Genomic DNA, 57,671 nt, shown 5'->3' with positions numbered 1-57,671 from the left:
CTTGGCCAGGTCCCGAACAAGCCGGTCGGACGGCTCGCTTAAACACTGCTCCAGCTCATTTACCGTTTTCACAGCTCCCACCTCTTCCGCGCAACTATTTTTTTCAAATGTCCTGCTGCGTTACCTTTATGTTAGAAGCGGCGGGAATACGAGACAACGACCATATATCGTCCTAAATTGCCTGTGAAGCGTGTTGTTTGCCTAACGTCCTATAACGTCCACCTCATTCGGAGCGGACCTCCCCAAGGAAGAAACCCTAACGGACAGGAAAGACCTTATTTGCTCATTTCCCGGGTATTTCCCGCTGTAACGGACCCGGAAGACCTTATATGGCTTCGGATAAGTCTATTTTGGAGAATTCATAGGGAATAAGGTCATCTGAGTCCGTTAAAACTTTCGAACCCCTGTTTTGGAACAAATAACGTCTCTCACGTCCGTTAGGCTCCGAATCTCAAACCAATGTTTCGTTTCTCCCGCCCAATAAAAAACGCCCGGCCAAGAGATTTGCGTCTCTTCTGATCAAGGCGTCTAGTTATCTATTTTTATTGCCACACATGTTTTTCCATCAGTTTTCCACATGGTGAATATCATGGCGTGCTTTCGCGGTGAGCCTTTAATTTAAAGGTCCCGCTCTCATCGCCATAGAAACAAAACTGATCCGAGCATAATGGTAAAACGTGTGCAAATCGATGCTTTCGTAAATAACCACGGTTTCCCCCGCAGCCACGGAAAATGAGGAATTCGTTTCTTCCAGAATAGGAAATTGAAGCACGTCGCGATAAAATGATTTCATTTCGCTAAATTTATTGGTTTTCAATTTTAGCTGTCTGATGATCATAAACTCCCGCCTCCTTTATTCCAGCGCAACTTCCATTTCTTTTACAAACACTCCCGTTCCCGATATAAAAACATCCATACTGCGCCATTGCGCACCGCTCTCACCCAAACTCTGCCGTCCCTGCCTATTTCCTGGCCTTGTTCAACCGCAAATTCCAGCATTGGCAGCTGATCGTCGATATACTTCAGGTAATACGCCCCCATTACGCCGGAAGCCGTACCGGTGACCGGGTCCTCCACCGTACCGGAAAAAGGGGAAGAAAAATGCCGAGCATGCATCAAGGCTTTCTCGTCATGTGCCTCAAAACAAATCGGATGTACGGATGACCGCGGATTTTCGGCCAAAATCTGAGGGAAATCCTCGTTACGGGGCTGCATGGTTTTAAACTTGCTTAACTCCTTGATAGGAATCAACAACGTCCATGTCCCCGTGCTGCCGTAAACGATCGGTTTGGAAAGATCGAGATCTTCCTTAGCCAAGCCGATGGATTCGGCCAATTTCTGTACATCCCCTTCAAACGGAATAAAGCGGGGGGCGTCTTGCTGCATTGTAATCAAAATCTGTTCACCCTTATTTTCAAAAGAAACGGGCAGCACGCCGACATTGGTTTCGATATGGAAGATGTTTTGTCCTCCAGCAGCCCCCGGGTTCTTAGGGCATATAATGCGCCGATGGTAGCATGACCGCATAAGTTCATTTCGTGTCCGGGCGTAAAATACTTTAGCATTGACAACGGATGAAAAGGCATCATAATGCAGAACTTTTACTTTTTTCACGTTTTCTCCTCCGAACATTCCGGTTTACGCATCAGGTTCTCCCGGCTGCCAGCCGGTTTCTTGCGACCAGAGATGGGCCCGGTGCAATATCTCCCACACGATGGGGCCCTTGCCTTCCACATACTTGGGGCGGTCATGCGCAAACAATTTCATTAGCCGATGCTTCTCATCAGCGTATTTCCGGCCTTCCTCCGGATGCTCCCTTAAATAATCTCTAAAAAGCAACGTCATTTGTTCCGCAAAACTCCCGGCGCGCCTTACATGAATATGCGTTCTTCTGCTGCCGGGCACTTCGCGAAAATAGCGTTTGGACTTGTCAGGATTATCGATTCTCCATTGAAATCCCAATGATTCGATTTTATCGCGGTAACTAAGTTCATCTTCCAAAACGGCAACAGATATTTGGATATCGATAATCGGCTTGGCGTCCATTCCTGCTATCGACGTTGAACCGATATGATCGATGCGTAACGCCGTTTCTTGAAGCGTATTTCTCAACCTGGCGCCAAGCTGCCAAAATAAATCTTTCCATGCCGGATCATACTTGGCTATTTTCCACTGGTCCTCCATGTTCAACAGCTCCTTTTTTTACAACTCCGTTGATCTACCTTGTGCCGCCCTTCTCATATACAATTCCGAATTCCACTCAAACCTATATTGCTAGAGGGGCGGAAGTCCCCTCACATCCGGTTCCAGCATATTTCGCCAACGATTTCACCCCAAACTTGACATCAGATGCGACCAGGCTTCTATTGCTCAGAATAATTCCAGGTTTTATTAAGGCTATGAAAGCGTAAGAGAGCAAGTTGGTCTGCATACCGAAAGAAAGCGGCAAACCCCAGCTCAAGAAATGTCTTGAATGCAAGGTTTGCCGCCTTTTCGTTGCATTATTCCTACAGCATGTTTGGTGATAGGCTTGTTCTAATCATTTGCCAAATCATGAAAATATACAACCTCTTCGTTCACCATCATATTTACCAGTTCTGGAGAAGCCCAATATTGGCCGTTATATTCAACAACATCACCCGATGCTAGATATTTCAGCAAGGTGGCTGCATCCCCTGTACTATAGGGTACCCATCCTTTAAGATCATTAGATTTTTTAGAAGAAGAATTTTTTTGGGCTGTAGCTCTTTCTTTAGCTTCCGCTTCCGCCTTTGCCTTTGCTTCTGCTTTTATCTTGGCATCCAGATATACGCCAGCAACTTGTACATACGACAATAAATCTGTTTTTGCTTGATGTTGTTTAATCTTTTTTACACTTGCTTTTGCCTCGTTAATTTCGGTTTGTTTAATGGATTTTTTGACAGCCGTTTTTTCTGATGATGTAAATAATGAATCCACCTTCTTGGTTGCTGCCGAGATTTGTTTGATTTGACTTTCTGCCTCATTTATTTTAAACGTTAATTCATCCACAAAGGCTGGCTTTTCCGACTTCAATGCCTCCAGCTGGCTTTTGCCGGACTCTATGTCAGGTGACTCCACGATGGCCCCATTCTCGTCGAACAGATTATCTACGCTTTGCTTTAAAGCATACATCTTATCTACATCACTTATGTCCGAAGAGGCTTGGGCTAATAGTGCGGAAGCTTCGGGAGAGAGCTCTTTATTATCATAGGCTGCAAATAAGTTATGTACTCTTTGGATCATATCATTGTCAATCGGATCAGCCAGATTCTTTTTTTGTTCGTCTTGATAAAGGGTGTTTACCTGTTCTTGAATACTAGAAATATCTGCTAGGATAGCCATCTCTTTTTTCACTTTATCATCGTTAATTTTCCAAACCATAAAACCAGCCACACACACTACTATTAAAGCAAGTGCAATAGCAATGATTGGTGCTTTCTTCATGTTCCATTCTCCTTATAATGATGTAACTAGCGCGAGGCGTCACTATAAGCCTGGCAGTCCTATCTCAATAACTTAAGACTCTCGGACTTTCAAGGATTTATAGGTAAAAAGTAACAAATTAACATTACCAAATATTTTCTAGAGCTGCAAGAGATGATTTCAAAGTTTCATCAGTATAATACGATAAACGAAAACGACCCATCCTTAGATAAATCATATCCCAGGGTGGGCCGGTTGCGGCCTTAAGGCTTCTGCCATGATTATACCTTGAACAACCATGGGGCGAAGCCTCGCTTATTTTTTTAGTTTTAGCCGACATCACTTTCCATCACTTGCCATTTCCGAATATAGTTCGGGTTTCAGCCCGGCATTACTTTACATCGACAAGCAAATTTTTGCGTGCTACGCCGCTTTTTACGGCAGCTTTGGCCACCGCCAGCCGGATTCGTTCGACCACACGGGAATCAAACGCATCCGGGATGATATAGGTTTCGCTTAGCTCAGACGGATCGATCACGGAGGAGATCGCTTCCGCCGCCGCCAGCTTCATCTCGTCGTTGATGTCCGTCGCCTCGCAATCGAGCGCTCCACGGAAAATCCCCGGGAAACAGAGCACGTTGTTGATCTGGTTCGGAAAGTCGGAGCGGCCGGTCGCCATCACCTTGACATAGGGCGCGGCAAGCAAAGGATCGATTTCCGGCGTCGGGTTGGCCATGGCGAACACGATCGGATCTTTGGCCATGTTCCGCAGATCGTCCACTTTCAGCACGTTTGGAGCCGAGACCCCAATAAACACATCCGCTCCCTTGATCGCTTCCGACAATGGTCCCTGTACATTATGCGGATTCGTATATTCAGCAAATTCGCTCCAGTGCTGGTTCGCGTACGCCACGCTGCGGTTGATGGCGCCTTCGCGGTCGACGCCGATCAAATTGACCGCCCCCGCCTGCAGCAGCATTTTGGAGATGGAGATGCCCGCTGCTCCAACGCCGTTGATGACGATTTTGACCTCGCGGATATTTTTACCGCATACCTTCAGCGCGTTCAGCAATCCCGCAAGCACCACGATGGCCGTTCCGTGCTGATCGTCATGGAATACGGGGATGTCCAGCTCGGCTCTCAGCCGCTCCTCGATGACAAAGCAGCGGGGCGAAGCGATATCCTCCAGGTTAATGCCGCCGAAGGTTGGAGCCAGAGCTTTGACGATCGCTATAATCTCCTCCGTATTCTTCGTATCCAGGCAGATCGGAACGGCGTCCACCCCGGCAAACTGCTTGAACAACGCCGCTTTGCCCTCCATGACCGGCATAGCTGCCTTCGGCCCGATATCTCCCAGACCAAGCACGGCCGTTCCGTCCGAAATAACGGCAACGGTGTTCTTTTTTGTCGTCAGCTGGTAGGCCTTCTCCTGGTCCTCGGCAATAGCCTGACAAACCTTGGCGACCCCTGGAGTGTACACCTTGGAGAGATCCTCCTTGCTGAGAATCGGATGCTTAAGCGTCGTTTCCAGCTTTCCGCCCTCATGCAATTGCATAATTTCCATTAACCGCTCCACGATATCGCCGCCGCCGAGCTTTTGCGCCGCAGTTTCGATAAATTCTCTGTCCTCCTGATATTGCACCGATATCTTCACTTCGGCCTCCGCCATCCCTTGCTCGTTCGGATCCTGGAGCTCGACTTGAAGCACGGTTCCTTGATACGTCTCCACAATGTTCACCAGGTTTGCCATATAGTCGCTGCCGCTTTTGTACTGTACACGCAGCGAAAACAAATAAGAATGATCCAGCGTTTGATTCATCGCGGTTCGCCTCCCATATCGAATGTTGTATTTTTTATGACAATGTTCCTATCCAAAAAACTCTTTAAGTTCAGCCTCCCCAGACGGAGATCAGCAGCGTGGCCGCGACAACGGTCAGCGCCCCGCCGATCCGGGTGGAGATTTGCGCAAAAGGCATCAGTTCCATCCGGCCCGATGCGGAAAGAATCGCCACATCGCCCGTTCCCCCGAGCCCTCCGCGGCAGCCTGTCACGATGGCGGCTTCTATAGGGTACATCCGGATCCATTTTCCGACTATATAGCCTGTCACAATCATCGCGGCAATTACCGATGCGCAGACGAGTACGTAGGGAATGGAAATAAGCGCAGCAACATCCTCCAGCGGGATATACAAAATGCCGAGACCGACCATCAGCGGCCAGGTCAGGGTGCCGGACACGAATTTGTAAAGGTGGTACGCGCCTTGTTCAATTTTGTACGGAAGCAGCTTGAAAATTTTCAGCAGCGCCGCGCCGAAGATCATCAGGATCGGGCCGGGAATGCCGACATAGGGTGACAGCAAGCTACCTGCGATAAACAGGCTGCAGGCAAACAGCAGGCCGCCGCCCATCAGCGGGAAATCGATTTTTTCCGAGTCGTAATGGCTTCCGCCAAGCTGCTTGCCGCCCTTCTCCCGCACAAGAACGCCGTTGCCGGTAATCGACGGGTTTTTGTCGGCCATTTTCTTCAAAATACCCGCCCCGATAATCGCGAAGACGTTGCCGATGACCGCGGCCGGAATCATCTGCGCCACATATTGGCCCGATTCACCGCCAAGAATTTGCGAGAAGGCGATCGATAAAGGCAGGATGCCTTCGCCTACGCCGCCGCCAATGATCGGAACGACAATGTAGAACAGCGTATGGTGGGCGGTGTAGCCAAACAGCATGCCCACGGCCAATCCGACCGCGACGGCGGCCGCCGTTCCCGCGATCATCGGAATGAAAATCCGGATAAACCCGCTGATCAGCGTCTGGCGGTTCATCCCGGTAATGCTTCCCGCCACCAGGCAGGCGATATACAGGTAAAGAAAGTTGGACGTTTTCATCAGCGTGTTCACGGCGTCAACGACCGGAGGATTCAGCACATTCCAAAACACGAGGAATGACGGAATCATCAGGGATAAAATCGCCGGACCGCCGATGTTCTTCAGCAGCGGCAGCTTGAAACCGAGATGGCTTAGCAGCACGCCCATAATCATGATGACGGCCAAGCCGCCGATCATGTCGTTTGGCAGCTCGCCGACGGCGGCGGCGGCGAAAATGACCAGAGCCAGCACGATGTAAATCGGCAAAGGAATGACACCGATCTTTACGCTGAGCGCTTTGGACAGCAAACCGTCCGCCTTGTCGGCGGGCTGTGACTTCGGTTCGCGCGAAATGGCCTGCGTCTGTACAGTTTTTTCCATAGGGGAAATAGGCCTCCTTTGTTTAAATTCAGCCTCATCATAGCTTTTTTGTAAGCGCTTTTGTTTTTATGTAGATATTGATCGAATTTTTAAAGTTTTTAAAGTAAGCGCTGTCACAAAATAGACAACCCCCCTTGCTCGCGCAAGGAGGGCGTACTTTATTGCAAATATTTCGTGATTTGGATCTTTCCGTGCGGTGTTATTTTGTACTTCTGCACCGGCCTGCCTACAGTCCCGTAAATCAGCTCCATTTCGAGGATGCCCCTGGCCTCCAGCTCGGTCAAATATTTGCCCGCGGAAACCCGGGAAATCCCGGTCGCCGCGGAGATGTCCACGCTTGTGAAGCCTTCGGCGGAAGCCGCCTCGATCGCGTTCCATACGGCTTGGAGCGTCTGACGGGTGAAGCCTTTGGGCAGCGGTTGGCTTGGCCCTACGTTCGCGTCGGCGTGCGTGATGGCGTCAAGCTCCGACTGAACCATGCTCCCCGTTCTCTTGAAAAGCGCAGCCCGTTTGCGATAAGCGTCCATGGCCAGGCGAAAGCGGTTGAACTCAAACGGCTTGATCAAATAATCAACCGCCCCGTTGTTCAGCGCCTGCCGGATGCTGCTCTTGTCTCTGGCGGCCGAGATGACAATCACATCCGTAGGCAGCGCTTTGCGGCGGATCTCGCTCAGCAGCTCCAGCCCGCTGCTTCCCTTCATGTAAATATCGAGCAGCAGCAGGTCGTAATGCGTGGAATCCAGCAGACTAAGCGCCTGCTCGGCGGATTCAGCCCAACCCTCGGCCCGGAAGTCCTGAATCTGCTCCAAATAAAATTTGTTCATTTCGGCGACCATCGGGTCGTCTTCGACGATGAGTACATTAATCATGAGTCATAAGTCCCCCATGCTTTTGCTTCGTACGGTATGCGTACGATAAATTTCGTTCCCGAGCCTTGTGCGCTTTGGCACCATAAATGCCCGCCCAGTTTGTTGACGCCGCGCATGACCAGGTACAAGCCGATGCCTCTGCCCTTGCCTTTGGTCGAAAAACCCTGCTCATATATCCGTTTGATCATCTCCCCCGGGATGCCCGCGCCGTTGTCGCTGACGGTCACGGTCAACTGCGAGTTTTCATGGGAAAAACCGACGGAAATATCTTTGCCTTCTTCTCCCGGTTGGGCCTCCAGGGCATTTTCCAGCAGGTTGCCCACAATGGTGACCAGCTCATGGGCCGTTTCCGCATCCGCGCATTCCGGCAGCACGTCCTCTTCGAGAATATGCATTTTCACGCCGGCTTCGCGCGCCCGGCTCAGCTTGCCCAGCAGAAAGCCGGCCATCACGGGCTCCTTCACCTGCTTTACGAGCATACCGGCCTCCGACTGGAAATGCCGGATGGTTCCGCTCAGGTATTCCTCCAGCCGATCATAACGCCGCATATGGTTTAATCCGGCCATAACATGCAGCTTGTTCATAAATTCATGGGTCTGAGCCCGCAGGGCTTCGACATACAGCGAAACGCCCGACAACCGCTCCATCAGGACGTCGATTTCGGTCTTATCCCGAAACGTGGCGATGGCGCCCTGGGTTCGTCCGTTCACTTTGACGGGCACGACATTGGCCAGCAGCGTCATCCCGTCCTGCTCCATCTCCATGTCGTTCAGCGGCTCCCCGCTCTCCAGCACCTTGTTCATGCGCAGCAGCGGGCAAAGCTCCTGCGCGTTGCCTCCGGCTTCCGTTATGCCGATAAGTCTTCTCGCTTCGGCGTTGATCAAGGTGATATACCCCCGCGCATCCACAGCGATGATGGCTTCTTTGGCGGATTGCAGCATCGCGCTGCGTTCCTCCAGCAGCTTGGCGATTTCGTCCGGTTCCATGCCGAACATCATCCGCTTGAGCCTGCGGGCCAGCAGCACCGCCCCGGACACGCCGAGCACGCCGCCGGCGGCCATCCCCAAATAAATAATCCAGCGGTTCTGCCGCACGGCCGAATTAACATCGTTCAGCGACAGGCCAACCGCAACCGCGCCAACCGGCTTGCCGTCAACGATCACCGGAGAAAACGCTCTCACGGATTTCCCCAAGGTGCCCTTGGCAATAGATACGGATTCCCTCCCGTTTAGCGCTGCGGCTTCATCGCCGCCGATAAAATGCTGCCCGATCTTAGCCGGATCGGGATGGGACAGCCGGAGGCCTTGCTTGTCCATAACGACGATGAACTGCACCCCGTTCAGCGTGCGGATTTCTTCGGTAAACTCCTGCACAAGCCCGGCGTCCGCCTGGCCGTTCAGCGCACTCAGAACGGTTGGATCCTTGGACACCGTGCGGGCGATCGTAATCGCTTGATGCTCCAAATCTTCCCGGGTCAGCCCGGAAATTTTCATATTAAACAGCAAATATACAGCCAGCAGGACCAAGGCCAGCACGGAGCAGACCATTAGGGTGATCGTCGTTTGCAAACGCAGCGTTCGGCCGAAGAATTTCATATTTCGCCATCCTTCGAAGTTTTTTTTTGATTATACCCCGTTATTTCTCCAAAAGTCAGTGAAGGTTATGTGAATCCGGCTATCCCGGGATAAGGCACCATCATCCCGCTGTGATCGTCCGGTTACGCCCTTCGCGTTTGGCACGGTACAAAGCCATATCCGCCGCCTGAAGCACCTCGGCTCGGCTTACGCCATGCTCCGGAGATAACGAGATACCGATGGAGACGGTAATCTTCCCGGCAAAGGGGGTTGGGGCTGCGCTTATCGTTTGACGTATTTGTTCAGCGATTACGTATACCTGATCCATGTTGTGCTCACGAAGGAGGATGACAAATTCCTCCCCGCCATAACGGGAACATACCGCCTCTGCAGGACTGGACTCCGTGATCACGCTGGCGACCGTTTTTAAAACTTCATCCCCGGTTTGATGGCCATACGTATCGTTTACCGTCTTGAAGTGGTCGATATCCAGCAGCAGAACAGCATATCTATCCCCTCTTTTATCCCACAAATCCAGGCAGCGTTCCATTTCTCTGCGATTGAACAACCCGGTTAAAGGATCCGTGATCGCTTCCTGTTGCAGAAAAGAAGTTTGCTTCGCCTGCGTTTCGGCAGCCGCTTTCATCATCCGGTTCAATTGATCGGCTTCCCGGTTCCAATGCGGTTTGAATTCCTGCAAAGAAACATTTTGTCCGGCGGCAAAGACTTTCGTTATTTTATATAACCGGGCAAAAGGCGCGGCGATTCTAGCCGCAATAAATCCGGCAATGAGCAGCATGACCGCAATCGGAACGAGCATGCCCCGGATCAAGTGCAGCAGGTTGTCGTTAACATCGGCCATAATCGATGGTTTCGATGTCTGCATGACAATGACCCAACCGTTGGTAGCAACTCTCGCGTAACCCGCCAAATAATCATCGCCCTGCATATTTTTCAAATGCAATTCACCGCTATTGCCTGCCCGAAACTGCCGGACAATCTCTTCAGGCACAGTTTCCCTCAATCGGTTCTTATCCGGATGGTAAAGCAGCTTGCCCGCGGAATCAACGATATAGGAGTAGGATTCCGTTTCATTGCCCGCATTGGAGCCAAAAATACTATGCAGGATGTTATCCTTCTCCAGGTAGATCGTCCCCCCGATCATCCCGCGGTAACCGCCAAGTTCATCAAAAACCGGCTCACTTACAAAAACGATCAATCGTCCCGTAGGGCTCACATAAGGATCGGAGATGTAGGATTTTCTGCCGTTTAAAGCTTCCAGGGCCCATTTCGTCGTTACCCGAGTATTGTTCATATTGCTGCCATAAGGAGAAACAGTCCGAATTTGTCCGGTTTCATCCGTCCAAAATACGGAATTGAAATACGGACTGCTTTGCAGTACAAGATCGAAAATGTGTTGCAATTCCTCCTTATTGTTTATATCCATGGTGCGGAGTTGCGAAATGTTGGCGACGGCATGGAGGGTTTTCCGCATCGATGAAAAAAGCGCCTCGGTAGTAACGGCCATCTTCTGCGCCGAGGATAGATTGTGCGACATTGTATTTTGGAAGAGGGATTGTTTTTCATTATTATATTGGATGTATGTCATGATAGACATGGTTATCAGAATGGAGAAACTAACCATGGCGGACAATACTACGGAAAGACTGATTTTTATGGGTTGTTTAGAGATGTGCATGAAGCCGGATTCCTACTCCTCGCGATAAATTAACCTACTGACAAACTGTTATCATAGTACTTCAGAAACGCACCTAAGTCCATATGGCAAGGTCAAATATAACGAAAACATCTTTGTGCAATTTTTCCTTTAAACCGCAAGAAATCACGTGTAAAATACTCGATTAAAAGAAGCGAGGTGGCGGTATCATGGAAAAGGAGGATCTGGACGAGGTTTTGAACTTCTATAACCAAGGCGCCGAGATTGGCAGATTGCAAAGGGGGATCGGCAAGCTTGAATGGGAGCGGACCCAGGAACTGATCTCCAGATATTTGCCTCCGCAAAAAAACGTGATTTATGATATCGGAGGAGGGATCGGCGTTTATTCGTCCTGGTTATCCCATTTAGGCCATGAGGTGCATCTATTTGATTTTGCTCCGCTAGAGATCGAATATGCTCAAAAAAACCATCCGGGGATATATAAAGCCGAAGTGGCCGACGCAAGAAACATATCCTTATTTTATTTCCAGGTCCTTTTTCCATACCCCTGGTGAGCTGAGACAGGAATTAACGGACGCCGGCTTCATGAATATTCAAATCTATAGTGTGGAAGGGCCCGCCTGGATCGTGCCCGCTTTTGAAGAAAAATGGGACGATCCCGAAGCTAAAGCCAGATTGCTGGAAATCGTCCGCATGGTCGAGCAGCAGGAGTCGATGCACGGCATGAGCCCTCATTTGTTAGGGGTGGCTTTTTGTTGAGTTTTTTAGTCGCTTCGTCCGGCAAAATACATTTCTAGCCACACAAATTTTCTAACGGATGCTACAAGCACTATTTGTACCAAAAACGTGGATTTCAAATTCTAACGGTTGCCATGGCGCTTATTTCACTGAAATCCGGCTATTTTTGCTTAGATTAAGGCAAATAACGACGCTCACAACCGTTAGAATTTAGAAAAGGTCTTTTTTCGTAAAATAGCTGCTACTACAACCGTTAGATTTTTTTCGTGTCTCCGATAAACCTATGAAAGGCTGTGTTTCATTCAAATTAAAGATTTTAATATTCCTGCTATAGGTCAATAGAAAACCTGTTGAAAGGAATAGTTGCAAAATGTACAGTTACTTATCCGGAAATGCTGCCACAGCGCTTGATTAAGTGTAAAACCTGCAATTACTCCGCTATTTTTGGAAAAAGAAACAAAAAGATGAGGTAATACTTGTATGAAATGCAATTAAACGAATGATTGGGCAAATGGATATAAAGTTAGTTGTATGATTTGCAATTAATGGTCAGAGCCGAGCCGATCAAGCCACACTTTTGTCCACCATCCGACCAGACAGCGATGCTGTTTTGTCAAGGCTAAGATTTTATTCGCACTCCGCATGTACAGCACCAGCGGTTAAGCCGATTTTGGTTCTGCGAAAATTGAGTTAATTACATAGAGAGCCCAATTCTTGTTCCAATTCATCATTTAACATCTTTGTATTAATCAACTCACGTATTAAGGCAGCATTCACTGTGCTCCTGTTTTCTTTCAAGTAATTTAGCAGCAAATTTGCTTTGGTTGTTCGATTCATCAAATAATACGCCACGTACCAGATTTCAGGGCTCGAGATGGGAATGCCATCCCACGTCCCCAAATGAGTTACCGGCAGTTGCAGCACTCCATGATCCGTATGTAAAGCAAAGTAACCTATGAATTCAATGTTGAGCGAATCTATTTTGATCCGATACTGGCTGGCAAATGGATAATCTCCGCTTTTTTGTTCCACCCAGTCATAGTCCTGGATGGCCTCGATAAGGGTTTCTTTTGCGCAATCTACGGTGATATCCCAATCATTTATGGCATCAACCAATTTCAAATAATACAAAAGTGCGCTGCCGCCCAAAGAATATGTAATGTTGCACTTTTCCAACCTTTCAATGACCGGAAAAAGCTCAAGGTTTCTCATCAAATGCCCTCCCTATCCATCATCTTACCCACGCTCCAACGAGGTTCTAATTCAACAGCAACAGCCAATACAGGCCCCTCTGTCCCGCCCATGTTAAAGACTCCTGCGGCGACTTCGCTTCCCTGCCAAATCATTTGCACTAAATATGATTGATATGCATTTTGGGAAATAACGACCCGGTCAAGACGATGAAAATCGACTTTGCTTATATTTCCTGCAAACTCTTCATTACGAACTCTGATGCTTTCATACGTCCCATGTTGCCTGGTTTTTTGGAATATCTCATCATGGAAAATATCCATGAACTCCCGGTATAACTCCGCAGACTCCCAAAATCCGAAAATGTGAGCTTCCAGTAAATCACCCTTGCGTTCCCATCCGCCGATCTGACCGATCACCCCCGGCACTTGCGAAAGCAAACTCCAGCGGGACTGGGCTTGTGAGAATGCTTTTTTATTTGCACTTGCTACCGTGCAGGTAACCCATTTTATTAACATAAAACACCTCAAGTTAAAGAGATCCAATAACGCTGTATCTCAACTCCGCCGACGACAGCCTCGGAAACCAAAATGCCGTTGTTTTTTTGAATCGTTTTTGCCGATCCGACATTCTCCTTGTCGCAAGTCACCAAAGCGCGCGATATTCCCATTGATTTGGCATGGATTAATGCCTGTTTGAGAATCTCCGTGGCGTAGCCCTTTTTTCTGGCCGAAGGTCTTATTCCATATCCGATGTGCCCGCCGATATTCAGCAGGGAATCGTTCAGTTTATGTCTGATATTCGCCGCGCCAACCACTCTCTCATGGTCCTCAACAAGCCAAAACGTTGAACTGTTTACCGTTTTTTCATCTTCTACCGGGCCGTCCCTTAAAATCATTAATCGCTCCAAAAATGAATCGAAATCTTCATAATCAAATCTTAGCACAAAAGGAACCAGCTTCTCTCCGGTTTTCTGCCATTCCTCGATCATTTCGATGTATTGGCTTTGGTATGCTTTGGCCGGTTCAATTAACGCGAGAGTGTTCATCAAAAACGTCCTTTCTCGATCAAAAGCTTCTTCCATGATTATACATCACGAAACCGATAAAAAAATAAACAAAAAAGCCAGGAGACTAAAATCCTCCTGACCCAATCCTATCATTCATCCCTCAATCCGCTAGTACAGACGTTCCTCGCCCGTTTTCGGATTTTTAAAAGCGGAGCGGTAATCGTGGGCGCTGAAATCTTCGGCAAATTCCGTATCGTTTTCCCCGGTTTCCCGGGTTTTGTTGATTTTCGCTGTTTGCTCCTCCGCATTGGCTGGTTGGTTTGGCTTATGTTCCATTCGCAAAAACACCTCCTAGGTTACGATCTCCTCGTACTTTAGGATGCACTTTCCATACTCGTTTATGCATAAAGGGGAAATTCGTCAGATCACCATAGCTCTATCGAAAACTTCCCCAGCGTGCCCGGCATGTTTCGCAGGGTGGTGAACGGTCCGGATAAACCGTATCGTTCCGGTCTTGGCCCGCAGCACCATGGAATGCGTTTCGGCGCGATGGTTCGTCAGACTCCTTACCCCGCCCAAAAAATCTCCATTCGTTACACCGGTGGCGGCAAAAATGACATCATCGTCTCCCACCAGATCTTTCATCATCAAAACTTGATAGGGATCGGCCAGTCCCATCGAGATGCAGCGCTCGTATTGAACCTGGCCGTCCGGCATTAACCGGCCTTGGAATTCGCCGCCCAAAGCCTTCAGCGCAGCAGCGGCCAAAACGCCTTCCGGCGCGCCGCCCGAGCCGAGATAAAGGTCAATTCCCGTTTCCGGAAAAGCGGGAGCCATCGCGCCGGCGACATCGCCATCGGGCAACAAATTAATCCGCACGCCGCACTCGCGCAACGTGTCAATCAACGTTTGATGTCTCTCGCGGTCAAGCACCATCACACTTAAATCGGATATTTTCTTCCCCAGCGTTTCCGCTGCTTTGGCTAACGTAACCTCCACAGGATCAAGCAAACTAAGCTTCCCTGCCAGTGCAGGCCCTACAGCCAATTTTTCCATATACATGTCGGGTGCGTGCAGCAGATTGCCTTTCGGTGCGATCGCGATAACCGACAAAGCGTTGCTGAGGCCGTTTGCCACCAGCGAAGTGCCTTCCAGCGGATCCACCGCTACGTCAACCTCCACGCCATGCCAGTTCCCCACCTTCTCTCCGATGTACAGCATCGGAGCCTCATCCATTTCGCCTTCACCAATGACGACGGTTCCCTTAATGGATAAGGAGTCGAGCGTGCTTCTCATCGCCGTGGTTGCCGCATCGTCGGCGCTGATCTTATTTCCTCTGCCAATCCATGGCGCCGATTGCAGCGCGGCCATTTCCGTAACGCGAACGACCGCCAACTCTAATTCACGGTTCAAACTAATTCTCCACCTTTCTTTATCCATTCAGGGATTAATTAATTTTTTGTAGTTCCACTATAATACGAATTAAACCATTTAAGAAATTGATATATTTTAATATGGATATAGATGAGGTTTATAGGCTTGAGAAAATATAACCCTTGACTTTTGGCGCTGACCATACAGGTACTTGACAGCCGTATGCTATATTTAAGGTGTGATTCCACGATTGTAATGGCTCGCTTTCATAAAATGTGTCTATTTTTAGAAAGGAGAGGGATTATAGATGCTTGAAAATCACGGAGACAAGGGATTGGATCAAGACCAACAATTGTACTCCCTGTGGAAAGAGCAGTTGGAATGCACGGCCATCACCAAAAATGGAGTGCCCATCAAGGGAACGGTTGAATTATTCGATAAATATGTCATATTGTTTCGCTCGCTCTCCGGTAAACAGAGCATGATTTACAAACACGCATTATCTACAATCATTGCCGAACCTACAAATAAAACTACCAGTTAACTCTCTAACGAAATACAGGAGGCGTTCAATGTTTCAGTACAGCAATCAAACTTATGAAGGAGTAAACTTCGGCACGCAAGATTTAAAATACGGCGAACTGATCGGCTGTACATTTAACCGCTGCTCATTTTCTAACGGATCACTGGACGAGATTGTGTCGGGCAACTGCCGTTTTGTAGAGTGCGATTTTCGCGGGGCGTCTTTAAACGGCTCCATTCATAAAGAATCCGCTTTTGTGAACTGCAACTTTCATGGCGCCGATCTGTTTGTTGCCAAATTCGACACATGCAAAATGACAGGTTCGGATTTTTCCGGCTGCCATATGGATGGGATTACGATTTTACAGGGCGATTGGTCCTATACAAATTTACGGCATGCCCGTCTGGTGAAACAGGACTTGCGTGAGGTTAAATTTTACGAAGCGGACTTGTCCGGAGCCAACTTGGAAAAAGCCGATTTAAGAGACTCCGACCTGACTATGGCCGTGCTTGCCAAAGCAAAACTGCAGGGTGCCGATGTCCGGGGAGCCAAAATGGAAGGCGTGGATTTTAAAACCTTTGATGTTACCGGGTTAAAAATAGACAGGGAGCAATCCGTTTTGTTTTCGCTTTCTTACGGAGCCAAGATAGGTTAAGTCGCCCCGCAGCCTTCCGTTTTGCACGGAATTCGTTCCGTCATGTTCGTTCCACCTCTACAGCGGACGACCGGAATAACCGCCCCGGCTTTCACGGGAAGTCCCCGATACGGACGACCTCGCCCTGCGCGGAAATCTGCCCGGATGCTTCGAGGCGCACATCGTTCCCGTAGCTGTGGATTCTCGCCATCCCTTGAACCAGGGCCAGGTTCGCCCGCTCTCCGACACGATATTCAAATCCGGGCGGCTGCACGACCGAGTCGTTCCACACGAGAACGCTTAGAATAATCGCGGGTATAAAAAATACCAGATTCATGAGAGATAATCCGCTTTTTTTCATCCTGTTTTCTCTCTCCTATCCAATCGTTGTTACCACATTACCTTCCTGATCCTTGATATGCGTTTTTGCAATTTGAATCACCATGCCTTTTAAGGAAGAAAGCTTAACCGTCGCTTCCTTCGGCTGCATTTGCCCGGCGAGCTCAGCGACGGACGCCTCGTCAAGCTGCAGCACAATCTCGTCCTCCCCGGTTTCGAATCCGGCCTGCTCACCCTGCTTCATCACGACCCGGATCCCCTGGCCTACCAAAGTAAGATTCCTGCCCTTGAGGATCCGGCCCCGGATCAGCTTCCCGACAACCCCTGCCTGTTTGGCTCCAAGCGTAAGCGTGGCCGGCGTTTTGCCGAACAAGCGGTTTTTTCCCGGCTCCCAGGCGAGCTGATCCACAAATAAAAAGCCAGTGCTCGAGCCGTCCCGCTCCATCCCGTTTTGCACCGCTTCGGCAATCGCCGGAACCTCCAGCACGGAATCGCGCGATAAATCCGTGACAAGGCCAGGCAGCTGTCCTTCGCACGCCTTCAGCATCCCCCGCGTATTCCACGTCTGCATCGCCTCCAGCTCATCGCCCGTAATGCCGATCATTTGCAGAAACTCAACCTTCCCGTTTGGTGTATCGAGCTCCGGCAGCTCCGGGTCCCAGGTGAATGCCAAGGCGGTGAGCTTTGTATCGTCGCCGACGCAGATCGGGCCGTTGGCATCCAAATAATCGCCAGCACTGAACACATTCCCGCTTCTGAACACATATCTCCCCATATTTTGCAGCAAATTCAGCGCCCAGGCGGGCGGCTCTTCCTCATCCTCCGCGCGCGTCAGCCGGAAGGTCAGCTCAAAGCCATACCCGCTGTACTCGGCATCCTCGGATTCCTTTCCGTACAGCTCGGAGAACCCGAAAGTGACAAAATGCCAATGTGGAACGGGCTTATCCGCCATATAAGCGCTGATCCCGTCCAGCGGGTCCGGACCTCCCAGCACATATTTAATCAGCGTGCCGTAATGCTTCGGCTCCTGATCTCCGTAAATCCGCTGCATTTGCGCCTCAATGACGTCCCAGCCGCTCGTAACCACTTCTTCTTCGCTCATTTTTGTTTCCTCCAAAAATAAAGTTGATTCCCACTATTAATATGTATAAAAATCAGGAGATTGGACCCCCTATATTCCTTAGGCGGATCATATGAAGGAAGGGATTTCCATAGCCTGCTGATGTATCAGTATAAGGCTATGCTTTATGTATAATCAATTAACGAGGTCGCTGGGAAGGAGAAAGGATTCCTTGGACCTATCACATATAAGTCCGTGATCCCTATTCAAAATTCGAGGCGAATAGTTCCAATGACGCAATTTTGTGAAAAACAGTTTTAGGATTACATGATAAACTCCCCCCAACTCAATCTCAGCCAGTGCTCATCGGTTTGTACATGGTTTTTCCGCACGAATTTGGCGACGGAACGCCCCCCGGGATCAGATAACGTATTCCCCCATGCAGCGTTTTGACATCATGCCGGGAGGAATGGTCTTTGCTGTCCAGCGATCTGGCGTGGATAAAGTCCGGGTACAGAATGCCTGCCAGCATGTGTACGGTACTCATCGTTATCACCTCCTTTCCTAGTAAAATGATCTATATCGGCCAATGTGAGCGAAATGTAAACTTCTATAATAGCGACAGCCAGGCCCGCTGATTTCTCCAGTCGACTTGAACGGGGGTTTCGAATAGCGCGGACAACCGTTCGCCGGTAATGACTTCGTTGGTTCTCCCTTCGGCAAATACGCTGCCCCTGCGAAGCAGTAAGGTATGGGTAAATTCGGGCAAAATTTCCTCCACATGATGCGTCACATACAAAAGTGTGGGCGCATCCTCCTGCTTCGCCAGTTTGGCGATGGCTTGCAGCAGGGATTCTCTGGACAAAATGTCCAATCCGTTGCAGGCTTCGTCCAAAATCAGCAGCTCCGGCGAAGCCATCAGCGCTCTGGCGATCAGGAGCTTTTGTTTTTCGCCTTGCGAGCAGGTCTGATACCCGCGGTCGATGAGATGTCCGCAGCCGAGCGTTTCCATCAGTTGGACGGCTTTCTGTATATGCTCTTCCGACGGGTTATCGAATAAGCCGATCGAAGCATGCAGCCCGCTAATTACGAGATGCTGCGCTTTCTCATTCGGGTGAATCCGTTCCTGGAAAGACGAGCTTACCCAGCCGATCCGCTTGCGCATTTCCCGCAAATCGACCGTTCCATACTGCTGGCCTAGTACGGAAATCTCCCCCTGCGTCGGCCAAAGATACCCGGTGATCATATTGAGCAGCGTCGTTTTTCCCGAACCGTTCAGCCCCAGAATCGCCCAATGCTCCCCTTGGCGGACCGTCCAGTTGATGTCTTTCAAAATGATTTTTTGTTCGCGTCTCCAAAAAACGTCTTTGATTTCAATCCGATTAGTCATAATCAGTTCCTCCTATGCATTTGGGGGAATCGATGCTTTCCCCTCCGATTAATAACGTCTTATCATCAGATGTTTTATTTTATAAATTTATCGCATGTTACAGCTCGGCTATGGTTCCTTCCAGATTAAGCAGCGTCCACTTTACGGCCAGCTCCGGGTCCTGCTGCTTGATCGCCTCGTATAACTGCTCGTGATAGTAGGAATGCGGGTCATGCGAACTGTATTCTTTGTTTAATTTGTGCAAGGCAGCGGACAGCACCTGGGAAAAAGTGCGGAACAAATCGATGATCACGCCGTTTTTGCTGGCAATCGCGATCGCCAGATGGAACTCAATATCGGATTTGGCGTAGAGCTCCCGGTCGTTTTGCCGCAACGAAAAGCTGCGCTCGTCCAAATGCTGGCGCATGGTTTTCAGATCCTCTTCATCGCGGCGAAGGGCGGCTAGACGGGAAATTTCCAGCTCCAGCATTTTCCTCGCCTCGTATACCTCCATGAGCTCCGCCCGATGCAGGCGCTGCACCAAAGGCTCCTGGATGACCGGAGTAACTTTGAGATACGTGCCGAACCCTTGTTTTTTCTCGAGAAGCCCGGCGTGCACCAGAACCCGGATCGCTTCCCGGATCGTGGACCGACCCACCCCGAACAGCTGCATCAGCTCCGGTTCCGTCGGTATTTTATCCCCTGGCCGAATATCGCCGGTTGAAATTTTGTGTTGCAGTTGATTGACGACGTCATCCACAAGCCTGCGATGATTGATCGTCTTAAATGAAAGTTTCTCATTCATCTGATCATCTCCTGTTTTGAAAGTTTAGCACAACGGCTAGCACCATACAACAAAAAATTCCAAAAATTTTTGACTCAACCTAATAATCAGTGCTTGACAGGTAAGGCCGGTGGGTTGGTCGGCAGATCAACATCCGCTGTCTGGTCGCTTTGCACGATTATCCCGTTTGATCACGAAGCAGAGAAGAAGATAAATTCAGGAGAAGCAGATCTGTTTGGGAGAAGCAGATATTTTTGGGAGAAGCAGATCTGTTCGAGATCATTAGACAGGTTTGTGAGAAGTGAAGCAGACCTGACGGGAGGAATGGGGCAAGACACCACGAAAAATGAAAAGACCGTGAAGCCCCCACCCCATGCCCCCCTGAACGAAAGGGATAATCATGCAAAGCAGCATGCACGCAGGGAATCCATGACACGAATGCTATAGACAGCCACCTCAGAGCCAGATTCATAATTTATTTCGTTAAGCATTTTTTTTAAAGTATTCCTTTCATCGCTTCCGCACGGTATTGCCCTGGCGTGAGCCCTGTCCGTTTTTTAAAAGCATTATGAAATGCGCTTGGTTCCGAATAATGAAGCAAATAGGCGATCTCGCTGATCGAGTATTGTTTTTTAATTCCTCCGCAATCGGTTCAAAGGCCTTGAGCAATCTCGGGTCCGAGTACAGAATCGGGAACAGCAACACTTCCCTGCTCATTCGCAAATACGACTCTTTCCCGCCAAACCGGGGGCTGGTCCCAAACAATGAGACATATGCGCTGAGATCGGCCGGAGCGGCATAGGTGAATTGAAGCTCGCGAACCGGGATAGGCCGGTGGCTCATGCGGACCATCTCCTTTGCGCGAATACTTAGCCTCATGGAACAGAAATGAGTATAATGGTGAAGGAGCCTATTATATATCATGATTACATGGTGAACTGTTCGCAGAGGAGTTATTTATGATAAAAACGATTTCTGATATCGCCCGTATGGCAGGCGTGGCCAAAAGTACGGTTTCCCGTTATTTAAACGGCGGACCGGTCAGCGAGAAGACGCGGCGGAAAATTGAGCATATCATTAAAGAGCAAAATTATGTCCCCAACACTTTTGCCCAAAGTCTGAAAGCAAAGAAAACCAACTTTATCGGCACCGTGGTTCCCCGCCTCGATTCCTTCGCCACCTCGCAAACCTTGATCGGAATCGATGAAGAACTTCGGAGCAATCACTATCAAATGCTGATTTCGAATACGAGTCAGAATATGGAACGGGAAATTGAAGCGATCTATGATTTTGCCCGGCAAAAAATTTCGGGCATTATCCTGTTGGCCGCCCAAGTCACGGAAGCCCACTTAACGGCGATCAAGAAAATCGACATCCCCGTGATTCTGGTGGGACAAAAAAATGAGCAAATTCACAGTCTGATTCACGACGACCAACAGGCCGGACGGCTGATGGGGCGGCATGTATTAAGCAAAGGACACCGGAAGATTGTCTATCTGGGGGTTACCGAAAAAGATGAGGCTGTCGGTATACGCAGAAAAGAAGGCTTCAGGGAAGCATTGGCCGCCTGTCCACACTGTGAGGCAAGCTACCTGGAGACAAGCTTTAAAATGTCCGATGCCGTGGTCGCGGCTTCCCGGCTGCTCGAGGACACGCGGCCTTCCATCATCGTGTGCGCCACCGACAATATCGCGCTTGGCGTGATTAAAGCGGCCCATTTAAAGGGGATTCGCATCCCCGAGGAATTGTCGGTTACCGGCTTTGGAGGGTACGATATCACGGAAATCATCCATCCTGCCCTGACGACGGTCAAATACCATTATTATGAGGCGGGAAAAAGAGCGGCCGACAACATCATCCAACTGGTGCTTGAGAAACCGGTCGACAAGCTGACCATGATGGACGTTGAACTAATCCAACGGGAAAGCGTTGACAACTTATCATCCCATCCGTTATTATAGTCTCACAGGAACCGGTTCCATCTTAATAAGGGTGGACCGGATAAATTTTAGTTTTAACCGGAACCGGTTCCGGTATATTTTTTTCGCCGAAGTGGAACCGGTTCCGATGTGATCGATCACAACTCAGAATGGAGTACAGCAATGAAAATGACGAAAGAAGAAAAATACCGGCTGATTACACAGGCGAAACCCGGTGAATTGGCGGAACTCCAGGATAAAGTCAACCGCAGCGTCTGGCGGCAAAATTACCACATTCAACCCCCGACAGGGTTGCTCAACGATCCGAACGGCTTTTCATACTATCAAGGCGAATATCATTTGTTCTATCAATGGTTCCCTCTAGGGACCGATCATGGCATGAAGTATTGGTACCATACCAAGTCCGCCGATCTGGCCACTTGGGACAGCATGGGAATCGGTCTTGAGCCCGGAGGCCCTTACGATTCGCACGGCGCCTATTCGGGCAGCGCCATTGAAAAGGACGGCCGGTTGTATTTGCTGTATACGGGAAATACGCGGGATGAAGCGTGGAACAGACACCCCTTTCAATGCTTGGCCTATATGAATGAAAGCGGTTTTATCAATAAGCTCGGACAGCCGGTGATTTCCTCGGTTCCTCCCGGGTATACGGATCATTTCAGGGATCCGAAGGTTTGGAAATCGGGAGACGATTACTGCTGCGTGATCGGTGCCCAAAGAACGGACCGTACAGGCAGCGCCGTCTTATACCGTTCCAAGGATCTTCTCCAATGGGAGTTTACAGGAGAGATCAAAACCCGGCTGCCTCGTTTCGGTTACATGTGGGAATGCCCGGACTATTTTGAATTGGATGATTCGGGAGTTTTGCTGTTTTGCCCCCAAGGCCTGGAAGCCGATGAGGACAGATTCAACAACATCTACCAGACGGGTTATGTGATCGGAAAGCCGCTTAATCCGTTAACCCTGGAATTCAATCATGGCCCATTTGAGGAATTGGATCGGGGGTTTGATTTTTACGCGGCACAAACGATGCTAGCTCCGGATGGGCGGCGTCTCCTGGTTGGCTGGATGGGGCTGCCGGACGTGGATTACCCGACGGATGAAAGCGGCTGGTCGGGCTGCTTGACGCTTCCCCGTCAATTAACGCTGCGGGACGGAAAGCTGATCCAGCAGCCGGTACCGGAGCTCGCCAAGCTTAGAAAAGCGATGCACAGCGCCGAAATTACTCTAAACAACGAGACAAAACGGCTGAACGGTTTCGAAGGCATCTCCTACGAGCTGATCTGTGAAATTGCAAATGGGGATGCCGCAGAGGTTGGACTTGAGTTTCGCGCCGGCGGCGAGGAGAAAACGGTTCTAAAATACGACGGAGCCTCAAACAAACTCATCCTCGACCGCTCCCTATCCGGTCAGGTCCTGGGCGAGATCAACGGAAATATTCGCCGCTGCCGTATGGCCGCTGGCAAGCTCAAATTCCATCTCTTTGTGGACGTGTCCTCGGTTGAAGTTTTTGTTAATGATGGTGAGGAAGTGTTTACCAGCCGGATCTTCCCGGATCCCGGGAGTACGGAAATACGATTGTTTTCTTACGGCGGGAGCGCGGAGTTCCGTGTCCTCAAATGGGATATAACATCAATGGAAAAAGGGGACGAAAGCCATGTCGGAAAATCAGCAAATTGCTAAAGAAGTGATCCAGGCTGTCGGAGGCAAAGAAAACATCGCCTCTATCGCCCACTGCGCGACACGTTTGCGGATCATGGTGCTGGATAAGGATAAAATCAATCAACAGCAAGTCGAAAATATCAATAAAGTCAAAGGCGCATTTTTCAACTCGGGGCAATATCAAATTATTTTCGGGACAGGAACGGTCAATCGAATATTTGAGGAAGTCGAAAAGCTTGGCATTGAAAGCACCTCGAAAGAGAGTCTGAAAAGCCAAGGAACAAAACAGGGCAATCTATTCCAGCGCGCTATCCGCACCTTCGGCGACGTATTTGTGCCCATTATTCCCGTGCTGGTGGCAACCGGGCTTTTCATGGGCCTGCGCGGTTTGCTGACCCAGGAGCTGATTCTTGCCTGGTTTGGGGCGACTCCCGAAGATATATCGCCTAACTTCCTGTTATTTACCCAAGTTCTGACGGACACGGCCTTTGCCTTCCTTCCTGCCTTGGTGGCCTGGTCCGCGTTCAAAGTTTTCGGCGGAAGCCCGGTGCTCGGGATTGTGCTGGGTCTCATGCTGGTTAATCCGGCGCTCCCCAACGCCTACAGCGTTGCGGACGGTTCCGCTCACCCGCTGGTTATGTTTGGCTTTATTCCGATTGTAGGTTATCAGGGATCCGTATTGCCGGCGTTTTTTGTGGGCTTGATTGGAGCCAAACTGGAGAAGTTTTTGCGCAAACGTATTCCGGAAGCGTTGGATTTGATTTTAACCCCGTTTATTACCTTATTGATTATGATTTCGCTGGGGCTGTTCGTGATCGGTCCGGTCTTCCATTCCTTGGAGGAGTGGGTGCTTCATGGAACGGTAACCGTGCTCGACCTGCCGTATGGCATCGCCGGTCTTGTTATAGGTTTCCTGCACCAAATTATTGTGGTTTCGGGCGTTCATCATATTTTCAACTTCCTGGAAATCCAGCTTCTCGAACAGAGCGGCAGCAATCCTTTTAACGCCATTATCACCACGGCCATGGCCGCCCAAGGAGCAGCCTGTCTGGCTGTAGGCTTGAAGACGAAAAACATGAAGCTCAAAGCGCTTGCCCTGCCGTCCTCGCTGTCGGCTTTCCTGGGCATTACCGAGCCGGCCATTTTTGGCGTCAATTTAAGATACATGAAGCCGTTTGTTATGGGGCTGATCGGCGGAGCGGTCGGCGGTTTCCTGGCTTCGTTTTTCCATTTGGCCGGAACGGGCATGTCGATTACGGTCATCCCGGGCACACTTCTGTACCTGAACAGTCAGCTTCCATTGTATATTTTGTCTAATGTTGCGGCGATGGCCGTCGCCTTCGCATTAACATGGATTTTTGGTTACAAAAATGAAGCGGTCAAAGAAGAAAGCGGGTCCGCAGCGTCTCAGGCCGCAGCGGAAGTGCCGGCCGCCAAGCCAGCCCTTGCTCTTGAGAAGCTGGAGATCCCCTCCCCCATCACGGGCAAGGCCGTATCCATCACGCAGGTCCCAGACCCGGCATTTGCGGAGAAGCACATGGGAGAAGGCATCGCCATCGAACCGTCGGAGGGTAAAGCCTTCGCTCCTTTTGACGGAACCGTTGCCCATGTGATGGATAAGAGCAAGCATGCGGTTATTCTTGAACATGAGAGCGGCGTACAACTGTTGATCCATATCGGCATCAATACAGTAGGATTGAAAGGAACCGGGTTTACGACCCACGTGAACACGGGGGACAAAGTTGCCAAAGGGCAGCTTCTCATCGAGTTTGACCTGAATGTGATCCGGCAGGCGGAACTTCCAGTGGTTACCCCCGTGCTCATCCCTTCCGGATTGGATTCCGTCGAACAAGTCCTTCCTTCCGGGGAAGGCAACGTAACGGCGGTTCAGGATAACGTGATTACGGTAAATTTGAAAAAGTAATCGAACAGGACGGGAAAGCTAAATTTCAGCCCTTCCGCTTCCGATAGGAAGCCGGAAGGGCCTTATTCTTTTTCTGACGGTAAACGGTTACATCTTACTTATCGCTCTTGTTATTTTCAATCACTGCCGCAAGCAAGGCCAACGCCAGCCCCTGGCCCCAGCCTTGGGCCCATTTCTTATCCACGCCAAGATAACCTTCAATGTCCTTCATGACCGCGGTGCCGCCCGAAACGTTCAGTACCCGCCCATTACCGGCAATACTGATTAGCACACCGTCCAGTGCCCGCTGCACATATTTGGCATGCAGCGGATTGCCTTGCATCACCATCGCCGCCGCGATGCCCGCTGTCGCCGATACCTCGCCGTACGATGCCGGATAGTCAAGCACGGTGCCCCAAAGACCGTCCTCCCGCTGCAGTGTTTTGATGGCCGCAAGCTGGTCACGTAAAGAACTTCCGATATGCATAAAAGGAGGATACAAATAAGCTTCCGGCAGCACTTTTCCCACCCGGGACATCGTATAAGCCGCCCAAGCGTTGGCGCGCCCCCAGAAGATGCCGGACATATGATCCTGGCTGATGTGGTTGTAGCCGTGGTACCACAGGCCGGTGTCCGCGTCCTGCAAATAATTAATATGCCAATAAAATTGGTGCAGCGCATCATCGATCAGGGACTTCTCTCCCAGCTTCACGCCGGCACGCAGCATGAAATACGCCGCCATAAACAAGGTGTCCGCCCAGCACTGTTCGGGAAAATCGTTATTCGCCGACACCGTATGCTGAAGCACCCGGTCCCCAAAGCGCAGCGCTTTGTTCTGCAGATAATCCACCTTGCTTAAAATAAGGTCGAGATATTTCCGGTCCTCCGTTTGTTCATACAATGTGAGCAGCATGTGGCCCATCGCGCATGTATTTACCGTCCATCCCGGAAGCCCGGCCTCGATGTACTCATCGCACCACTCGGCCATCCGCTCAAGATAGGCCTGCTCCCCGGTCGCTTCAAACGCCCGGCTGATCCCGTAATAGGCGACGCCGCACGGCCAATCCCAAGTCAAATCCATACCGAAGGTGTAGTCCACTACGCGTCCGATGATTTGCTTCAGCTCGGACGGGTCCGCATTCAATTTCATCGTGTCCATCTCCCGCTAAATGTTTTAAGTACAGCCCTTATTTGTAATTGCCGGCCTCGATCGCCGCCTGCTTTTCGTCGAGAATTTCTTGATACCCGGCATCAAGATAGGTTTTCTTGGCCGCCTCGTACGTGGCATCGAACTCAGCTTCGGGCGCGATGGCAATCTTCACGTACAGCTCTTGGAAAAGCGAATTGAGATCGGCCTTGTATTCGTTCACTTTTTCGAGCACGACGCTGAACAAGGCATCCGGTGTACGGTATTCCGCATACTTGTCGTAGTAGGCCAAGGAATTTTCGGCCAAAGATTCGTAGCCCGGAGGCGCCATGCTGCGGAGGTAAGCCACGCGCATCTTTTCCGGATTATCGTATTTGACGGTTTCGATGACAAGGCACCAGTAGTCTTTGTTGTTATTTTGGGAAAGAACCGATTCACCTTTAAAATCCGCGCTTTTCACGGCAATGCCATCGGCATCAAGCGTATAGTTTTGGCCTTCGACGCCGTTCTGCAAGAAGAACAGATTTTCCGGCTGGCTCATCCATTCCAGGTACATCCAGATCGCGGCCCGTTCTATTTCGGTGGATTCATAGTTAATGCCCATAATCATGCCGAACGGCCAGTAGGCGCGCCCCTGGGGCTTACGTCCCTCCGGCGTGCCGGCCTGGGTATCCAGAACGGCGAATTCCGCTTGCGGATTGTTCTTCAGAGTCGCGGTGATGACGTCGGTATTGTTCGAGAGGTAGAAGGCATACGTGCCGGTCTTGCCCGCAACAAACTCGGCCTTGATCTTGTTGTCGTCGTCGCGCAAATAAAATTCCTTGTCGATCAAGCCGTTGTTGTATTGATAGTTCAGATTGCGCAGGTAACGTTCGGTGTCGGCGGTGGTCAGATCCGCGACGCCGAGATCCGAATAAAGCGCGCGGTATTTCTCGTCGGCCGGCCAGTCGCGGAAGACATAATTGTAGGTGAAGTTGTTCTTTTTCAAGAATTCGCCGCCGGCGCCTAGTCCCGCTTCCTTCCACTTGGCAAGCATCTCGTTATATTTCTCAAGCGAGGTCAAGTCCTCCATTTTCATCCCGACCTTCTCAACCCAGTCCTTGCGGATCAAAGTTGTAAAGCTGTCCAAGCTCGGACGCTCGCCGAAGAAGAACACATTTTTGTCGTCCACAGTACCATACTGTTTAATGGTTTCGCCCATATTTCCCCAATAGGTAGGGGCATAATGGGCAATTTCGTTCAGGTCCAGTTCCTGCATAACGCCCTCGCCATAGTAAGCCAGCGCCTGAGGCATGTCGTAATGGAAAATGATGTCCGGAGCTTTATGCGAGGCCAGCAGCTGCTCATAATCCGTGACCTCGTTGCTGCGGGTGATCGGCACGTACTTCAGGGTGACGTTATATTTGTCGCCGAACTCTTTTTGCATCCAGCGCGTGTAGTAATTGTCGGTTACGTTCCAGCCCTCGAACGCCCGTTCATAGACCGGAATTTCCAGGGTTACGTTTTCGGGAAAACCGGCGGAGTAATCCGCATATTCGCCCTCGGCCGTATTATTCGCGGATGGAGCCTGCTCGGATGAGTTGCCGTTTGCCTTTTTATCGCTGCCGCTCATGCAGCCCGACAACAACCCCACGATGACCAATAAAGCCAAACTCAAAGAAATGATTTTCTTTTTGCCCATAGCTTATTTCCCCCCGTGAAATATAGTTTGAACCTTCCATAGCAAGACGCGGTTATTCCTTGACGGCTCCAAGCATCACCCCTTGCACAAAATATTTCTGGATAAAAGGATATATGCAAAGGATCGGCAAGGTCGCGAATACGACGCATGATGCTTTAAGCACCTCGGGGTTGCTCAGCGATACTTGCGTGGCCTCCAGCTGAAAGCTTTCGCTCGCCTGGATGACCAGGTAATACAATTTAAGCTGGAGCGGCCGTAAATCAACCTGTTGCTTGATGTAAAACAGCGCGTCTTGATAAGCATTCCAACGTCCGACGGCGTAAAAGAGCGACAACGTCGCGATGATCGGCTTGGAAAGCGGAAGAACGATGCTCCACAAAATTCGGAAGTGCCCGGCGCCATCGATTCTCGCCGATTCCTCCAGGCTGACCGGAATGCTGCTGGTAATCGCCGTCTTCATAATCAGAAAATTGAACGCGCTGAAAGCCTGCGGCAGGATCAGCGCCCACCACGTATCAAGCATGCCGAGATTGCTGACCAGCATGTATTCGGGAATGATGCCGCCGCCAAAGTACAGGGTAAACATAAAGATAAATGTCAACGCCGTGCGGCCCTTCAGCTGCTTCCGGGAGAGCGGGTAGGCCGCGCAGATCGTGATCAGCATGCCCAGGATGGTGAACACGACCGTTACCACCACCGATACGTACAAAGATCGCAGGATGCTGGCATCGGCAAAAATTTTCCCATACGCTTCCAGGGTAAACCCTTGCGGCCAGAGAAACACTTTGTTCGCAATCACAAAGGCATCATCGCTTAAAGATTTGGCCACGACGTGAACAAACGGCAGCAGGCAGGCCAGCGAGGCCATGACCAGCGCGAGATGGATCAGCACATCCCAAATGTCAAACCGCCGTTTGCGGTGCGCCGCCAGTGTGTTTGTGGCTGCTTTCATATTTCGCCTCCTTTCTGCCTAAGCGCCTACAGCAGGCCGTCTTCGCCGAGTTTTTTGGCTATTCGATCGGCCAGCAGCACAAGCGTAAGCCCGATCACGGACTGGAACAACCCAAGCGCGGTCGCGCGGCTGAAGTTGCCGCTTTCGATCCCCCATCTGTAAACCAATACAGGGATGGTTGTTGTAAATTCCGTAGTGGCCTTGTTCTGCAAGGCAAAAATGCGCTCGAACGAGCCCTCCATGACCCTGCCCAGGTTCATGATCAAGAGTGTAACAATGGTCGGGCGGATTGAAGGCAGCGTAATATTCCATACCTTCCGCCACCGCCCAGCGCCGTCCACGGTCGCCGCCTCGTACAGCTCCGGGTTGATGCCGCTCATGGCAGCCAGGTAGATGATCGTCCCCCATCCCATGCTTTGCCAGACGCCGATGGCCAAATAACTGATCAGCCAGTGGGTGTCCTCTTGGAGGAACGGGATGCGCGTGCCGCCCATCATTTCGATGACATGGTTGACCACCCCGTTGCTTTCGCTGAGCAATTGGTACGCGATCGCGCCGATAATAATCCAGGACAGGAAATGCGGCAGATACAGGAGCGTCTGGTTAACCCGCTTGAACTTGATGCTTTTGATCTCATTCAGCAGCAGCGCAAGCGCGATGGGCATCGTGAAGCTAAACAGCAGGTCAAGCGTGTTGAGCAGCAGCGTATTGCGGACGGCGCGGCCAAAATCATGTTTTGCGAAAATGTCGGCAAACACCTCGAAACCAACCCACTCGCTGCCCCAGAACCCCCTGGCGATTTTGTAATCCTTAAAGGCAAGCACGAGCCCGGACATCGGCGCGTATTTAAACACCAGCACAAACGCCATGGGGATCAGCAGCAGCAAATAGAGCTGGATGTCCCGCCGGAGATAATAAGCGAATCCCCGGTTGACCGCTTTTCGGTTCGCTAAAGCGGTTTCATGATTTGAAGCGCTTTCAAGTTTCACTGTTTCACCTCCCCGAAGTATGCCCTTCCTCAGGTCCATTGCTGTCCAAACAAGCAAGTGTCCAAAGCAGCCGATTGGCAATGGCGAGTTTGTGTCTCATCATACGCTCCCGGCTTCGGATCGGTAAATCATGAATTTTGATTTTCCTTATCATTTTTGATTGTACGGCACTTGGAAGCCTTGTAGCTGCTTGGAGTCATGCCCTCGTATTTGCGAAAAAACCGGTTGAAGCTTTGCACATTGTAGTACCCGACCTCTTCTGCAATCTGCTTCATGTTCAGCTTCGTTTCCAGCAGCAGCCCCTTCGCTTTTTCGATCCGCAGCAGATTGATGTAGTCGATCAGACTTTTCCCCGTTAGCTCGTACACGATCTTCCGCATATAGGAATAACTGATACCGATCTCCTTCGCCATCTCCTCAAACACGATTTCCTCGCAAAAATGGGCTTCCAGGTAGTGGATGATCCGCTCCCCATGCCCCGTTTCGCCCGGGTTCCGCGCAAGGTATTGAATAATTTCGCCGAAGAACTCGCGCAGGTATTCTTCAAGCTCGTCAAGGGTGTCGATGGAAGCGATCGCGGAATAAATGTTCCCCCGGCCCGCAAAAATACGCGCGGTGCTGATATTATTTTCCCTGAGATGTTTTAGGGTGACGCCGATCAATTGATTGTAGATGAACATGATGTTGTCGTAGGAGATATATTGAGCGGATTGAATCTCGCCCCGGATGAGCTCGAGCTCCTTCATAATGCTGTCGAGATTGCCGCCATCCAAAAAGTTGAGAATACGTCTTTCGCTGTTCGTGGGGTAAATATAGCTTTTGCCTTGTTCGGCCTCCTGCTTCCAGAAAGTGATTCCGCCGCTGCCTTCGAGCATGCGGTGTTTAATCACTTCCATCGCTTCCACCACGCGGTCCTGGATCATGGCGCTCGTCTCCGCCCGGCTGCTGACGCCGATCGTTACGGAATGGCCGAACAGTTCCGCCGCTTTGCTTCGAATCGCTGAGAACGCTTCCTTGATTCCCCTTAAGCCGCGTTCAAGTTCCTCCTGCCCGTAATTGATCACGATGGCGAAACAGCCTTCCCCTTGATAGACGCAGCGCGCATGAACCCCCGCCGGAAATAAGCTGTCACATTGCGAGATGAGCAGATACCGGTGATAGCTGCGCGTCTCTGGATTCGTTTTGTTGACATACCGCCTGTAACGGTCTATGGAGACGACGGCAACCCGAAAATATGGCTCCGGGAACATTTCCGCGACCGGTTTCGCAACCTCGCCTCGCAATAATTGATGGATCGCCAGGCTGCGGGTATCCTGTTCGCGTTCCTGCAGCAGCTTGTAGAGCTCTTCCTCCTCCTCCTGCATCCGCCGGAATGCCGCGCCAAGGAAGGCAAGCTCATTTTTGTCCGCCACTCCCAGATTGCCGCGTGCCCGCACGGTCCGCACCAGCTCGCGCAGCGGCTTGGACAGCCATGTCGCAAGAAAAACGGTCAGTATCGACCCGATAAAAATAAGGACCGCGGTCAGCAAAAGGATGCTGCGCTGCAAAATGCGGGTTTTGGCCATCAATTCGTCCAGCGAAAAAATATTGACATTCCACCAGCCCAGCAGATTTGAGCGCGACCACGTGTACAATAGCCGCTCGTTTTCGAGCTCATGGTACGCGTACCCCTCCTTCGCCTCGCTTTCCAAAACCTCTTGCATAAACGGCTGCTTCGTGCCGTCGCTGAGCAGCAAGGTTTTGTCGTTGTGCGAGATAATGGTGCCGTCCGATTTCATGAGCAGGTAGCCATGTTCGCCCGGCTCCGATGAACGCAAATACTCCCCGATTTGCTTTTCCCGCAAATTAACGACGATGGTGCCGCGCGTCGTGGTCGAAAGACGGTTTAGCGGCAGTACATACGATACCACAGTTTCCCCGGTGGCCATCCGGCGCGGATACCATACGCCGCTGATTCCCCGGCGTCCGGCAAGGGCTTCCTCCATCCACCCGATCGGCTCATATCGGTCCAGCGCCGTAATGCCTTTGTCGGTTGAAACCACATAATCCGCACCGTCTAGATAAAAATAGGAGGAATAGACACCGTTTACCCGGTGATTCAAATTCACCAGTTCCTTGAGCACCGATAATGCGCCGCTCACATTGTTGTAATTTTCGTTGAGCTCGGCAAAGGTTTCAAAGCCGCGAATGCGGTCGAAGATGTTGGTGGCAGCCAGGCGCACCGTATCTTGAGCAAGGTTGTTCAGCGCGTTTTCGTTCAGCTTGCGGTTGGCGTTTAATCCCGCCAATGAAGATTCCGCGATGGCGTCTTCCGAATTGCCCATAATCTGCGTGCCGCTATACCAGGTCAGGATTGTCGCGGGAACTGTCATGACGCAAAACAGGATCAGTCCCAGTTGAAGCATCATCGGAATTCGTTTCATTTTTCCCCTCTTCCCATCATGGATTAGCCGTTGAAGCAATCAGTTCAACTTACGTCGTATAATAAAAGCGCTTACAAAATTTCTTGAATACATAGATGGATAAATTATACAACAAAAGGTGCCGGATTTTCATCCAACACCTTTTTGCCATGCGTGTAAAGGGTTACAAAAGAAACGGTTATTCATTCGCTATTCGTTAGCGGCAATGGTTGTCTAGCGCACTGCCTCCAACGGTAAAGTTTCTGTTAGCCCCAGCGTCCGGGCCGCCGAAACATGAAGCTCGCGAATAAGCTCCGGATTATTCGATAGAGACGCACCATAAGAAGGAATCATGGCTTTAATCTTCGGCTCCCATGCATGGATATGTTCCGGGAAGCATTTTTGGATGACCTCGAGCATGACGGAAACGGCGGTAGAAGCACCCGGAGATGCGCCGAGCAATGCGGCAATGGAGCCGTCGGCGGCACTGATCACTTCCGTACCGAATTGCAGCGTGCCCCTGCCTCCAGCAGCCGTATCTTTAATAATTTGCACGCGCTGACCGGCCACCAGCAAATCCCAATCCTCGCTTTTCGCGTTCGGAACAAATTCCCGCAAAGCTTCCATACGCTTTTCTTTTGATAACATCACCTGCTTGATCAGGTATGTGGTCAAAGAAGCGTTTTTTGCGCCCGCCGCCAGCATCGTTACGAGATTATGCGGTTTGACGGAAGTGATCAAATCCAACATGGAACCGAATTTCAAAAACTTAGGCGTGAAGCCGGCAAACGGTCCGAACAGCAGCGACTCTTTGTTATCGATAAATCGGGTGTCAAGATGCGGCACGGACATCGGCGGAGCGCCAACCGGAGCTTGGCCGTATACTTTGGCATGATGCTGCGCGACAATTTCCGGGTTCTGACATACCATAAACAGACCGCTGACCGGAAATCCTCCAATTCCTTTTCCTTCGGGAATACCTGACTTTTGCAGCAGATGAAGGCTTCCTCCCCCGCCGCCGATGAAGACGAATTTCGCCGTATGGCGTTCCACGGCACCGCTTTCGACGTTCCGTACTTTCAATTCCCACGAGCCGTCAGCGGCACGTTTAATATCTTCCACATGGCGGTTGAACTGGATACCGACGTTTTTATGCTTTAAATGTTCAAACAATACGCGTGTTAAGGCACCGAAATTGACATCCGTTCCGGCTTCGCTTCTTGTAGCCGCAATAGGTTGATTGGACGTCCGGTTTTTCATCATCAGCGGAATCCATTCCCGCAGTTGGCCCGGATCGTCGGAAAACTCCATCCCTTGGAACAGCGGATGATTTGAAAGCGCTTCATAACGTTTTCTCAAAAAGGTTACGTCTTTTTCCCCTTGCACAAAACTCATATGAGGCACCGGCACGATAAAATCTTTCGGATTGCGAATCAGCTTACTGTTTACGAGATAAGACCAAAACTGTTTGGAAACCTGAAACTCTTCATTCACTTTGATCGCTTTGCTAATATCCATAGACCCGTCCGGTTTCTCGACGGTATAGTTCAGCTCGCACAAGGAAGAATGCCCCGTTCCCGCATTGTTCCATTCGTTGGAGCTTTCCTCCCCCGCTATGGCGCGCCGCTCGAAAACCGTAATTTCCCAGTTTGGCGCTAATTCTTTCAGCAGTGACCCCAAGGTCGCACTCATGATTCCGGCACCGATCAAGATAACGTCTGTTTTCGTTTGTCCGTTGCTCATTTTATCAGTCCTTATAACCTAAGATTTGCAGAAGGAAGCAGGCGCTCCTGCTTAGTCGCTGCAACAAGCCAGGAAGTAATATAAACACATAATTTTTTTGCAGTTAATTATATCATAGTGCATCCCTGCAAAAATGGATAAAAAATATTATTTATCCGGATAATAAAGGATAGTTATAGGGTGTTTTCGCGGATAATTTAAAATGCCCTAACCTTAGATAGCTCTTATCTTCGGTTAGGGCGTTTGTTGGGTATATAATTTCTGGAACCACACGTCCTCGGTGCGGGAATTCATTAAGTGTTTGTGCAGCATCCATTACATCATCGAAATGCCCTTCATAATACATTGAGTCTTGAGAAATGTAATCCACAATATTCTGTAGATCTTTATAAGGGTCGTTACAGTCCAAATTATTGTTTGTTCAGCCATCTATCCATCCTCGATCAAGTTTTCACTTCCTCTTTGAATCACATTAACAGATCCGCTAAATAATCTTTGGATATTTCACTAATAACATAAATGATGATAATCAGGTTGATTAGCGCCGCTAACAAAGTTTTTGATAGTTCATTCCGATCTCTTCGGGAAAATAGGTGATTGATCTGATATCCTAAGGAGATACTTTCACCAATCAAATTTATCGGCAAAACTACTATAGAGTATAGGACTATGCTTAAGAGTACATTCAGAAACATTCCTATAATCGAACAGAAGACTAGAAGAAGAATATCTACCAAAGGCCACATTAATATGATTGTACTATAAACAGATGTGTCTTCTATTATGTATCCAAGCGTTATTCCAATACTGATCAACAATAAAATAAATATTATTGAGTATCCTATTGGAGCAGCTAAGTGACTAAATAATTCCCCATCAAATCTATTAAATACTACGCGGCCAAATATAAAGTACTTGTTTAAATTCCAATATTTCCATTCATTCTCTCAAAAAATCTTAATCGCGAAACTGATAAAATAGGCAGCAGGTATTAATAAAAATTGTGCAAGTATGGTTCCGAAAAACCTCGAAAGCATTAGCAACAAATAGATCTTTCCTAATTTTTCTTTGTAGATCGCATTATTGCAAGCCTTATCCGTAATTAATCCTATCTGTGGATCTATAAAAATCGTCAACAATATCGTTGCAATGCCGTTAATTAGTCCAGATGATTGTGAGGCGGATGTGCTCAATTCTGGGACCAAATACGCTGCGTAAAGCGAAGATAAAACACCAACCGTATAGATAGCCGTTACCAAAACATTCAAAAGTATAAATCTCTTTGGAATTCCTAGATACCGGAACCCTGAAAGCTGAAAAGAAGGTTTTTGAACATAATGCCTTGTGTTCATTAATTGACCTATTGTTACACTTGAAATCAACTTTGGTAAAGACCCTGCAACTTCAAACCTAGATATAACTCGCCCCCATAAGTTAACAAGCGTAGGGAAAAGGAGAATACCTAAAATTGTGCCAAAAGATGAGGCAACTATGATAATCCTAAAATATTCTAAAACATTAAAATTCAAGGCAATCTTGCCATAGTCTATAAACTTTGCCGTCATTGGTGCTTGTATTAGATTAGCTGTCCGGGAGATAAGGACAGTAATCCCTAATAATGAAAGTGCCACAGCAAGCTTATTTATCTTAATCCCAGCTAAACGTAACGCGTAAGATGAAGTTTCAACCATATGTATGATCATAGTTAGTATAAAAACAGCAATTAAATTATGTACCATGGTACTTCTCCTTCTTAGAGGACATCATTGCATTCCCAGGGGTCAATATTTGCCTCACTGTTTTATATATCAACGTATTCTTCAACTCTTGCTTCAAGAATTTCGATTAAATCCTCCAAGGGACGACGTCCGTCGTCCCCCCGCGCGATTTCAGTATTAGACGATGTTCATGCCATCCCCGAACTTACACATATTTATATTTTGCGATCACTTCTCCCCACGGAGCCAATCCATCTTCTGTGAATCCTGTCTTTGAATATAATCTTCTTGCTCTCTCATTCTCAGGTTTATATCCCAAAATCAGTACATCCGTTCTATCTTGCCGGTTTCTTATCTCTTCAATTATCTTAGAAACGGCCATGAATCCATATCCCTTACCTTGAAAGTGTCGATCGATCATAAAACGGTACATCCAATAATTGTTATCATCCGGATCAATTCCATATAGTGTATACCCAATCATTGTCTCGTGTTTATATATAGCCATACTCGAAAACCCGTGCAAAAACTGTGCTTCAGCAATTGAATACACATTTGGTGCTATAAATTGTTGTTGTTCTTTTTCCGGTCTTAATGCTGCACATTCTTCCCAATTGTCTTTGTTAATTCTTTGCAGTCTAATCATCGGAACCCTCCAAATAGTATCGCAAAAACAACCCAGGCCTAGATTGCCCCTATCTTAGGCTGGGTCGAAACAACTAAGTACTTCAACTTCAACTATTTTAAAATTATTTCACTAAAACTTACGATCCGCTCTGTCAGCTTGGGATACACCGCACTCCAAATCATCGAAGAAATAAATAAAGTTATAAATATATTCGGATATCTTCCCTTCAAGTAGCGGGCCGTTTGAATCATGCTGAGCAATAGAAGAGGAAGCGTTATGAATGATGTTATATGCCAACCCAATTGTCCTTCCATAGTCCAACTTCCAATTCCAATTAAGTTCAAGAAACTGTCCAACAATGAATACCCATATAAGTGATTGCAGCCCAATATCAGCACAATAAAACATACAGACATCCACAAACAACCAATAACTACATGGTTTTTTTGTTTGGACAAAAAAACTCCCCCGATCAGAATTACTGATAAAACAATATTATCATATCATAAATTGGAATTGATGTTACTTTTTGCTTCACCATTTTTTCTTTTGCTCTATAAATTCTTCTTTAATTCCATCTTCCGGGTCCCATATTGACCAAGCTGCTTCTAATAAATTCCCTTCATTATCTCTAAAATAAAAATATTTTGCTTCCCCAGCCCCTAGCGTATGTAAATCTTCAATAAGTAATCCTTTATCTTTTAATAACTTATGTGTATATTCAATATCCGGGCAATTAATCGCCATAATAGGAAATGGTTTCCCATTCCTCATGATTTCCAACGATTTCTTGTCATTGGTTTCTATAAGTAATAATGCAATTGAGTTTTTATAAGGGTGATGTAATACTGCAACAAAAGAACCTCGATCTTGAAACTTATTCATGAGTTTAAATTCTAGGTTCTCGGTGTACCATGCGATTGACTCATCAATTTGGGTTGTTGGAACATATACGTAGCCAATACGTGAAAATGCAAACTTTAGGTTCATTGGAAACACTCCTTGTTTTTTATTGTACGTCCACACCTTCTTCAAGCTTCGCTCACAGATGTTCTTTTAGATAACTATTGTTTTGGACGATTTTTTTGACTCGTTTCATTGTACTTGGACCCTTAGGTAGACTGGAAATCCGATTTAATAAAATCCAACGCAAACAAGCAATTGCCTCAAAAATCCGCAAGTCATCCGCTCGGTAATCTGTTAACCCTAAAAATTCCGAATGATATATTTCTCCATTCCTCTCGCCCGCATAAATCTTCATTAAGAATACTGACCATGCGATATCGTATCTAGGATCACCAAGTTGTCCATTGGTCCAATCGATTATTGTATAGCGCTCCTGTTCCTCTACGATATTCCCTAAGTTATAGTCGCCATGTATTAAACTGTTTTGGCCAAGCTCTGTCATATTAATAACATTCATTAATGTACGGTTTAAATCTTCATGCGTTTCTATCGAAGGAAAAAAGTAATGAATAAAATCATACCTTGGAATTAATAACGAGTCGTTGTCATTCAAACGAAATTTATGCACCTCGGCTAACATTCGTGCTAGATTCTTTAGTTTGTTTTTGTTTATTTTGGAGACTGGCATGCCATCATAGCTGGTCAGCAAAACTTGATTGTTATCTGCGTCAACGCCCCAACCATAAGGCTTCGAGACACTTATGCCTCTATTGTATAGTTCCGATAGGAGTTTGTGTTGGTTCTCAATATGAGGTTTAGAACTTTTATTCCATATCTTGAGAACATAAGATCCATTACCTGATTCCACTTTTACAACATCCGCTTCGAGCCCTGGTGATAAAGGAATCACTTTGTGTGCTTGTGTTTTTAGGTTTAAAGTATCTTGTTCCAGTTCAACCCAATTAATGTTGAGAATATTTATTGTAGGTTCCTGCCTTTCATGGAATTTCTTTTCCCCACTCATCCAAAACACGTACTACACAAAATGTATTAATTGCTGTTATCACTTAATACCAAAATAGATATTCATTTATAACCTCTTTTAAAGTAGTCGCTGAGACCACTTCCATGAAGCGCCTCTGCAGTCCAAGGGTCGACGGCCCGCCGCGTGAATCCAGTGTTAAATGAAGTCTGAACTTTCCTCAATATTCCCACGAAATGTCTTTCGCTTTAAATTTCGATTATTATATTCTACTAAAAATTGATCTTTATAATTTATACAGTATTCAATTTCTTCTCTAAAGCTCTTCCAAGTTATCTTATTCAGGGCCTCTTCAATTGTAAAATATCCTATTTCTAGGCTTTCATTCGATGTTCTAAACTTTCCCCCAATGGGTCTTCCCAAAAATAAGGTGTTATAAACGGATTCCTTAACATTCTGAAACAACCCGCAAAATTTAACAATTTCTATATCTATTCCAGTCTCTTCTTTAGTTTCCCGTACGACTGCAGAGGATAGTGACTCTCCCTCTTCAACTCGACCACCAGGAATTTCCCATCCTCGCTTTGGACCATAAATTAATAAAATTTCATGATTGTCATTTAGCACAACCGCAGCAGCGGTTACTGTATGCTTCGGAGAAATTTTCACAGAATTGTTCCTTTCTTTCATGTATTAGTATTAACGAAATGCCATGATTCTCAGTGTACATTTCGACAATATATCCTACATTACATACTATAATCAAAGACGCAAAATGCTTAATACTCAACTTTCGCAGCAAAAAATCGGCAGACAAGCCTTGATTTAGCTGTGCAAAGCAGCAATCCATTGCGGAGTTGATGCTGAATCAGAGGCGAACAGTGTCTTTCCTAGATCGGGCAAGCAACTCGACCGCTTTGTTACGATTCTGCTTAAACATGGAAGCATAGAAGCGTCAACGATGAAGAGGGCGTCACGATCCGCCGAAGTCAGCGCACCTACCTTTTGCACCGTAGCCGTTTCGAGCAGTGGCACAAATCGACGTCAGGTGAGGGGGCTGTCTAAAGGGTTCGTGCCTTGGTTGTCCCTGCCTGCAGCCTGCCTTTGCACGATTATACCTTTCGTTCAGGGAGGAGGGGGTGGGGGCTAGGCAAGGGTTCCAAAAAAAGAGAGAAGAAAAAGAGAGGGGGAAAAATGAGGCGGTTCAGGTGAGATTTTCGGCTTGATAAAGGAACGTATGTTTGGTATTATAAAATAAACAGAACTCACGTTCGTGAATTCTTGATTCGGGGGCGAGTGAACATGGAGGGCAATGCGGGAACGGAACTTCAATCATTCAGCAGCCGTTATAACAGCGAGCAGGCCTGCATGGAGGCGGTGATCGCGATGAAGTGGCCGAACGGCTTTGTCTGCCCGCGCTGCGCTCACACCCGGTGCAGTCGTCTGACTTCCCGGGATATCCCCTTGTTCGAGTGCGGAAGGTGCAAGCATCAAACGTCGGCTTTGGTCGACACGATTTTTGAACGAACGCATCTGCCCCTGCTCAAGTGGTTCGAGGCCTTAGAGTTGTTCCTGCTCCCGGACGGCATCTCGGCGAGGCGACTGAGCCAGGTGATCGAGGTCACCTACAAAACCGCCTGGTTGATGCTGCACAAAATACGCCATGCCGCCGGGGAGTTCGATGCCCGGGAACTGCTCTGCGGAGACGTGAAGGTGAACAGCGATCTGTATGGGCGTAATCCGTCCCGGTGTCAGTTTCCGCATCCGTATGCCTCGGCGGTCGTAGCGGGATGCACGGTCACGGAATCGGGCGAGCCGGAGCAGGTCAAAATCCGCCTGGTGCCGCATAAGAGAGGAGACGGGAAAAGGGCAAACCGTCACGAACTCGCCGCGTTCATCAACGGGCATGTAGATGTCCGTACATCGGCGGTAGAGTCGTTCCCCCTAGCCTTTCGGCTGTATGCGCCCTTGCGGAAAGTGGTGAGAGAGGCGTGGGAATCGCTGAAGAGTACGTATATAGCCTTGGGACTGAAGCATCTGCAGGCGTACCTAAACGAGTACACCGTACGCCGCTCGCTGCGCCGGCCCGGAGCGGAAGAAACGATGCGGCAGAAGTTGCTGCGCATGTGTGTGGCGATTCCGGCGATCCCTTACCGCCGGCTAATCGCGCGCCAACCGAACCAGCCCCTTGTGGCTGCGGCCTGATCGAGACGCTGGAACGGCTGGGGAGTTTAACGCAAATCAACTTAATGGGTAGGGGGAGCATGAACAGTGCGGGCGTTGCTGCAAATGGAAGGGTTCAGGCTACAGCAAAATCACGGTCTTTTCGTTTCCCTCACGTCTTGTCCTTGATCTCTTGTCCGGTCTGTTTCACCTCACCTAAACCTGATTCCTTTTCCTAAGCCCGTCTAAATTATCTCGAACCTATCTGCTTCTCCACCAAATATTTCTTCTCCCGAGCTTGTCTGTTTCTCTGCTACCTGATCAAACGGGATAATCGTGCAAAGTCTGCGGACAGCGAGTGTTGATCTGCCGCCCACCCCACTTCCCTATCCTCAAGCTTTCAACGCTCTTGGCAGTTGATTTAGGTCGGGCTGATGATCTATAACAATGAAAGACACCTCTTTTATCTGATCGTAGAAGCTTGTCACTCTCGCTTTACCAAACGAAGCGGTGTTTTTCTATTTTGCAAGCCGCCTTTCTTAATTCTTTGAAAACCTTCAGCTCAAGGACTCAAGCTGATTTTTGCTCTGCGAAAGTTGAGTTAATAGAAATAGGCCTCGATATTTGAAAGCAAGTCATGAAACAAGATCAGGAAATGATCAAACGTGCAGTGCTGGAAACGAATGATCGACTCCGCTCGCTCCATCCAGAAGGAAGCTGAACTGAAAAGAATCAAGTAAACGATCCGGTAGCGGTGCATCGGATTTTTTTACCTCTTCTCCCTTTCATCTTTTTACCAAATCCGGTGGTTGTCATTCACATCTGCTGCAAAATGCAAGAAGACGGCCATCGCCGTCTCCTTATCGCCATCTATTCATCTCGATTACTGCTCCACGCAGTTGGCTCAAGCTTTTACTTCCGCGGAAAGTCCACCCGAAACTTTGCCGCTTCGATCCACTCGCCCCTCGTAAAATCCCGGCCCCTCACACTTACATGGTCCTTGTAAACTTCCACATAGTACCCTTGGCTGCCGTCCTTGTGTTTATCCTCATCGGTCCACAGGTAAGCGACGGAAGCCGCGTTAAACATAGCCGGCAGCTCACCTTGCCTGGTAAAATAATTGTTGGGCGCTTGCAGCTCCCAATGGGTATGCCCCGTGAACAGAATCGTCTGCGGATGCCGCGCCAAGACAGCCCGCAGCTCGGCGTCCTGGACGACGCCGTACCACTTCTGCTCCTCGTAAGAGCCGGCGACCGTGTTCTTCAGCGGCTGATGCAGAAACAAGAACACAGGCCGGTCCGCCGCGGCATTTTCCCCCAGCTTGGCGTCCAGCCAGGCCAACTGCTGCTCGGACAGCGAGCAGAAGATCTCCAAGCCTTCCTCGGTCCCCAGAAATATAAAGTGATAACCATCAATCCAATGATCATGGTAGATCGATTCCGTCCCTGTTTCGTACAGGAAACGGCTCGAACGCTCTTCCCAATTTCCCAAGCCAACATCGTGATTGCCCATGGTCATGTACAGCGGCGGTAAAGAGTCCCCATGCTGGCTCCAAATTCGTTTCCACTCTTCGAATTCTTCCGGAAATCCATGGTCGGTCACATCACCAACGTGCATCACCCCGGCACTCCCGGTGCCGTGAGTTGCAATGTCCTGCAGCGCCTTCTCCAGGTTCACGTTATAGGTATGCCGCGCATCCGCCCGGACATGCGTGTCGGTAATCACCTGAAAAGCGAGCAGAACATTCTCGTCCCGCCGCTCGCCGCTCCCGTTCGCCATAGCTGTATTTAACATGCCCATCATCCTCCCTTGCCGCTCATATTTAAACCGATGACCCCGATCACGATCATGCCGATCCACAGTATCGAGGGCAGCGATAACTTTTCCTGAAACACAAATCCTCCCACCAAGGAGATCAGCACGATACCAATCCCCGACCATATCGCGTAAACGGTACTGACCTTCATGTACCCCAGCGCGAAATTCAGACATGTAAAGCTGGCCCCGTAAAAAACAAACATCAGCACCGAGGGAACCCAGCGGGAAAAGCTATCCGACAGCTTCATCGACACCGTGCCGGACAACTCCAGCACAATGGCCAGAGCCAGGAATAACCAGCCCATTTCTTTTCCACCTTCCATTTACTGGCCTTTTCGAATGGAAAGATGGCGATAAGAGGCAATCACGACATCTGCCTGCGGAAATCCGTTCTTGCCTACCGTGCCCTCCGTATCCAAACCGATAGCCGCAGCCGCGCCGGCTGAGCGGGCCATCTGCATATCCCCGTTCGTATCGCCGATGACGGCCGTGCGCGCAACATCCACCGCTATTTGCTGGCATGCGGACTCCACCATATCGGGAAACGGTTTCCCCCGGTTGACCCGATCGGCTCCCAAACATATCGAAAAATAACGGCGAATCCCCAGCCACTCCAAATGCTCCTCTGCCGCGGTCGTATCATCGGACGTGACGATCCCTAGCTTGATTCCGCAGCGCTCACATTGCTCGAGAAAGGGAAGCGCGCCGGGAATTAGCTTGGCCGTCCGGGATTGCTCCAAACCGGCATCCGCCGCAAAGCGGCATGTCTCCGCCAGCACCCTGGCCTCCGCCCAGGATAAACCAAGCCTGTAGCCCTCCCAGGCCAACAGCGTCAGCAGATCATCGACCGTTCCCATCGATAAAGGACTATTCCGGTCATAACCGGTAAATTCGCCTGCTTCGTTATAATGTATGCCCCACATCTCCAGGAGATTGGCGGGAAGGACCGGCAGCCGGCGCCCCGCAAGCTCTGCGGAGAAACGGGCGAGCAGCAGCTCGCCCCATTTTCCCCAGGTATAAACAAAATCAAGCAATGTGCCATCTTTGTCAAACAAAATCGCTTGGATGTCAAACTCCCGGCCGTGTACAGTCAATTGAGCCAAGGGAACCTCCTTATTTGCCCATCCGGTCGAGTTCACGCTGTGCCGTCTCCTTCGCTTCCTTAAGCGCCTCGGCGGCAGGAATGTTGCTGATCTGCACCTTATCTGCGGCAATTTTAAGCGCATCGGTAATTTTGCCGCCCGTAGGATCCTGGAACGGCTTTGAGGCGTGCGTTGCCTGCTTGAGCGGCACGGTGGCCTGCGGATTTTTCTCGCTGAAAGCGACGAATTCCGGGTTATCCAAGGCCGATTGGCGAACCGCGATATACCCGGTGTTCATCGACCAGAAAGCGGTATTTTCCGCGCTCATAAAGAAGCTGTACCATTTCATCGCCGCCTGCTGTTGCTCCGGGCTGGCCGCTGCCGGAATCCCGGCCATAATCGCCTCGGCGACCGGCTTGCCTTCGCCTGCGCCTTCCCAGCCCGGCTGCTCCATCGCCGCCACGATGTTAAAGTCCAGGTCGCCCTGGTCGCCGCTGGAGCCGGTGTATCCGGCCGCTTGTCCCTTCATGACATCGTCGATCGTTTTGTACCAGTACTCCCAGCCTTGGCCGCCGGAGTGGATGCGCATGATTTTGTCCTCGTGAATCCATTTGCGGAACAGCTCCCACGTTTCCACCCATTCCGGGGAATCGATCAGCACCGTTTTGCCGTCATCACTCAAAATTTTGCCGCCTTTGCTATACACCGCGTCGATCATGTTGCCTGCGCCCCACATCGGTTCCCAGCCGTAAAACACGGTTTTGCCGCCCTCTTTGACGGTCATTTTTGCGGCCGCATCGGCCAGTGCTTCCCAAGTCGTCAAATCTTCCGCTTTGATTCCCTGCTTCTCCAGCGCATCCTTCCGGTAATACATCACCTGCGTCGTCCCGTACATCGGCAGGAAAAACTGCTGTCCGTCCACCTTCCCCTGCTCGAGGAACGTCTGCACCACATCGTCCGGATTAAAATCCGGCATTCCGGCGATCAGCTCATCAAGTGGAGCGTAGTAGCCTTTACGAGCCCAGTCCACATTGGAGGACAACACCGCAGCGGGTACGGTCTTCGATGCGATGGCCGCCTGCAGCTTTTTTTCCGTTTCGCTGTAATCCGCCTGCACGACCGGCTTGACGATAACCTCCTGCTGCGAGCTGTTGAATTTATCGATTAAAACCTGCATGTTTTCGCCCAGCTTCCCGCCGAGTCCATACCAGAACTCGATCGTCACCGGCTCCGCGGGGGCCTGCGTTTCTGTCTTCTCCGCTTTTCCGCCGGAAGCGGCCTGCGCCGGGTCAGCCGAGTTGCCTGGCGCACCGGAGCCTCCCCCGCATGCGCTGATCAGCAGGAATGTGCATGTCATCAAAATTCCGAAAAATGATTTCTTTAAATTTGGCATTTCATACCCTCCACTTTTGGTTTTCATTTCATTAACCCTTACTTGCACCTGCGGACAAATTGACGCTTTGCATGATCGTTTTCTGGGTCAGCGCAAACAACGCGAGCAAAGGAGCGATCGTGAAGGCGCTGGCGGCCATAATCAGCGGCCATTTCAGCCCGTAAGCACCCCCCTCCACGAAAAAGCTGCGCAGTCCGGCCGAAACCAGCCGCAAATCATCGCTTTTGGTGATCAGCATCGGCCAGAAATAATTGTTATACTGATCGATAAAAGTAATGAGCCCCAGTACCGCAAAGGAAGAGCGGGCCAGCGGCAGCAGGATCGTCCACAAAATCCGGAAATGAGAAGCTCCGTCGATTTGCCCGGCCTCCACCAGTTCATGCGAGACTTGAAGAAAGGCTTGTCTGATCAGAAAAATCGAAAACACGCTCACACAGTTGGTGAAAATCAGCCCGGCGTAGGAATCCAGCATCCCCAGCTTGCCAAGCAAGATATAGCCGGGCAGGTAAACCGCCGTACTCGGCACCATATACCCGACCAGCACCACTGCGGTAAAAAATCCTTTCAGGCGGAATTTCATATGCGTCAAGGCGTAAGCCATCATCCCGGAATTAATGATCTGCAGCACGACGATGGAAATCGCCACGAAAATGCTGTTGACCATATAACGTTCAAACGGAGCCGCAACCCAGGCCTCGGCAAACTGTCCCCATTTAGGACTTTGCGGCCATAATGTCGGCGGAAACTGCCATATCTCGTCATTACTTTTGAGCGCGCTGGTCACCATCCAGTAAAATGGAAACGCCATCAGCAGCGATGCCGCCGCAACCAGTAAGTACCGAAGCGCTTTCCCCAGCTTTTTTAAACTTTGCATCAGTATGCTCGTTCTCCTTCCCAAGGACAATTAAGTGTAATGAACCGTGCGCCGTCCAACCCAGAACGAGAGCAGCGACAGGGTCACGCATGAGATGACCAGCGTAATGGCCACCGACGAAGCCTCGCCGATTTGAAACGCCTCAAAAGCGGATTGATAATAGAGGTAAAGCAGTGTTCTGGTGGATCCTGCCGGTCCACCCTGGGTAAGCACATTAATTTGGTCATAAGCCTGCAGCGCCTGGATGACCTGAACGACGACCAGAAAAAAAGTCGTGGGCGAGATCAGCGGCAGCGTTACGCGCACAAATTTGTTCCAGCGGTTGGCCCCATCCAGCTCGGCGGCTTCCAGCAAATCGGAAGGCACATTCCTGAGCGCGACGAGGTAAAATATCATCCCCCAGCCGGCCGATTTCCAAATGGTGACGAGGAGAATGCCAACGAGCGCCCAGTTCGGGTCCTCCAGCCAACGGATTCCTTCCAGGCCAACCGCCTTCAACAGGCTGTTTGCCAGGCCGACCTCGGGCTCATAGATCCAGGACCAGACGATCGACACGGCCACTGTCGGGGTCACCCACGGCGAGAACATCAGCATCCGGTAAACAGAGCCGCCTTTCATGTTCCGGTTCAACAGCAGCGCCAGGCCAAGACCAAGTACAACCACGGGAAGTACGCTGCCCGCACAAAACAGCACGGTAACGCGCAGCGACTGATAAAATGCGGGATTGGCGAACAAATCGCGGTAGTTTTGCAGTCCGACGAAGAGCTTGTCCGGGCTCATGAAATCCCATTCCATAAAACTGAGATAGATGATAAACCCAAGCGGATAAAACCAAAACAACGCCAGCGGAACCATGGCGGGAAGCGTGAACAGCAGCGCCCGGAAGTCTTCCGCTAATTGAAAACGTTTCATGAATCCTCCTTTTTTCACTGTTCAATTTTTTTTGAATTTTTGCTATAATTGGCTGTAAAATAGTGTTATTCATGTTTTGTTCAATAAATATTGTACGTTTAAAGCTTGAATAAAGGGTTATCTCTGCGTGAAGCGATGATTAATTTTATGTAAAATTTCGAGGCAGGTGTCATGGTGAAAAAGCCAACTTCGGGGAAAATGAGAGACCCGCTAAACTTTCGGGAAGAACTGCGGGCCAAAGTAATCGATGCGATTGCCCAAACGATGGACTTGTACGGGGTTAATTACTCTTACGGACAGCTTTACGGGATCATGTTTTTTGAAGACCGGCCGATGACGCTGGAGGAAATGCAGCAGAGCATGAATATGAGCAAAAGCAATATGAGTTATGCGGTCCGTTCCTTGATCGAATCCAAAATGGTGGCGAAGCTGGACGAAAAAGAGGCACGCAAGGATCTTTATGCTGCGGAAACGGATTTTTTCAAAGCGTTCCAGGCGTTTTTCGCCACCAAGCTGCAGCGGGAAATCGACGTCATGGTTGGGGCGCTGGAAGCGGTAATCCCGCTCCTGTCCGAGACGATTCTCGATATTTCCACCACCGAGGAGGAGCGCAAGCTTTGCCTGCAAGATTTGCACAAGCTTAAGCATGCCGTAAGCTATTACGAATGGCTGCAGCAGTTTGTAAACCGTCTGCAAAGCGGACAATATTTTGATAAAAAAGACTTACCTAAGCCAAATTAAACTATTCATGAAACAACCCAGCCCTTTACAGATCTTATCTTGGGCTGGGTTGTTTGTTATATATTGATTTCATCTTTGCTTTATTTTTTTCCTTGAATGTTTACTATTCACTTTGATTTCTGTGAGTCGAGAATTTTATCAGAATGTTCAGCAGTGCTCCTATAAAAAACCATGTCAGTATACCTAAGACAGCAGTATGAAGTCTAAAATTATAATTCACGATGTCATCATAGTTAAGAAATTGTTTTATTATAAATTCAACGTTAGTTAATAGATGGGCTATTATTTGGTTTTTCCCTTCCCCATGTCCATCATTTATACTTTGATCAATAATTATTGCAACAAGTACTAGACAAAACTGTAAAGCAGGAAATATGATGTGCAATTTGATTATACATCTGACAAACTAAGGGCCAATGACCCGAAGTGTAAATACTCACCGCCCGCTTCTAACCATACCAATGCGGATCGAATTCCAAATTTAATAGCTGTCCGAATCTTTTTCCGAATTCTATAAATGCCCTTCCTCTTGCTGTTAAGATTCTTCCATCTTGTACAACTAAATCATCACAGTAATTATCTTCATTAAAAACTCCTGTTTGTCTTCGATCTTCATGATCTATCCCGACTGTATACTTCCGGTTTTCTAATATCCCTGCTTTAGCTAATAAGTAGGGGGAACTTGAAATTGAGCCAATAATCATTTCGCTGTTATACTGATCACATCTTCTAATAAATTCTATTAAATCATCATTATCAAATAACGTTGAAATATCCATACATCCAGGGATCAAAATGCTATCCAATGTCTCTATGTCTATATCATAAATAGTACAATCGGGCAGACACTTCAAATCGGACTCCCCGCCGATTGACTCGCTGCTTACCCCAATTGTTGTTATTGGTTTGTTGCCTTGTTTCAAAATGGATAATGCAACGGTTAACTCATACTCACTGAATAGAGGAAATAGTATGACACCTGTTGTTTTCTTCATCATCATCGAATAATCATCCTCACTAAATACGTACGTATAACGTCCCCGCATTTTCACTTTTCCGGAAGTTGTAAGACTGAAGAAGAGTCTTTCACCTTTTTTAATTCAATACTTGATAAATCGGCAAAAATCTTTTCAACCACCTCTTTATCTTTAATGGATATTCTTGCATGGTCTGAATATCTCTCCATAGAAATTTTCACTGTGTCATCTTTGCTTACTTCATCTAAAATTTCCGTTTGCATTGAAGTGTATTTCGTTTTCTCCAGCAAAAATAAGATTCCAATAATCACCACTAATACTGAGAGAAAAAAAGCCGCCATTCTTCTCAACGATTGCCCTCCTCCTGTCTCGTATTGGTTGCCGGAAATAATATGCCTTATCTGCAGACAGGGGAATGGATCACATTATTCTATATTAGTCTTGTGCTCAGTATCGTCCCCATAAAATAAAGGAACTTTAGGGTCTTATTTTCCGAATGTGAGCTTATTCATCACCATAGGGGAACTTTTGGGTCTTATTTGTCGATAAACACGTCGAAAGGCGGTCTTTCGCCACTAAATCGTGAAAATAGCGCCATAAAATTCCTCTATTGCATGCAACATGGGGGATATCGCTGAAATAGCGCCCTTTTTTTCCTTTATGTTGTCACCCGGTGCATCAATATATTACTTCTAGCGAAACATATTCGTTTGTCTTCAATTTTGCCATGGTTGCTGATGATATTCCTGTTAATTTTAGTAATTCCTGTTTCTTGATATCCCTATCTATTAATAATTTTTGAAATGGTTTGTAACTGATCATTAGCCACTACCTCAACAAGTTGAATTTTTCTTTGATCATATTAAAAGTTATTTGTATTGTCAAAAATAAATTTATGTTCTCTTGACTAGATGTATCTACTCAATACTTCAACAAAATTCGCGAATCCTTACCTGACGATCTCCAACATACAAACGGTTCCGGTGATCACGAAAAGCCCCAGCCTTAGATAGCTCCTATCTTTGGCCGGGGCGTTTGTTGTCTGAGCTTCTTCCATGCACTCAAGCAAAATATTTGCGGATAAAATAAGTGGGTGTACAGCTCCATGCATGGCAATAACTGTTGATGAGATTGCTTCCGTATGGGGATAGTCTTTTCTCCTGCGGGTTGTAAACCTCCCAGAATGTATCGGCACCATCCTTCACCATTTCACCCCAATAAGCCTGCATTTGCTCCAGCGCTTTATCCTTGTTTCCTGTAATAAGCAATGCTTCAATTAAATGATGGTACATGTAAGGCGTATTGGGGCCGATCGCCGGCGGTCGCTCAAACAGCCGGTTTATGAGCGCCTCATTGTCTTTTAGCTCCAGGATCTCAGCCAGCACCATCCAAATTTGCGAGGCCCATGAGATTTGACGGTCCGCACCGCTGGTGAAGAATCCTTGATCCGGATCGTATAATTTCGTTATGGCCGCCTTGCTCAGCAAATGAATTCTCGCTTCCATGAGCTCCGATTCGTTATTGCGGCCAAGCTCCCGTGCCAGCACCATCGCCCGTTTGAGGCAATAAATAAATATGGCTTGCGCTGAGGCCTGTTTGTTCAGCTCCGGATGCCAATCCACAAAACACCACCAGGACGGGTCATCCGTGACAAGATCATCGTCTCCGACCCTAAGCCACGCCAGATCAAGCTGTTCCCGGGCAACCGGCCATAGCTCCTGCAACAGCTCCTTGTCCCCCGATGCCATATAATAGTCATGCAGAGTTGCGACAAAAAACAACGAATAATCAAACAACAACGTATCGTCGACATGCGGCTCCGGGTTTTCAAACAGGCAGGCGCCCACTTCCCCTTTGTCCAGCGTCATACCGGCAAACAGATACAGGCATCTTTTAACCAGATCAAAATTGCCGAAAGAAACATAGTTGGCCAGCGCCTGCAGCCTCAGATCGCCGATCCACAGCCGCCGGTCCCGCTTCGGGCCGTCCTCGAATACGGTCTGCATGCAATCCTGCAGCGTTTTGATAGCGATGCGATCCATGGTGACCAGGTCTTCCGGCAAATGCTCAGGCAGGGAGCTAATTTTAGAAGAATCAGCCGAGCTTACACTTGTACAATAAATCTCCGCAAACGCGGCCTTAAACTTTGGCGAAGTCTCCTGAACGATGACTTTCAAATACCGGAACGCATAACGTCTCGGAAGCTTCAGTTCACAAGGCAGCACGTCAATATTGATCACCTCGTCCTGCAGCCAGGACCGGCTGATCCAGCCGTTGTAATCATCGAAGTTTTCCGCAACCTCGCACGGCATTTCACCGAAGATCAATTTCAGCCGGAGCGGCGCGTCTTGCGGGCTGCCTGTCGCTTTTATTTTGAAAGTCACATAGCCTACCTGATGATCTCCGAAATCGAGGATAAAGCTCTCGCCTCTATCAAACGGTTTATGCAAAACGCGCTCATATGGATCTAAAGATTTCTTGCCCCAGCCTTGGAACGCCGCTTCATCCGGGTACACTTCAATAAGTTCTTGCGGATAAACTCTTGTTTCAAACAGCCCTGGAACAAGAGTTTGCGCCTTCTCAACCCACGCTTGACGTATCGCCACTTTCTTTCAACTCCTTACTAACTTATAGATCAGCCTTTCACTGAACCAGCGACCATGCCTGAGACAATCTGTTTGTTGAATATAACGAACAGCAGCAGCAGCGGAACCGTGATGATTAAAATGTCTGCAAACAACAGATTCCATTGGGACACAAACTGGCTCGTAAAGTTGTACAATGTCAACTGAACGGTAGCGTTGTCCGATCCGGGAAAGAAGTACAAGGGATTTGTAAAATCGTTAAAAATAAACACAGACTGTGTAATGATGATCGTGGCGGATACCGGTTTGAGCAGCGGCAGGATCATTTGGAAAAATAGCCGGTATTTGCCGCAGCCGTCAATGACGGCCGCCTCGTCGATTTCCCGGGGGATGCCGGCGATAAATCCTCTGTACAAGATGACGCAGAACGGTAAACCAAGCGCAACCTCAACCGCTACGATACCGGCCATCGTTTTAAACAACCCGACCAGGTCCAATACCCAAATCGTCGGAACGATTGCCGGAGGAATAATCAGCCCCGAAAGCACAAGGAAATTGATGTAAGGACTCGCTTTGTCATTACGGCGCTGCAGAATAAAACCTACCATGGCACAAATTATGACTAAAATGGCGATGGAAAGCACCGTCATCACCGTACTGTTGTAAAATGCCCGAAGCAGCATGTAATCTCTGGCCTGAACAACTTCCTTGATGTTCTCCCATAAATGAATCCGCGAAGGCCATTGCAAGTTTAGCAGCGAGGCTTCCTGCGAGTTCTTCATGGCGTTGACGATGACAAAATAGAGCGGAACCCAAAACAACACGATCGTGCCCAGAACCGCCAGCAGCTCAAGCGTGAATTGTCCAGCTTTGCGTCTCATACTCAAAGGTTTACCTCCTTCTTGTTAAGATACATGCTGAGCGGGAAGGCGAGCAGAGACACGAACAAGAACAATATAACATTTCCTGCGGTGGCCAGGCCGTAGAATCCACCCTGATATTGTTTGTAGATGATGGAGGCGATCACGTCCGTCGTAAAACCGGGCCCACCCTTGGTCATCGCCCAGATGAGATCAAAGGAACGCAATCCGCCGATGAACGAAAGAATGATCACCGAGTTCATGGCCGGCCGGCTGAGCGGAACAATAATGTTCCAGAATTTGTTCCAGGCGTTACCGCCATCGATCTGCAGCGCCTCATAATACTCCTCCGGGATCGACAAAATGCCGGCGACAAAAATGACCGTGGCAAAACCTACTCCTTTCCAAATGTCGACGAACGCGACCGACAAGAGCGCGATCTTCGTATTTCCGAGCCAGTCCGGTCCGGTGATGCCGATCGCTTGCAAGGCTTGATTAATCACGCCCTGGGTCGGGTGCATCATCGTGCTGAAAGCCACGCCGACAGCAATCGTACTGACCAGTGTCGGAAAAAACAACACAGATTGCAAATAGCTTTTGGTCTTTATTTTCGACGTCAGAAACGTTCCAAGAAGCAGGCCCAAAACCACTTTGGCAACACAAGTGACGAGCGCGTAAATCAACGTATTTTTGAAGCCGATGCTTAAAGACGATTCTTGAAAAAAAGTAACGAAATTTTCGAGTCCGATAAACTCCCAATCCGATAACGTCCAGCGTGTCAGACTAAAGAAAAACGAAAGCGCGGTCGGTATAAGAAAAATAATGGTGTATACGATGGCCGCAGGCAGCAAAAAGGTATAGGAATAGGTGCGTTTCCATAACTTCATTTTGCTTTACCAGCCTTCTAATCCAAGCTGCTGCGCTTGTTTTTTGACATCCTTGTCATAGTTTTCCGCGCCCTGTGCGGCACTCGTGATGCCGGAGCCGACTTCAGCCGTAATTTGCGGCAGATTCGGGCCTTTGAGCGGGCTGACAAATTCCAGCGCGGGTGCTGTCGTTTCCTCTGATTCAAAATAAGGCAGCATATCCTTGACGACTTGCGCAACATTGTCCGGTACTTCAATTCCATTAACCGGCCATGGACCGGTAGGTTTTGAGGCGTTCATCCAAGCGGAAATCCCTTCCGGTGTCGTAAGGAATTCCAGGAACAGCTTAGCCTCATTGACGTGTTTGCTGTTTTTGTAGGCATAGGCCCCGGCCGGCAGCCAGATCGTCAAACCGTTCGAATCCGCGGAATCTCCCGGCTGGGCAAAAAATCCGATGTCGCCCATTTTGTCCGGGAAGTTTTGCTCCAAAGCCGGAACCGCGAAGGACAGCATTGGATAATGCGCTCCTTTTCCTTCGGCCAGCATTTTCAGCCCCGCGTCATAAGTGGTTGCCTGAAAATCTTTGTTCATAAAGCCTTTTTCGTTCACTTCATACAATTTCTCAAAGCTTCGCAAAGCGGCGGGAGTATCCGCGAATTTAGCCTTATTGGCTGTATAATTCTCGGCAAACGCCGGATCTTGCTTTTGGACGTTGTAATAATCGGCGAGCACGATCAGTTGGGCCGTCCAGCTGTCTTTATACGATCCGATCACCGGAGTAATGCCCGCTTCCTTGATTTTCTCATTGTTCGCCATAAGTTCTGACCAAGTTTTCGGAACGGACAGACCGAGATCGGCATATATCTTTTTGTTATAGAACCAACCGCCCGCCATGGTGGAGCCCGCCGGCACGCCGTAAATCTTTCCATTGACCGTTACCGTTGGCTTGTAGGACTCCATCACTTTGGCCATGAAAGGTTCGTTCGTCAAATCCACAAAGTTCTTTTCAGGAGCGAGAGATTGCAGCAAGGAACCGGAATTGTAGAAAAAGACATCATTTAAGTCTCCGGTGGCGATGCGCGTTTTCACCAAGTTGTCGCCTTCGGAACCGCCGGGACGTGTCTCGTGTTCGACCGTGATGTAAGGATATTTTGCCTGGAACGCTGCGATCACCGATTTGGCAGCGCTTACTTGTTCTTGCGTATTATCCGTCAGCAGCGAGATCGTTACATTTTCTTGTGAGGCGTTGGAACCGCTATTCCCGGAAGCAGAATGGTTTGTTTCATTCTGTTTATTTCCGCATGCGGCCATCAATATAGCCATAATTACGGCACAGAGCACTGTGGCAACGATTTTTCTCGACTTCCCCATTGGGCTTATCCCCCTGAACCATTTTAGTTTTGTGTACAGAGCCCGGGTTCTCTGTTGGCTTTATTATAAATTCGGCTTATCGCACCAGGTACTGCTTCTTTTTATAGATTTCTGTCCGTTTTTTTTGGATGGAGCCTATTAAAGATTGCTTCTCGCCTCTTGTTCCTCTTTGAATTGACCGGGAGTCAGGCCTGTGTGCTTCTTGAAAATTTCCGAGAAATGCCGGTACGTGTGATAACCGACGCGCTCGCTTACTTCATGAACTTTATATCCTCTCAGCAGCAGTTCTTTAGCCAACTCCATGCGCAGCCTTGTCAGAAACTTGATATAGCTCTCCCCCATCGCTTCCTTAAATACCGCGCTTAAATAAGCGGCGTTCATACCGACATATTCCGCCACTTCGTTTAAGGATAGATCTCTGGATACATTTTGTTCTATATAGACTCTCGCCCTTTCAATCGCCCCCAGCTTTACGTTGTCCCCAGTTTCGGCTCCCTCTCCGGTTCCAGGGACAATTTTGCTCTCCTCAACCTGTCTTCTCAACATCTCCATTTCCAGATCCGCTTCGATCCGGGACAAGACTCTTTGGATGGAACTCTGGATGCTTTCGAGGGTGATCGGTTTTTCCAAATAGTCGATAACCCCAAGCTTGAGCGCCCGCTTTACATATTCAAATTCATTAAAACCGCTAAACACGATACAGTAAGTATCGGGCGCTTTCGCCATAATCTCTTCGATCAGCTTTAGTCCGTCCATGCCGGGCATACGGATATCGGTAAACACAATGTCCGGAGTTTGTTTCCTCACCATCTCCAGCGCGGACAAACCGTCCGAGGCCGTTCCGGCCAACTCAAGCCCGAAGCCGTTCCAATCGATCAGGTGCCGCAGCCCCTGAAGCACAATATATTCGTCATCAAAAATCACAACCTTATACATCGAGCCTCACCTCATTGCCGTCCAGTTGAATTCTCAGTTCAATCCGCGTGCCCAAACCCGGCTCGCTATCGATGATCAATTCGCTCGCTTCACCATAGAACATCTTCATTCGTTCCCTAACATTGCGCAGTCCGTAGCCTTGTTCCGTTTGCTCCATATCCTCGATCCCGACTCCGTCATCTTCGATCACAAAGATGAGAAACCCGCCTTCCACGGCCCCTTTGAGCGACACGGTCCCCTCGCCTACTTTCGGTTCCAGTCCATGGTAAATGGCATTTTCAACCAACGGTTGCAGCAGCAGTTTCAAAATTTCCATGCTCTTGATCTGACCGGAAATGTTTTCAATGTATTTAAAACGATGATTATATCTTAAATTTTGGATGGTCATATAATGATCGATGTGCTGAAGTTCTTTATAGACCGGAATCGTTTCTTTGCCTTTATTCAAGCTCAGCTTAAAGCTTTCGGATAAGGAAAACGCCATCTGGGCGACTTCTTTATTGTTCTGAATCGTGGCCATCCAATATATCGAATCCAGCGTATTGTACAAAAAATGCGGCTTAATCTGCGCCTGCAATGCTCGCAATTCGGCTTCCCGTTCCTTAAGCTCGGTGTGAACGAGCCGTTCGCTAAGCTCTTCATTTTCGGAAGCCATCTTTTTAAACGTTTGCCCTATGGCCCCTATTTCATCATGCTCAAAAGTTTCACCAAAATCCCGTTTCCCTTTGGTCCAGTCCAACATCATTTTCTTTAACTGGAGCAGCGGGCGCGTTATGCTGCCGGAGATAAAATAGGACAGCATCAAAGCAACAAGCGCGATCATTGAAGAAATAATCGTCGTGACCGTTCCGATTTGCCGGGACTGCTTCAACAACTCGCTCAATTTAATGATATGGACAAAAGTCCAGCCCGTCGTTTCGTTCTTGAAATCCACGACCATGTAACCTTGTTTTTCAAGCCGCGGATAAAGCTCGTTTTTTTCCCCGGCAAGGCCGTTTAGTTCGATGTAGGAATTTCGCGGGTAAATAACCTCCATGGTTTTTAAGGCTGAAGTTAATACGATGTATTCCCCGTCCGTTTTGTCCGTCTCCGTAAAAATAGAATCAAAAATCGATTTGGAAATATTGATGATGAGAATGCCGATCGGTTCGCCGCTGATATTTTCGGAATCCCGGAACAGTTTGACCGTGGAGAAAGTATAAGACGTGTCCCCCAATACGTTATCGGGAAAAAACTCGACTTGACCTTGGGATTCAACGGCCTTGCGATACCATGGCGACAACTTGATCTTCTCTTCCTGACCCTCTCCCTCATAAACCCCTAAATTATCGGAACGTCCTAAACAATGCGCCTTAAATTGCAGATCAACCAGACAAATCGAATCGACGTACCGGGAATTGATAAACAGATTGTTCACCATCTTTTGGAGCTGGCTTAAAATCTTCTCATGTCTAGCACCGGCACTCGCCTCATCGGGATTTTGACTAGCCCGCAATTGGTCGCGGACTTCATCGTTCAAAATAACGGAGCGGTTCAAATTGACGATGTTGCGGAAGATGAGGTCTGCCGCCTCGCTGGATGACTGGAGATGGACCTGGTCCGTTTTTTTATTCGTTTCCAGCAGCGTATCCTTCGCAATGTTGAAGGAAAGATAGCCTAACAGAAATAGCGGCGGAATCGACAATACGATCATTGCAGCAAGAAAGCGGTTACGAATCTTTTTAAACCGGATTTTCGAATAGATATGCTGAAGTTTCTCCTTCATCTGAATCGGCCCTTTCCTTCCGCTAAATCTATCTTATTGTAGACCATTCCCTTCGTTTTTCACTTCCCAACGCTTCGAAACGCAACCGACTGGCGTTCAATAAGCTGCGGGGACACTAAAATTTGCTTATTATACTCTTCTTTGCCCTCCAAGTATTCCAGCAATAGCTGCGCCGCTTCCACGGCCATTTGGTAAATCGGCACATAAACACTGGTCACCGCCGGAAAACACTGCTCCCCGTCCTCAAAATGATGCTCTTGCGTCATGATGGAAACGTCCTCGGGAACACGCATACCTTTGTTGTTCAAATAATTGATGGTGGGCTGCACTTTGCCGAAATCCATAATCACTAAAGCGGTTGGGCTCGTCTCCTTAGAAAATAGATCGGAAAGTACCTCCATGTAAGGGTCCAGGTCACGGTCGGTTATGCGAATGTCTATCTTTAAACGTTCGTCCCGCCGCATTTCTTTATACTCCGTGACGATGGAGGAAACTTCCGTCTCAGCCAAGCTTAATATGGCGATATCTCGATGGTTTCGTTCAAATAAATAATCGAGCGAATCCAAAACGTTCCGTTTGAACTGTGCGTAGACATTCAACCCGCGGTCAGATACCAATTTTTCCCCAATATAAACCATCGGAGCTTCGTTTTTGACCAGTTCGAAAAACGACGAATTTTTCAAAGGGGCGTTTCCGAACAACAACCCGTCTATCCTTTTTTGCTTCAAAAAGGTGGTGTATTGCGGCAGAGAAGCGCCGGATAAGAGGGCCTTATCTTCGTTGAGCTCATTGATCAGGAGCAAGTGGTACCCTTTCTCCATAATCACTTTGTTAACCCCTCGAA

At 48.8% G+C, this 57,671-nt stretch carries 56 protein-coding genes and 3 pseudogenes (2 of these 59 only partly in view); 9 read left to right on the top strand and 50 right to left on the bottom strand.

Annotated elements, in window-relative coordinates; genetic code table 11:
• From EHV15_RS21575 to EHV15_RS21530, 10 genes are all read right to left on the bottom strand, one after another.
• Nucleotides 1-72, bottom strand: the 5' end (the start) of a protein-coding gene (locus EHV15_RS21575; RefSeq protein ID WP_128633027.1) for an NAD-dependent epimerase/dehydratase family protein. Its footprint begins 945 nt before the window's first position; the window shows 72 of its 1,017 coding nt (coding positions 1-72); it begins with the start codon at nt 70-72; its stop codon lies off the left edge, out of view.
• Between the two features lie 541 nt (nt 73-613).
• Entirely contained in the window at nt 614-838 is a 225-nt protein-coding gene (locus EHV15_RS21570) for a VOC family protein (RefSeq protein ID WP_128633026.1), read from the bottom strand.
• 41 nt (nt 839-879) lie between these two features.
• The gene (locus EHV15_RS21565; protein ID WP_425464441.1) at nt 880-1,614 is read right to left on the bottom strand and encodes a PhzF family phenazine biosynthesis protein; all 735 of its coding nucleotides are present in this window, start codon (nt 1,612-1,614) and stop codon (nt 880-882) included.
• A 24-nt stretch (nt 1,615-1,638) separates the two neighbouring features.
• Complete coding sequence (locus tag EHV15_RS21560; protein ID WP_128633025.1) at nt 1,639-2,184, bottom strand: GrpB family protein; 546 nt, start codon at nt 2,182-2,184, stop codon at nt 1,639-1,641.
• 351 nt (nt 2,185-2,535) lie between these two features.
• Nucleotides 2,536-3,465, bottom strand: coding sequence for a toxin Cry1Ac domain D-VI-related protein (locus tag EHV15_RS21555; RefSeq protein ID WP_128633024.1), 930 nt, complete (start codon nt 3,463-3,465; stop codon nt 2,536-2,538).
• 370 nt (nt 3,466-3,835) lie between these two features.
• Complete coding sequence (locus EHV15_RS21550; RefSeq protein ID WP_425464484.1) at nt 3,836-5,113, bottom strand: NAD(P)-dependent malic enzyme; 1,278 nt, start codon at nt 5,111-5,113, stop codon at nt 3,836-3,838.
• Between the two features lie 220 nt (nt 5,114-5,333).
• Entirely contained in the window at nt 5,334-6,689 is a 1,356-nt protein-coding gene (locus EHV15_RS21545; protein ID WP_128633023.1) for a 2-hydroxycarboxylate transporter family protein, read from the bottom strand.
• Nucleotides 6,690-6,847: 158 nt separating this feature from the next.
• Nucleotides 6,848-7,558, bottom strand: coding sequence for a response regulator (locus tag EHV15_RS21540; protein ID WP_128633022.1), 711 nt, complete (start codon nt 7,556-7,558; stop codon nt 6,848-6,850).
• Nucleotides 7,555-9,153: a DcuS/MalK family sensor histidine kinase gene (gene dcuS / locus EHV15_RS21535; protein ID WP_128633021.1), complete on the bottom strand. Its 1,599-nt coding sequence runs from the start codon at nt 9,151-9,153 to the stop codon at nt 7,555-7,557. Before dcuS ends, EHV15_RS21540 begins: the two co-directional genes overlap by 4 nt.
• A 100-nt stretch (nt 9,154-9,253) precedes the next feature.
• Complete coding sequence (locus EHV15_RS21530; protein ID WP_246061955.1) at nt 9,254-10,777, bottom strand: sensor domain-containing diguanylate cyclase; 1,524 nt, start codon at nt 10,775-10,777, stop codon at nt 9,254-9,256.
• A gap of 242 nt (nt 10,778-11,019) precedes the next feature.
• Here EHV15_RS21530 and EHV15_RS37535 point away from each other — a divergent pair, with 242 nt between their 5' ends.
• Both EHV15_RS37535 and EHV15_RS37530 read left to right on the top strand, forming a co-directional pair.
• A complete protein-coding gene (locus EHV15_RS37535) occupies nt 11,020-11,364 on the top strand; it encodes a class I SAM-dependent methyltransferase (RefSeq protein ID WP_246061728.1) in 345 nt (114 codons plus the stop codon).
• A 31-nt stretch (nt 11,365-11,395) separates the two neighbouring features.
• Nucleotides 11,396-11,569: a hypothetical protein gene (locus EHV15_RS37530; RefSeq protein ID WP_246061727.1), complete on the top strand. Its 174-nt coding sequence runs from the start codon at nt 11,396-11,398 to the stop codon at nt 11,567-11,569.
• Nucleotides 11,570-12,238: 669 nt separating this feature from the next.
• On the opposite strand, the gene EHV15_RS21520 is transcribed toward EHV15_RS37530, so the two are convergent.
• The 5 genes from EHV15_RS21520 to glpX all read right to left on the bottom strand — a co-directional run bounded on the left by EHV15_RS21520 (nt 12,239) and on the right by glpX (nt 15,161).
• On the bottom strand, nt 12,239-12,760 hold the full coding sequence (locus EHV15_RS21520; RefSeq protein ID WP_128633019.1) for a hypothetical protein: 522 nt from the start codon (nt 12,758-12,760) through the stop codon (nt 12,239-12,241).
• Nucleotides 12,760-13,257 carry a YdbC family protein gene (locus EHV15_RS21515; RefSeq protein ID WP_128633018.1) on the bottom strand — a complete coding sequence of 166 codons (498 nt, stop codon included), beginning with the start codon at nt 13,255-13,257 and terminating at the stop codon, nt 12,760-12,762. Before EHV15_RS21515 ends, EHV15_RS21520 begins: the two co-directional genes overlap by 1 nt.
• A gap of 8 nt (nt 13,258-13,265) precedes the next feature.
• On the bottom strand, nt 13,266-13,787 hold the full coding sequence (locus tag EHV15_RS21510; RefSeq protein ID WP_128633017.1) for a GNAT family N-acetyltransferase: 522 nt from the start codon (nt 13,785-13,787) through the stop codon (nt 13,266-13,268).
• Nucleotides 13,788-13,916: 129 nt separating this feature from the next.
• Entirely contained in the window at nt 13,917-14,084 is a 168-nt protein-coding gene (locus EHV15_RS36620) for a hypothetical protein (protein WP_178075924.1), read from the bottom strand.
• An 84-nt stretch (nt 14,085-14,168) separates the two neighbouring features.
• On the bottom strand, nt 14,169-15,161 hold the full coding sequence (gene glpX / locus EHV15_RS21505; protein ID WP_128633016.1) for a class II fructose-bisphosphatase: 993 nt from the start codon (nt 15,159-15,161) through the stop codon (nt 14,169-14,171).
• A 268-nt stretch (nt 15,162-15,429) separates the two neighbouring features.
• Between glpX and EHV15_RS21500 the strand changes: the two genes are divergently transcribed.
• Nucleotides 15,430-15,666, top strand: coding sequence for an RNA chaperone Hfq (locus tag EHV15_RS21500; protein WP_128633015.1), 237 nt, complete (start codon nt 15,430-15,432; stop codon nt 15,664-15,666).
• A 28-nt stretch (nt 15,667-15,694) separates the two neighbouring features.
• Nucleotides 15,695-16,300, top strand: coding sequence for a pentapeptide repeat-containing protein (locus EHV15_RS21495; protein WP_128633014.1), 606 nt, complete (start codon nt 15,695-15,697; stop codon nt 16,298-16,300).
• Between the two features lie 91 nt (nt 16,301-16,391).
• Here EHV15_RS21495 and EHV15_RS21490 read toward each other — a convergent pair whose 3' ends face one another.
• The 7 genes and pseudogenes from EHV15_RS21490 to EHV15_RS37515 form a co-directional block, all read right to left on the bottom strand.
• Nucleotides 16,392-16,640 (bottom strand): hypothetical protein, encoded by a 249-nt coding sequence (locus EHV15_RS21490; RefSeq protein WP_128633013.1) that lies wholly within the window; start codon nt 16,638-16,640, stop codon nt 16,392-16,394.
• 15 nt (nt 16,641-16,655) lie between these two features.
• Complete coding sequence (locus tag EHV15_RS21485) at nt 16,656-17,720, bottom strand: suppressor of fused domain protein (RefSeq protein ID WP_128633012.1); 1,065 nt, start codon at nt 17,718-17,720, stop codon at nt 16,656-16,658.
• Between the two features lie 310 nt (nt 17,721-18,030).
• On the bottom strand, nt 18,031-18,225 hold the full coding sequence (locus tag EHV15_RS38395) for a hypothetical protein (protein WP_425464440.1): 195 nt from the start codon (nt 18,223-18,225) through the stop codon (nt 18,031-18,033).
• Nucleotides 18,226-18,288: 63 nt separating this feature from the next.
• Complete coding sequence (locus EHV15_RS21475; RefSeq protein WP_128633011.1) at nt 18,289-19,068, bottom strand: ABC transporter ATP-binding protein; 780 nt, start codon at nt 19,066-19,068, stop codon at nt 18,289-18,291.
• Nucleotides 19,069-19,165: 97 nt separating this feature from the next.
• A complete protein-coding gene (locus tag EHV15_RS37940; RefSeq protein WP_128633010.1) occupies nt 19,166-19,852 on the bottom strand; it encodes a FadR/GntR family transcriptional regulator in 687 nt (228 codons plus the stop codon).
• Between the two features lie 475 nt (nt 19,853-20,327).
• The gene (locus tag EHV15_RS36615; protein ID WP_246061726.1) at nt 20,328-20,432 is read right to left on the bottom strand and encodes an AraC family transcriptional regulator; all 105 of its coding nucleotides are present in this window, start codon (nt 20,430-20,432) and stop codon (nt 20,328-20,330) included.
• A gap of 152 nt (nt 20,433-20,584) precedes the next feature.
• Nucleotides 20,585-20,674: pseudogene (locus EHV15_RS37515) on the bottom strand (hypothetical protein); the annotation flags it as partial.
• A gap of 116 nt (nt 20,675-20,790) precedes the next feature.
• Here EHV15_RS37515 and EHV15_RS21460 point away from each other — a divergent pair.
• The 3 genes from EHV15_RS21460 (at nt 20,791) to EHV15_RS21450 (ending at nt 25,357) form a co-directional block, all read left to right on the top strand.
• Nucleotides 20,791-21,792, top strand: a complete 1,002-nt coding sequence (locus tag EHV15_RS21460; protein WP_128633008.1) for a LacI family DNA-binding transcriptional regulator — start codon at nt 20,791-20,793, stop codon at nt 21,790-21,792.
• A 141-nt stretch (nt 21,793-21,933) separates the two neighbouring features.
• Nucleotides 21,934-23,454 carry a glycoside hydrolase family 32 protein gene (locus tag EHV15_RS21455; protein ID WP_128633007.1) on the top strand — a complete coding sequence of 507 codons (1,521 nt, stop codon included), beginning with the start codon at nt 21,934-21,936 and terminating at the stop codon, nt 23,452-23,454.
• The gene (locus EHV15_RS21450; protein WP_128633006.1) at nt 23,429-25,357 is read left to right on the top strand and encodes a sucrose-specific PTS transporter subunit IIBC; all 1,929 of its coding nucleotides are present in this window, start codon (nt 23,429-23,431) and stop codon (nt 25,355-25,357) included. Before EHV15_RS21455 ends, EHV15_RS21450 begins: the two co-directional genes overlap by 26 nt.
• 94 nt (nt 25,358-25,451) lie before the next feature.
• Here EHV15_RS21450 and EHV15_RS21445 read toward each other — a convergent pair whose 3' ends face one another.
• From EHV15_RS21445 to EHV15_RS38390, 12 genes and pseudogenes are all read right to left on the bottom strand, one after another.
• On the bottom strand, nt 25,452-26,486 hold the full coding sequence (locus EHV15_RS21445; protein ID WP_128633005.1) for a glycoside hydrolase family 88/105 protein: 1,035 nt from the start codon (nt 26,484-26,486) through the stop codon (nt 25,452-25,454).
• A gap of 37 nt (nt 26,487-26,523) precedes the next feature.
• Nucleotides 26,524-28,164 (bottom strand): type 2 periplasmic-binding domain-containing protein, encoded by a 1,641-nt coding sequence (locus EHV15_RS21440; protein WP_128633004.1) that lies wholly within the window; start codon nt 28,162-28,164, stop codon nt 26,524-26,526.
• Nucleotides 28,165-28,216: 52 nt separating this feature from the next.
• The gene (locus EHV15_RS21435; protein WP_128633003.1) at nt 28,217-29,116 is read right to left on the bottom strand and encodes a carbohydrate ABC transporter permease; all 900 of its coding nucleotides are present in this window, start codon (nt 29,114-29,116) and stop codon (nt 28,217-28,219) included.
• Between the two features lie 26 nt (nt 29,117-29,142).
• Nucleotides 29,143-30,105 (bottom strand): ABC transporter permease, encoded by a 963-nt coding sequence (locus EHV15_RS21430; RefSeq protein ID WP_246061725.1) that lies wholly within the window; start codon nt 30,103-30,105, stop codon nt 29,143-29,145.
• Between the two features lie 128 nt (nt 30,106-30,233).
• Nucleotides 30,234-32,528, bottom strand: coding sequence for an AraC family transcriptional regulator (locus EHV15_RS21425; RefSeq protein ID WP_128633001.1), 2,295 nt, complete (start codon nt 32,526-32,528; stop codon nt 30,234-30,236).
• 213 nt (nt 32,529-32,741) lie between these two features.
• The gene (locus tag EHV15_RS21420; protein WP_128633000.1) at nt 32,742-34,250 is read right to left on the bottom strand and encodes a malate:quinone oxidoreductase; all 1,509 of its coding nucleotides are present in this window, start codon (nt 34,248-34,250) and stop codon (nt 32,742-32,744) included.
• Between the two features lie 947 nt (nt 34,251-35,197).
• Nucleotides 35,198-35,989: a lipid II flippase Amj family protein gene (locus EHV15_RS21415; RefSeq protein WP_128632999.1), complete on the bottom strand. Its 792-nt coding sequence runs from the start codon at nt 35,987-35,989 to the stop codon at nt 35,198-35,200.
• Nucleotides 35,990-36,173: 184 nt separating this feature from the next.
• Entirely contained in the window at nt 36,174-36,614 is a 441-nt protein-coding gene (locus EHV15_RS21410) for a GNAT family N-acetyltransferase (RefSeq protein WP_128632998.1), read from the bottom strand.
• Nucleotides 36,615-37,130: 516 nt separating this feature from the next.
• Entirely contained in the window at nt 37,131-37,586 is a 456-nt protein-coding gene (locus EHV15_RS21405) for a VOC family protein (protein WP_128632997.1), read from the bottom strand.
• Between the two features lie 52 nt (nt 37,587-37,638).
• Nucleotides 37,639-38,526, bottom strand: coding sequence for an aminoglycoside phosphotransferase family protein (locus EHV15_RS21400; protein ID WP_128632996.1), 888 nt, complete (start codon nt 38,524-38,526; stop codon nt 37,639-37,641).
• 156 nt (nt 38,527-38,682) lie between these two features.
• The gene (locus tag EHV15_RS21395; RefSeq protein WP_128632995.1) at nt 38,683-39,174 is read right to left on the bottom strand and encodes an NUDIX hydrolase; all 492 of its coding nucleotides are present in this window, start codon (nt 39,172-39,174) and stop codon (nt 38,683-38,685) included.
• A gap of 205 nt (nt 39,175-39,379) precedes the next feature.
• Nucleotides 39,380-39,528: pseudogene (locus tag EHV15_RS38390) on the bottom strand (IS4 family transposase); the annotation flags it as partial.
• A gap of 258 nt (nt 39,529-39,786) precedes the next feature.
• Here EHV15_RS38390 and EHV15_RS21390 point away from each other — a divergent pair.
• Nucleotides 39,787-40,689, top strand: a complete 903-nt coding sequence (locus EHV15_RS21390) for a transposase (protein ID WP_128632994.1) — start codon at nt 39,787-39,789, stop codon at nt 40,687-40,689.
• 870 nt (nt 40,690-41,559) lie between these two features.
• Here the strand turns inward: EHV15_RS21390 and EHV15_RS21385 are convergent.
• The 6 genes from EHV15_RS21385 to EHV15_RS21360 are packed head-to-tail and all read right to left on the bottom strand — an operon-like array spanning nt 41,560 to nt 46,726.
• Entirely contained in the window at nt 41,560-42,441 is an 882-nt protein-coding gene (locus EHV15_RS21385; protein ID WP_246061724.1) for a metallophosphoesterase family protein, read from the bottom strand.
• Between the two features lie 5 nt (nt 42,442-42,446).
• Nucleotides 42,447-42,770: a DMT family transporter gene (locus EHV15_RS21380; RefSeq protein ID WP_128632993.1), complete on the bottom strand. Its 324-nt coding sequence runs from the start codon at nt 42,768-42,770 to the stop codon at nt 42,447-42,449.
• A gap of 18 nt (nt 42,771-42,788) precedes the next feature.
• A complete protein-coding gene (locus tag EHV15_RS21375; protein ID WP_246061723.1) occupies nt 42,789-43,568 on the bottom strand; it encodes an HAD family hydrolase in 780 nt (259 codons plus the stop codon).
• Between the two features lie 10 nt (nt 43,569-43,578).
• Nucleotides 43,579-44,940, bottom strand: a complete 1,362-nt coding sequence (locus EHV15_RS21370; RefSeq protein ID WP_128632991.1) for an ABC transporter substrate-binding protein — start codon at nt 44,938-44,940, stop codon at nt 43,579-43,581.
• Between the two features lie 31 nt (nt 44,941-44,971).
• Nucleotides 44,972-45,814 carry a carbohydrate ABC transporter permease gene (locus EHV15_RS21365; RefSeq protein WP_128632990.1) on the bottom strand — a complete coding sequence of 281 codons (843 nt, stop codon included), beginning with the start codon at nt 45,812-45,814 and terminating at the stop codon, nt 44,972-44,974.
• A gap of 30 nt (nt 45,815-45,844) precedes the next feature.
• Entirely contained in the window at nt 45,845-46,726 is an 882-nt protein-coding gene (locus EHV15_RS21360; RefSeq protein ID WP_128632989.1) for a carbohydrate ABC transporter permease, read from the bottom strand.
• A 171-nt stretch (nt 46,727-46,897) separates the two neighbouring features.
• Here EHV15_RS21360 and EHV15_RS21355 point away from each other — a divergent pair, with 171 nt between their 5' ends.
• A complete protein-coding gene (locus EHV15_RS21355; protein WP_128632988.1) occupies nt 46,898-47,467 on the top strand; it encodes a GbsR/MarR family transcriptional regulator in 570 nt (189 codons plus the stop codon).
• 449 nt (nt 47,468-47,916) lie between these two features.
• Here the strand turns inward: EHV15_RS21355 and EHV15_RS21350 are convergent, their stop codons facing one another.
• From EHV15_RS21350 to EHV15_RS21305, 10 genes and pseudogenes are all read right to left on the bottom strand, one after another.
• Nucleotides 47,917-48,468, bottom strand: a complete 552-nt coding sequence (locus tag EHV15_RS21350; RefSeq protein WP_246061722.1) for a DJ-1/PfpI family protein — start codon at nt 48,466-48,468, stop codon at nt 47,917-47,919.
• 47 nt (nt 48,469-48,515) lie between these two features.
• A complete protein-coding gene (locus tag EHV15_RS21345) occupies nt 48,516-48,794 on the bottom strand; it encodes a hypothetical protein (protein WP_128632987.1) in 279 nt (92 codons plus the stop codon).
• 334 nt (nt 48,795-49,128) lie between these two features.
• Nucleotides 49,129-49,266: pseudogene (locus EHV15_RS21340) on the bottom strand (helix-turn-helix domain-containing protein); the annotation flags it as partial.
• A gap of 239 nt (nt 49,267-49,505) precedes the next feature.
• Nucleotides 49,506-51,050, bottom strand: coding sequence for an alpha-L-rhamnosidase-related protein (locus EHV15_RS21335; RefSeq protein WP_128632985.1), 1,545 nt, complete (start codon nt 51,048-51,050; stop codon nt 49,506-49,508).
• A 29-nt stretch (nt 51,051-51,079) separates the two neighbouring features.
• On the bottom strand, nt 51,080-51,910 hold the full coding sequence (locus tag EHV15_RS21330; RefSeq protein WP_128635461.1) for a carbohydrate ABC transporter permease: 831 nt from the start codon (nt 51,908-51,910) through the stop codon (nt 51,080-51,082).
• A gap of 2 nt (nt 51,911-51,912) precedes the next feature.
• Nucleotides 51,913-52,776 (bottom strand): carbohydrate ABC transporter permease, encoded by an 864-nt coding sequence (locus EHV15_RS21325; RefSeq protein WP_128632984.1) that lies wholly within the window; start codon nt 52,774-52,776, stop codon nt 51,913-51,915.
• Nucleotides 52,777-52,782: 6 nt separating this feature from the next.
• Nucleotides 52,783-54,126 (bottom strand): ABC transporter substrate-binding protein, encoded by a 1,344-nt coding sequence (locus EHV15_RS21320; RefSeq protein ID WP_128632983.1) that lies wholly within the window; start codon nt 54,124-54,126, stop codon nt 52,783-52,785.
• A 138-nt stretch (nt 54,127-54,264) separates the two neighbouring features.
• Nucleotides 54,265-55,062: a response regulator transcription factor gene (locus tag EHV15_RS21315; protein WP_128632982.1), complete on the bottom strand. Its 798-nt coding sequence runs from the start codon at nt 55,060-55,062 to the stop codon at nt 54,265-54,267.
• Nucleotides 55,055-56,827, bottom strand: coding sequence for a sensor histidine kinase (locus tag EHV15_RS21310; protein ID WP_128632981.1), 1,773 nt, complete (start codon nt 56,825-56,827; stop codon nt 55,055-55,057). Before EHV15_RS21310 ends, EHV15_RS21315 begins: the two co-directional genes overlap by 8 nt.
• A gap of 59 nt (nt 56,828-56,886) precedes the next feature.
• A protein-coding gene (locus EHV15_RS21305; protein ID WP_128632980.1) for a LacI family DNA-binding transcriptional regulator crosses the window boundary here: on the bottom strand, nt 56,887-57,671 show its 3' portion. The gene runs 256 nt beyond the window's last position; 785 of the gene's 1,041 nt are visible here — the last part of the coding sequence; its start codon lies off the right edge, out of view; its stop codon occupies nt 56,887-56,889.

This window comes from Paenibacillus oralis (genome assembly GCF_003863965.1).
In the GTDB taxonomy this organism is placed as follows: Bacteria; Bacillota; Bacilli; order Paenibacillales; family Paenibacillaceae; genus Fontibacillus; species Fontibacillus oralis.
Note: the sequence above shows the minus strand (reverse complement) of the source record. Positions and strands in the feature narration are given on the sequence as shown.

What these genes read in the sequence shown, in the direction of transcription:
- EHV15_RS21570 (WP_128633026.1), bottom strand. Translation starts at nt 838, where the DNA reads ATGATCATCAGACAGCTAAAATTGAAAACCAATAAATTTAGCGAAATG.
- EHV15_RS21560 (WP_128633025.1), bottom strand. Translation starts at nt 2,184, where the DNA reads ATGGAGGACCAGTGGAAAATAGCCAAGTATGATCCGGCATGGAAAGAT.
- EHV15_RS21555 (WP_128633024.1), bottom strand. Translation starts at nt 3,465, where the DNA reads ATGAAGAAAGCACCAATCATTGCTATTGCACTTGCTTTAATAGTAGTG.
- EHV15_RS21550 (WP_425464484.1), bottom strand. Translation starts at nt 5,113, where the DNA reads ATGGCGGAGGCCGAAGTGAAGATATCGGTGCAATATCAGGAGGACAGA.
- EHV15_RS21545 (WP_128633023.1), bottom strand. Translation starts at nt 6,689, where the DNA reads ATGGAAAAAACTGTACAGACGCAGGCCATTTCGCGCGAACCGAAGTCA.
- EHV15_RS21540 (WP_128633022.1), bottom strand. Translation starts at nt 7,558, where the DNA reads ATGATTAATGTACTCATCGTCGAAGACGACCCGATGGTCGCCGAAATG.
- dcuS (WP_128633021.1), bottom strand. Translation starts at nt 9,153, where the DNA reads ATGAAATTCTTCGGCCGAACGCTGCGTTTGCAAACGACGATCACCCTA.
- EHV15_RS21530 (WP_246061955.1), bottom strand. Translation starts at nt 10,777, where the DNA reads ATGGTTAGTTTCTCCATTCTGATAACCATGTCTATCATGACATACATC.
- EHV15_RS37535 (WP_246061728.1), top strand. Translation starts at nt 11,020, where the DNA reads ATGGAAAAGGAGGATCTGGACGAGGTTTTGAACTTCTATAACCAAGGC.
- EHV15_RS37530 (WP_246061727.1), top strand. Translation starts at nt 11,396, where the DNA reads ATGAATATTCAAATCTATAGTGTGGAAGGGCCCGCCTGGATCGTGCCC.
- EHV15_RS21520 (WP_128633019.1), bottom strand. Translation starts at nt 12,760, where the DNA reads ATGAGAAACCTTGAGCTTTTTCCGGTCATTGAAAGGTTGGAAAAGTGC.
- EHV15_RS21515 (WP_128633018.1), bottom strand. Translation starts at nt 13,257, where the DNA reads ATGTTAATAAAATGGGTTACCTGCACGGTAGCAAGTGCAAATAAAAAA.
- EHV15_RS21510 (WP_128633017.1), bottom strand. Translation starts at nt 13,787, where the DNA reads ATGAACACTCTCGCGTTAATTGAACCGGCCAAAGCATACCAAAGCCAA.
- EHV15_RS36620 (WP_178075924.1), bottom strand. Translation starts at nt 14,084, where the DNA reads ATGGAACATAAGCCAAACCAACCAGCCAATGCGGAGGAGCAAACAGCG.
- EHV15_RS21500 (WP_128633015.1), top strand. Translation starts at nt 15,430, where the DNA reads ATGCTTGAAAATCACGGAGACAAGGGATTGGATCAAGACCAACAATTG.
- EHV15_RS21495 (WP_128633014.1), top strand. Translation starts at nt 15,695, where the DNA reads ATGTTTCAGTACAGCAATCAAACTTATGAAGGAGTAAACTTCGGCACG.
- EHV15_RS21490 (WP_128633013.1), bottom strand. Translation starts at nt 16,640, where the DNA reads ATGAAAAAAAGCGGATTATCTCTCATGAATCTGGTATTTTTTATACCC.
- EHV15_RS21485 (WP_128633012.1), bottom strand. Translation starts at nt 17,720, where the DNA reads ATGAGCGAAGAAGAAGTGGTTACGAGCGGCTGGGACGTCATTGAGGCG.
- EHV15_RS38395 (WP_425464440.1), bottom strand. Translation starts at nt 18,225, where the DNA reads ATGAGTACCGTACACATGCTGGCAGGCATTCTGTACCCGGACTTTATC.
- EHV15_RS21475 (WP_128633011.1), bottom strand. Translation starts at nt 19,068, where the DNA reads ATGACTAATCGGATTGAAATCAAAGACGTTTTTTGGAGACGCGAACAA.
- EHV15_RS37940 (WP_128633010.1), bottom strand. Translation starts at nt 19,852, where the DNA reads ATGAATGAGAAACTTTCATTTAAGACGATCAATCATCGCAGGCTTGTG.
- EHV15_RS21460 (WP_128633008.1), top strand. Translation starts at nt 20,791, where the DNA reads ATGATAAAAACGATTTCTGATATCGCCCGTATGGCAGGCGTGGCCAAA.
- EHV15_RS21455 (WP_128633007.1), top strand. Translation starts at nt 21,934, where the DNA reads ATGAAAATGACGAAAGAAGAAAAATACCGGCTGATTACACAGGCGAAA.
- EHV15_RS21450 (WP_128633006.1), top strand. Translation starts at nt 23,429, where the DNA reads ATGTCGGAAAATCAGCAAATTGCTAAAGAAGTGATCCAGGCTGTCGGA.
- EHV15_RS21445 (WP_128633005.1), bottom strand. Translation starts at nt 26,486, where the DNA reads ATGAAATTGAATGCGGACCCGTCCGAGCTGAAGCAAATCATCGGACGC.
- EHV15_RS21440 (WP_128633004.1), bottom strand. Translation starts at nt 28,164, where the DNA reads ATGGGCAAAAAGAAAATCATTTCTTTGAGTTTGGCTTTATTGGTCATC.
- EHV15_RS21435 (WP_128633003.1), bottom strand. Translation starts at nt 29,116, where the DNA reads ATGAAAGCAGCCACAAACACACTGGCGGCGCACCGCAAACGGCGGTTT.
- EHV15_RS21425 (WP_128633001.1), bottom strand. Translation starts at nt 32,528, where the DNA reads ATGAAACGAATTCCGATGATGCTTCAACTGGGACTGATCCTGTTTTGC.
- EHV15_RS21420 (WP_128633000.1), bottom strand. Translation starts at nt 34,250, where the DNA reads ATGAGCAACGGACAAACGAAAACAGACGTTATCTTGATCGGTGCCGGA.
- EHV15_RS21415 (WP_128632999.1), bottom strand. Translation starts at nt 35,989, where the DNA reads ATGGTACATAATTTAATTGCTGTTTTTATACTAACTATGATCATACAT.
- EHV15_RS21410 (WP_128632998.1), bottom strand. Translation starts at nt 36,614, where the DNA reads ATGATTAGACTGCAAAGAATTAACAAAGACAATTGGGAAGAATGTGCA.
- EHV15_RS21405 (WP_128632997.1), bottom strand. Translation starts at nt 37,586, where the DNA reads ATGAACCTAAAGTTTGCATTTTCACGTATTGGCTACGTATATGTTCCA.
- EHV15_RS21400 (WP_128632996.1), bottom strand. Translation starts at nt 38,526, where the DNA reads ATGAGTGGGGAAAAGAAATTCCATGAAAGGCAGGAACCTACAATAAAT.
- EHV15_RS21395 (WP_128632995.1), bottom strand. Translation starts at nt 39,174, where the DNA reads ATGAAAGAAAGGAACAATTCTGTGAAAATTTCTCCGAAGCATACAGTA.
- EHV15_RS21390 (WP_128632994.1), top strand. Translation starts at nt 39,787, where the DNA reads ATGGAGGGCAATGCGGGAACGGAACTTCAATCATTCAGCAGCCGTTAT.
- EHV15_RS21385 (WP_246061724.1), bottom strand. Translation starts at nt 42,441, where the DNA reads ATGTTAAATACAGCTATGGCGAACGGGAGCGGCGAGCGGCGGGACGAG.
- EHV15_RS21380 (WP_128632993.1), bottom strand. Translation starts at nt 42,770, where the DNA reads ATGGGCTGGTTATTCCTGGCTCTGGCCATTGTGCTGGAGTTGTCCGGC.
- EHV15_RS21370 (WP_128632991.1), bottom strand. Translation starts at nt 44,940, where the DNA reads ATGCCAAATTTAAAGAAATCATTTTTCGGAATTTTGATGACATGCACA.
- EHV15_RS21365 (WP_128632990.1), bottom strand. Translation starts at nt 45,814, where the DNA reads ATGCAAAGTTTAAAAAAGCTGGGGAAAGCGCTTCGGTACTTACTGGTT.
- EHV15_RS21360 (WP_128632989.1), bottom strand. Translation starts at nt 46,726, where the DNA reads ATGAAACGTTTTCAATTAGCGGAAGACTTCCGGGCGCTGCTGTTCACG.
- EHV15_RS21355 (WP_128632988.1), top strand. Translation starts at nt 46,898, where the DNA reads ATGGTGAAAAAGCCAACTTCGGGGAAAATGAGAGACCCGCTAAACTTT.
- EHV15_RS21350 (WP_246061722.1), bottom strand. Translation starts at nt 48,468, where the DNA reads ATGATGATGAAGAAAACAACAGGTGTCATACTATTTCCTCTATTCAGT.
- EHV15_RS21330 (WP_128635461.1), bottom strand. Translation starts at nt 51,910, where the DNA reads ATGAGACGCAAAGCTGGACAATTCACGCTTGAGCTGCTGGCGGTTCTG.
- EHV15_RS21325 (WP_128632984.1), bottom strand. Translation starts at nt 52,776, where the DNA reads ATGAAGTTATGGAAACGCACCTATTCCTATACCTTTTTGCTGCCTGCG.
- EHV15_RS21320 (WP_128632983.1), bottom strand. Translation starts at nt 54,126, where the DNA reads ATGGGGAAGTCGAGAAAAATCGTTGCCACAGTGCTCTGTGCCGTAATT.
- EHV15_RS21315 (WP_128632982.1), bottom strand. Translation starts at nt 55,062, where the DNA reads ATGTATAAGGTTGTGATTTTTGATGACGAATATATTGTGCTTCAGGGG.
- EHV15_RS21310 (WP_128632981.1), bottom strand. Translation starts at nt 56,827, where the DNA reads ATGAAGGAGAAACTTCAGCATATCTATTCGAAAATCCGGTTTAAAAAG.